This window comes from Streptomyces sp. SX-6, assembly GCF_059089585.1.
In genome coordinates, this window is record NZ_JBTHHU010000021.1 from 57672 (window position 1) to 114640 (window position 56969).

Annotated in this window: 48 protein-coding genes and 1 pseudogene (1 of these 49 only partly in view); 26 read left to right on the forward strand and 23 right to left on the reverse strand. The window is 70.5% G+C overall.

Annotated elements, in window-relative coordinates:
- The first annotated feature begins 61 nt into the window (after window positions 1–61).
- Window positions 62–1546, forward strand: a complete 1485-nt coding sequence (locus tag ACV530_RS23665) for an AlkA N-terminal domain-containing protein (protein WP_494334628.1) — start codon at window positions 62–64, stop codon at window positions 1544–1546.
- A gap of 12 nt (window positions 1547–1558) precedes the next feature.
- On the forward strand, window positions 1559–2077 hold the full coding sequence (locus ACV530_RS23670; RefSeq protein WP_494334629.1) for a methylated-DNA--[protein]-cysteine S-methyltransferase: 519 nt from the start codon (window positions 1559–1561) through the stop codon (window positions 2075–2077).
- 15 nt (window positions 2078–2092) lie between these two features.
- Here the strand turns inward: ACV530_RS23670 and ACV530_RS23675 are convergent, their stop codons facing one another.
- Complete coding sequence (locus ACV530_RS23675; protein ID WP_494334630.1) at window positions 2093–2848, reverse strand: SIR2 family NAD-dependent protein deacylase; 756 nt, start codon at window positions 2846–2848, stop codon at window positions 2093–2095.
- Between the two features lie 1718 nt (window positions 2849–4566).
- Here ACV530_RS23675 and ACV530_RS23680 point away from each other — a divergent pair.
- Window positions 4567–4878 (forward strand): hypothetical protein, encoded by a 312-nt coding sequence (locus tag ACV530_RS23680; RefSeq protein ID WP_494334631.1) that lies wholly within the window; start codon window positions 4567–4569, stop codon window positions 4876–4878.
- A gap of 83 nt (window positions 4879–4961) precedes the next feature.
- On the opposite strand, the gene ACV530_RS23685 is transcribed toward ACV530_RS23680, so the two are convergent.
- From ACV530_RS23685 to ACV530_RS23695, 3 genes are all read right to left on the reverse strand, one after another.
- Window positions 4962–5924 carry a MerR family transcriptional regulator gene (locus ACV530_RS23685; protein ID WP_494334632.1) on the reverse strand — a complete coding sequence of 321 codons (963 nt, stop codon included), beginning with the start codon at window positions 5922–5924 and terminating at the stop codon, window positions 4962–4964.
- A gap of 76 nt (window positions 5925–6000) precedes the next feature.
- Complete coding sequence (locus ACV530_RS23690) at window positions 6001–6858, reverse strand: oxidoreductase (protein ID WP_494334633.1); 858 nt, start codon at window positions 6856–6858, stop codon at window positions 6001–6003.
- Between the two features lie 95 nt (window positions 6859–6953).
- Complete coding sequence (locus tag ACV530_RS23695; protein WP_494334634.1) at window positions 6954–7697, reverse strand: AraC family transcriptional regulator; 744 nt, start codon at window positions 7695–7697, stop codon at window positions 6954–6956.
- A gap of 54 nt (window positions 7698–7751) precedes the next feature.
- Between ACV530_RS23695 and ACV530_RS23700 the strand changes: the two genes are divergently transcribed.
- Together ACV530_RS23700 and ACV530_RS23705 are read left to right on the forward strand one after the other, a co-directional pair.
- The gene (locus tag ACV530_RS23700; protein ID WP_494334635.1) at window positions 7752–8915 is read left to right on the forward strand and encodes an MFS transporter; all 1164 of its coding nucleotides are present in this window, start codon (window positions 7752–7754) and stop codon (window positions 8913–8915) included.
- 98 nt (window positions 8916–9013) lie between these two features.
- Window positions 9014–10036, forward strand: coding sequence for a TerD family protein (locus ACV530_RS23705; protein ID WP_494334636.1), 1023 nt, complete (start codon window positions 9014–9016; stop codon window positions 10034–10036).
- Window positions 10037–10090: 54 nt separating this feature from the next.
- On the opposite strand, the gene ACV530_RS23710 is transcribed toward ACV530_RS23705, so the two are convergent.
- From ACV530_RS23710 to ACV530_RS23720, 3 genes are all read right to left on the reverse strand, one after another.
- A complete protein-coding gene (locus ACV530_RS23710) occupies window positions 10091–11074 on the reverse strand; it encodes a trypsin-like serine peptidase (RefSeq protein WP_494334637.1) in 984 nt (327 codons plus the stop codon).
- 158 nt (window positions 11075–11232) lie between these two features.
- Window positions 11233–12063, reverse strand: a complete 831-nt coding sequence (nadE, locus tag ACV530_RS23715; protein ID WP_494334638.1) for an NAD(+) synthase — start codon at window positions 12061–12063, stop codon at window positions 11233–11235.
- A gap of 57 nt (window positions 12064–12120) precedes the next feature.
- On the reverse strand, window positions 12121–12537 hold the full coding sequence (locus ACV530_RS23720; RefSeq protein WP_494334639.1) for an ankyrin repeat domain-containing protein: 417 nt from the start codon (window positions 12535–12537) through the stop codon (window positions 12121–12123).
- 134 nt (window positions 12538–12671) lie between these two features.
- On the opposite strand from ACV530_RS23720, the pseudogene ACV530_RS23725 reads away from it, so the two are divergent.
- Window positions 12672–13508 (forward strand): annotated as a pseudogene (locus tag ACV530_RS23725) (carboxylesterase family protein); the annotation flags it as partial.
- Window positions 13509–13672: 164 nt separating this feature from the next.
- Entirely contained in the window at window positions 13673–14254 is a 582-nt protein-coding gene (locus tag ACV530_RS23730; protein ID WP_494334640.1) for a carboxylesterase family protein, read from the forward strand.
- On the opposite strand, the gene ACV530_RS23735 is transcribed toward ACV530_RS23730, so the two are convergent.
- Window positions 14247–14732 (reverse strand): carboxymuconolactone decarboxylase family protein, encoded by a 486-nt coding sequence (locus ACV530_RS23735; RefSeq protein WP_494334641.1) that lies wholly within the window; start codon window positions 14730–14732, stop codon window positions 14247–14249. The two genes, ACV530_RS23730 and ACV530_RS23735, sit on opposite strands and share 8 nt — an antisense overlap.
- Window positions 14733–14895: 163 nt before the next feature.
- On the opposite strand from ACV530_RS23735, the gene ACV530_RS23740 reads away from it, so the two are divergent.
- A complete protein-coding gene (locus ACV530_RS23740; RefSeq protein WP_494334642.1) occupies window positions 14896–15798 on the forward strand; it encodes an RNA polymerase sigma-70 factor in 903 nt (300 codons plus the stop codon).
- 15 nt (window positions 15799–15813) lie between these two features.
- On the opposite strand, the gene ACV530_RS23745 is transcribed toward ACV530_RS23740, so the two are convergent.
- Window positions 15814–16842: a 3-oxoacyl-ACP synthase III family protein gene (locus ACV530_RS23745; RefSeq protein ID WP_494334643.1), complete on the reverse strand. Its 1029-nt coding sequence runs from the start codon at window positions 16840–16842 to the stop codon at window positions 15814–15816.
- A 198-nt stretch (window positions 16843–17040) separates the two neighbouring features.
- Between ACV530_RS23745 and ACV530_RS23750 the strand changes: the two genes are divergently transcribed.
- From ACV530_RS23750 to ACV530_RS23760, 3 genes are all read left to right on the forward strand, one after another.
- Entirely contained in the window at window positions 17041–24390 is a 7350-nt protein-coding gene (locus tag ACV530_RS23750) for an SDR family NAD(P)-dependent oxidoreductase (RefSeq protein WP_494334644.1), read from the forward strand.
- Between the two features lie 7 nt (window positions 24391–24397).
- A complete protein-coding gene (locus tag ACV530_RS23755) occupies window positions 24398–25330 on the forward strand; it encodes an alpha/beta fold hydrolase (RefSeq protein WP_494334645.1) in 933 nt (310 codons plus the stop codon).
- A 130-nt stretch (window positions 25331–25460) separates the two neighbouring features.
- Window positions 25461–27137, forward strand: a complete 1677-nt coding sequence (locus tag ACV530_RS23760; protein WP_494334686.1) for a DUF8823 domain-containing protein — start codon at window positions 25461–25463, stop codon at window positions 27135–27137.
- A 57-nt stretch (window positions 27138–27194) separates the two neighbouring features.
- Here ACV530_RS23760 and ACV530_RS23765 read toward each other — a convergent pair whose 3' ends face one another.
- Window positions 27195–30548 carry a S8 family serine peptidase gene (locus tag ACV530_RS23765; RefSeq protein ID WP_494334646.1) on the reverse strand — a complete coding sequence of 1118 codons (3354 nt, stop codon included), beginning with the start codon at window positions 30546–30548 and terminating at the stop codon, window positions 27195–27197.
- A gap of 396 nt (window positions 30549–30944) precedes the next feature.
- Between ACV530_RS23765 and ACV530_RS23770 the strand changes: the two genes are divergently transcribed.
- From ACV530_RS23770 to ACV530_RS23780, 3 genes are all read left to right on the forward strand, one after another.
- Window positions 30945–32318, forward strand: a complete 1374-nt coding sequence (locus tag ACV530_RS23770) for an erythromycin esterase family protein (RefSeq protein WP_494334647.1) — start codon at window positions 30945–30947, stop codon at window positions 32316–32318.
- A gap of 209 nt (window positions 32319–32527) precedes the next feature.
- Window positions 32528–32857, forward strand: a complete 330-nt coding sequence (locus ACV530_RS23775) for a hypothetical protein (RefSeq protein WP_494334648.1) — start codon at window positions 32528–32530, stop codon at window positions 32855–32857.
- 292 nt (window positions 32858–33149) lie between these two features.
- Window positions 33150–33641 carry an RICIN domain-containing protein gene (locus ACV530_RS23780; RefSeq protein ID WP_494334649.1) on the forward strand — a complete coding sequence of 164 codons (492 nt, stop codon included), beginning with the start codon at window positions 33150–33152 and terminating at the stop codon, window positions 33639–33641.
- Window positions 33642–33780: 139 nt separating this feature from the next.
- On the opposite strand, the gene ACV530_RS23785 is transcribed toward ACV530_RS23780, so the two are convergent.
- On the reverse strand, window positions 33781–34395 hold the full coding sequence (locus ACV530_RS23785; RefSeq protein WP_494334650.1) for a DUF2867 domain-containing protein: 615 nt from the start codon (window positions 34393–34395) through the stop codon (window positions 33781–33783).
- A 13-nt stretch (window positions 34396–34408) separates the two neighbouring features.
- A complete protein-coding gene (locus ACV530_RS23790; RefSeq protein ID WP_494334651.1) occupies window positions 34409–34696 on the reverse strand; it encodes an antibiotic biosynthesis monooxygenase family protein in 288 nt (95 codons plus the stop codon).
- A 104-nt stretch (window positions 34697–34800) separates the two neighbouring features.
- On the opposite strand from ACV530_RS23790, the gene ACV530_RS23795 reads away from it, so the two are divergent.
- The 3 genes from ACV530_RS23795 (at window position 34801) to ACV530_RS23805 (ending at window position 36853) form a co-directional block, all read left to right on the forward strand.
- Window positions 34801–35364, forward strand: a complete 564-nt coding sequence (locus ACV530_RS23795) for a TetR/AcrR family transcriptional regulator (protein WP_494334652.1) — start codon at window positions 34801–34803, stop codon at window positions 35362–35364.
- A gap of 224 nt (window positions 35365–35588) precedes the next feature.
- On the forward strand, window positions 35589–35957 hold the full coding sequence (locus ACV530_RS23800) for a nuclear transport factor 2 family protein (RefSeq protein WP_494334653.1): 369 nt from the start codon (window positions 35589–35591) through the stop codon (window positions 35955–35957).
- A gap of 383 nt (window positions 35958–36340) precedes the next feature.
- Window positions 36341–36853 carry a GNAT family N-acetyltransferase gene (locus ACV530_RS23805; RefSeq protein ID WP_494334654.1) on the forward strand — a complete coding sequence of 171 codons (513 nt, stop codon included), beginning with the start codon at window positions 36341–36343 and terminating at the stop codon, window positions 36851–36853.
- 381 nt (window positions 36854–37234) lie between these two features.
- Here the strand turns inward: ACV530_RS23805 and ACV530_RS23810 are convergent, their stop codons facing one another.
- On the reverse strand, window positions 37235–37588 hold the full coding sequence (locus ACV530_RS23810; RefSeq protein WP_494334655.1) for a VOC family protein: 354 nt from the start codon (window positions 37586–37588) through the stop codon (window positions 37235–37237).
- Window positions 37589–37914: 326 nt separating this feature from the next.
- Here ACV530_RS23810 and ACV530_RS23815 point away from each other — a divergent pair, with 326 nt between their 5' ends.
- The gene (locus tag ACV530_RS23815; RefSeq protein WP_494334656.1) at window positions 37915–38268 is read left to right on the forward strand and encodes a DUF8189 domain-containing protein; all 354 of its coding nucleotides are present in this window, start codon (window positions 37915–37917) and stop codon (window positions 38266–38268) included.
- Window positions 38269–38432: 164 nt separating this feature from the next.
- On the opposite strand, the gene ACV530_RS23820 is transcribed toward ACV530_RS23815, so the two are convergent.
- From ACV530_RS23820 to ACV530_RS23830, 3 genes are all read right to left on the reverse strand, one after another.
- Window positions 38433–38867 carry a TIGR03667 family PPOX class F420-dependent oxidoreductase gene (locus tag ACV530_RS23820; protein ID WP_494334657.1) on the reverse strand — a complete coding sequence of 145 codons (435 nt, stop codon included), beginning with the start codon at window positions 38865–38867 and terminating at the stop codon, window positions 38433–38435.
- A 417-nt stretch (window positions 38868–39284) separates the two neighbouring features.
- Window positions 39285–40526 (reverse strand): serine hydrolase domain-containing protein, encoded by a 1242-nt coding sequence (locus ACV530_RS23825; protein ID WP_494334658.1) that lies wholly within the window; start codon window positions 40524–40526, stop codon window positions 39285–39287.
- A 74-nt stretch (window positions 40527–40600) separates the two neighbouring features.
- The gene (locus ACV530_RS23830) at window positions 40601–41944 is read right to left on the reverse strand and encodes an NsdA family TPR-like regulatory protein (RefSeq protein WP_494334659.1); all 1344 of its coding nucleotides are present in this window, start codon (window positions 41942–41944) and stop codon (window positions 40601–40603) included.
- A gap of 216 nt (window positions 41945–42160) precedes the next feature.
- Between ACV530_RS23830 and ACV530_RS23835 the strand changes: the two genes are divergently transcribed.
- The 4 genes from ACV530_RS23835 to ACV530_RS23850 all read left to right on the forward strand — a co-directional run bounded on the left by ACV530_RS23835 (window position 42161) and on the right by ACV530_RS23850 (window position 45062).
- Complete coding sequence (locus ACV530_RS23835) at window positions 42161–42721, forward strand: ATP-binding protein (RefSeq protein ID WP_494334660.1); 561 nt, start codon at window positions 42161–42163, stop codon at window positions 42719–42721.
- Between the two features lie 98 nt (window positions 42722–42819).
- Window positions 42820–42987: a hypothetical protein gene (locus tag ACV530_RS23840; protein WP_494334661.1), complete on the forward strand. Its 168-nt coding sequence runs from the start codon at window positions 42820–42822 to the stop codon at window positions 42985–42987.
- Window positions 42988–43074: 87 nt separating this feature from the next.
- Window positions 43075–44271, forward strand: a complete 1197-nt coding sequence (locus ACV530_RS23845) for a JmjC domain-containing protein (protein ID WP_494334662.1) — start codon at window positions 43075–43077, stop codon at window positions 44269–44271.
- The gene (locus ACV530_RS23850; RefSeq protein WP_494334663.1) at window positions 44205–45062 is read left to right on the forward strand and encodes an aldo/keto reductase; all 858 of its coding nucleotides are present in this window, start codon (window positions 44205–44207) and stop codon (window positions 45060–45062) included. The genes ACV530_RS23845 and ACV530_RS23850 overlap by 67 nt, the downstream gene beginning before the upstream one ends.
- On the opposite strand, the gene ACV530_RS23855 is transcribed toward ACV530_RS23850, so the two are convergent.
- Window positions 45050–45907, reverse strand: a complete 858-nt coding sequence (locus ACV530_RS23855; protein WP_494334664.1) for a hypothetical protein — start codon at window positions 45905–45907, stop codon at window positions 45050–45052. The genes ACV530_RS23850 and ACV530_RS23855 overlap by 13 nt on opposite strands.
- A gap of 498 nt (window positions 45908–46405) precedes the next feature.
- Between ACV530_RS23855 and ACV530_RS23860 the strand changes: the two genes are divergently transcribed.
- A complete protein-coding gene (locus ACV530_RS23860) occupies window positions 46406–47281 on the forward strand; it encodes a hypothetical protein (RefSeq protein ID WP_494334665.1) in 876 nt (291 codons plus the stop codon).
- Here the strand turns inward: ACV530_RS23860 and ACV530_RS23865 are convergent.
- The 3 genes from ACV530_RS23865 to ACV530_RS23875 all read right to left on the reverse strand — a co-directional run bounded on the left by ACV530_RS23865 (window position 47221) and on the right by ACV530_RS23875 (window position 49075).
- Window positions 47221–47526, reverse strand: coding sequence for an NUDIX hydrolase (locus tag ACV530_RS23865; RefSeq protein WP_494334666.1), 306 nt, complete (start codon window positions 47524–47526; stop codon window positions 47221–47223). The genes ACV530_RS23860 and ACV530_RS23865 overlap by 61 nt on opposite strands.
- A 101-nt stretch (window positions 47527–47627) precedes the next feature.
- Window positions 47628–48443 carry an alpha/beta fold hydrolase gene (locus ACV530_RS23870; protein WP_494334667.1) on the reverse strand — a complete coding sequence of 272 codons (816 nt, stop codon included), beginning with the start codon at window positions 48441–48443 and terminating at the stop codon, window positions 47628–47630.
- Between the two features lie 185 nt (window positions 48444–48628).
- Window positions 48629–49075 (reverse strand): Lrp/AsnC family transcriptional regulator, encoded by a 447-nt coding sequence (locus tag ACV530_RS23875; protein WP_494334668.1) that lies wholly within the window; start codon window positions 49073–49075, stop codon window positions 48629–48631.
- A gap of 93 nt (window positions 49076–49168) precedes the next feature.
- On the opposite strand from ACV530_RS23875, the gene ACV530_RS23880 reads away from it, so the two are divergent.
- The 3 genes from ACV530_RS23880 (at window position 49169) to ACV530_RS23890 (ending at window position 51039) form a co-directional block, all read left to right on the forward strand.
- On the forward strand, window positions 49169–49963 hold the full coding sequence (locus tag ACV530_RS23880; RefSeq protein ID WP_494334669.1) for an LLM class flavin-dependent oxidoreductase: 795 nt from the start codon (window positions 49169–49171) through the stop codon (window positions 49961–49963).
- Complete coding sequence (locus tag ACV530_RS23885) at window positions 49960–50394, forward strand: nucleoside deaminase (RefSeq protein WP_494334670.1); 435 nt, start codon at window positions 49960–49962, stop codon at window positions 50392–50394. The genes ACV530_RS23880 and ACV530_RS23885 overlap by 4 nt, the downstream gene beginning before the upstream one ends.
- Before the next feature lie 156 nt (window positions 50395–50550).
- Window positions 50551–51039, forward strand: coding sequence for a hypothetical protein (locus tag ACV530_RS23890; protein WP_494334671.1), 489 nt, complete (start codon window positions 50551–50553; stop codon window positions 51037–51039).
- On the opposite strand, the gene ACV530_RS23895 is transcribed toward ACV530_RS23890, so the two are convergent.
- The 3 genes from ACV530_RS23895 to ACV530_RS23905 form a co-directional block, all read right to left on the reverse strand.
- Window positions 51008–53701, reverse strand: a complete 2694-nt coding sequence (locus tag ACV530_RS23895; RefSeq protein WP_494334672.1) for an aminotransferase class V-fold PLP-dependent enzyme — start codon at window positions 53699–53701, stop codon at window positions 51008–51010. The genes ACV530_RS23890 and ACV530_RS23895 overlap by 32 nt on opposite strands.
- Before the next feature lie 143 nt (window positions 53702–53844).
- The gene (locus tag ACV530_RS23900; RefSeq protein ID WP_494334673.1) at window positions 53845–55848 is read right to left on the reverse strand and encodes a carbamoyltransferase family protein; all 2004 of its coding nucleotides are present in this window, start codon (window positions 55846–55848) and stop codon (window positions 53845–53847) included.
- A protein-coding gene (locus ACV530_RS23905; protein ID WP_494334674.1) for a purine-cytosine permease family protein crosses the window boundary here: on the reverse strand, window positions 55845–56969 show its 3' portion. 330 nt of this gene lie beyond the right edge of the window; only the last 1125 of its 1455 coding nucleotides appear in the window; its start codon lies beyond the right edge, outside the window; it ends in the stop codon at window positions 55845–55847. The genes ACV530_RS23900 and ACV530_RS23905 overlap by 4 nt, the downstream gene beginning before the upstream one ends.

Genomic DNA, 56969 nt, shown 5'->3' on the forward strand with positions numbered 1-56969 from the left:
CGGAGACGGCCATGTCGGATTTCCGCGAGCCCCGGCGGCCCGCGCGCGTGATCCTTGAAGCATGCAGATCGACTTCGACCGCTGTGTGCGGGCCGTGCGGTCCAAGGACTCCCGCTTCGACGGCTGGTTCTACACCGCCGTCCTGACCACCCGCATCTACTGCCGCCCGAGCTGTCCGGTCGTCCCGCCCAAGGACCGGAACATGAGCTTCTACCCGAGCGCCGCCGCTGCCCAGCAGGCCGGTTTCCGGGCCTGCAAACGCTGCCGGCCCGACGCCAGCCCCGGCTCGCCGCAGTGGAACGAACGCGCCGACCTCGTCGCCCGCGCGATGCGGCTGATCGCCGACGGAGCCGTCGACCGCGAGGGCGTGCCCGGGCTCGCGGCCCGCCTCGGCTACAGCACCCGCCAGATAGAACGCCAGCTCCGCGCCGAGCTCGGCGCGGGACCGCTCGCCCTCGCCCGCGCCCAGCGCGCGCAGACCGCACGCGTCCTCATCGAGACCAGTGCCCTGCCCATGGCGGACATCGCCTTCGCCGCCGGCTTCTCCTCGATCCGCACCTTCAACGAGACCGTGCGCGAGGTCTTCGCGCTCAGCCCGAGCGAACTGCGCGCCCGCGCCGGGCGCGGACGACTCCCGTCCGTACCGGGAAAGCTGACGCTCCGTCTGCCCTACCGCGAACCCCTGTGCCCCGACAACCTCTTCGGGCTCCTCGCCGCAACCGCCGTACCCGGCGTGGAGGAATGGCGCGACGGCGCCTATCACCGCACGCTGCGCCTGCCGTACGGGCAGGGAACCGTCGCCCTCGCTCCCCGCGCCGGTCACATCGAGTGCCGGCTCGCCCTCACCGACCAGCGCGACCTGGCCGGTGCCATCAGCCGCTGCCGCAGGCTCCTCGACCTGGACGCCGACCCCGAGGCCGTCGACGCACTGCTGCGCACCGACCCCCATCTGGCGCCGCTGGTCGACAAGAACCCCGGCCGGCGGGTCCCGCGCACCGTGGACGCCGAGGAGTTGGCCCTCCGCGCCGTCCTAGGCCAGCAGGTCTCCACCGCCGCCGCACGCACCCTCGCCGCCCGGATCGTCACCGCCCACGGCACCCTCCTCGAGACCCCCGACGGCGGCCTCACCCACCTCTTCCCGACCCCCGAGGCGCTGGCCGCCCTCGACCCCGCCTCCCTCGCGATGCCCGCGGCACGGCGCACCACCGTGCTGCGCACGGCGCGGGCCCTCGCGGACGGTGAACTCCGCCTCGACGTCGGCAGCGACTGGTCCGAAGCCAGGAACCGGCTCGCCGCCCTGCCCGGCATCGGCCCCTGGACCGCCGGCCTCATCGCCATGCGGGCCCTCGGCGACCCCGACGCCTTCCTCGCGACCGACCTCGGGGTGCGCCGCGCGGCGGCCCGTACGGGCCTGCCCGCCACACCCGCCGCGCTGACCCGTCACGCGGAGGCCTGGCGTCCGTGGCGCGCCTATGCCGTCCAATACTTGTGGTCCGCCGACGAGCATGCGGCCGCCCGCATGCCCGCGAACACGCCCGCGAACTGAAAGGAGGCCGCCATGGCTGTTGTTCACACCACCGTTCACACCACCTTGGACAGCCCCTACGGCCTGCTCACCCTCGTCGCCACCGAAGGCGAGCTCTCCGGCCTCTACATGACCGACCAGCGCCACCGGCCGCCCGAGGGAGGCTTCGGCGACCGCGACGACACGACCTTCGCCGAGGTCATCCGTCAGCTGAAGGCCTACTTCGCCGGTGAGCTGACCCGCTTCGACCTTCCGCTGCGCCTGGAGGGCACGCCCTTCCAGCGCCGCGTCTGGGACGGGCTCCGGCAGATCCCGTACGGGACGACGCTCTCCTACGGCCAACTCGCCGAGCGCATCGGCTCCGTCGGCTCCTCCCGGGCGGTCGGCCTCGCCAACGGCAAGAACCCCATCGGCATCATCGTCCCCTGCCACCGCGTCATCGGGGCCGACGGCAGCCTCACCGGCTACGGCGGCGGCCTCGACCGCAAGCGGCAACTGCTGGCCTTCGAGCGCGGGACGGCGGGGGAGCCGACGCAGGACGGGCTGTTCTGAGGGCCTGCCCCGCGCTCAACCCCCCAGCCGCTCCAGCACCTTGGGCAGTGCGGTGCCGATCGGCTCCCGTACGACCTCGTCCGCGCGGTCGTCGTACGGGGTCGGCTCCGCGTTGACGATGACCAGGCGCGCGCCGTGGTCGGCCGCCAGCCCCGCGAGCGCCGCCGCCGGGTGGACCGTGAGGCTCGTGCCGACCGCGATGAAGACGTCGCACGCCTTGGTCACCGCCACGGCCTCGCCCAGCACTTCGGGGTCCAGCCGCTCGCCGAACATGACCGTGGCCGACTTGAGGATCCCGCCGCACGCCTCGCACGCCGGATCCGGGTCACCCGCCTCCACGCGCGCCAGCGCCTCCGTCATGCCGGAGCGCGCCCCGCAGCCCGTGCACTCCACCGCCCGTGCCGTGCCATGGAGTTCGAGCACCTTCCGCTCCGGCATGCCCGCGAGCTGGTGCAGCCCGTCCACGTTCTGCGTGATCACCCGTACGGGAACCCCGGAGCGCTCCAGCCGCACCACCGCCTCGTGCGCGGCGTTCGGCCGGGCCCGCAGGGTGGGCGCGTCCCGCCGCATCCGCCACGCCCGCCGCCGGATCTCGGAGTCGGCCATGTAGTACGCGTAGGTGACGAGCTTCTCCGCCTCCGGGTCGCGCCGCCAGAGCCCGTTGGGCCCGCGGTAGTCGGGGATGCCGGAGTCGGTGGAGATCCCGGCGCCGCTCAGGATCACCACCAGGGGCCTGCTCCGGGTCGTCCCGTCGTGGTCGTCGTTGCGCATGCGGTGAGGGTACGCAGGGCCGGGGCGGGCGGCGACGGAATTGGCCATGCTGTTGATTTGTCGACTTCCGGCGTACTTCGTGAAGTCGTTTCGTATCACTCACCCATCCCTCGCGTGAGTGATGTACGTGCTGCGCTTGGGCGTATGCCCGGTCCCGTCTCGCCGACACGCCGCCACTTTCGTGGTGCTGTGCGACTCCGGAGCTCTCCAGGAGTGAAAGGAGCGACATGTCGCTTTTCGAGAGGGGGTTCGTGGCCTTCGCGACCAGGCGGGGTGCCGTGACCTCCGGGGTGCTGCTGGCACTCTGCGCCGCGTCGGGCGGGGCGCTCGCCGCGGGGAGCGCGGGGAGCGCGAGCAGCGCGGGCAGCCGGTCGGTGCCGGGCAAGGTGGTCTCCCGCACCGGCCAGTACGTGCGCGGCGAGCCCACGACCCGCGCCGCGGCCCTCGGGCTCTACCAGCCGGGGGACCGCGTCCAGCTCGCCTGCAAGGCCGATGGCGAGGACGTGCAGGGGGACCGGCGCTGGTACCGGCTCGCCGACCGCAGGGGCTGGATAAGCGCCCGGTTCGTCCGGAGTCAGGGCGAAGTGCCGCTCTGCCATAGCGAGAACGGTGACCACCGCGGCGACGGTCACCATGACGCTCCCAAGGGCAACCACGATGCCCCGAAGGGCGACCACAACCCCAAGGGCAACCACGATGCTCCGAAGGGCGACCACGACCCGAAGGGTGGCAAGGGGGACAAGGGCGAACCGGGACCCCCCGGACCGAAGGGCGACAGGGGCGATCCGGGCCTGCCCGGTGCTGCCGGGCCCACCGGACCCATGGGTCCGGCCGGCCCCCGGGGCGACTGGGGCCCGCCCGGCCCCGTCGGTCCCCGGGGTGACTGGGGTCCACCCGGTCCCCAGGGCGACCGGGGCCTGCCCGGTCCCGCCGGCGCCATGGGACCCATGGGCCCTGCCGGTCCCACGGGCTCTCAGGGCCAGCAAGGCCCCACAGGACCCACAGGCCTCCAGGGCCAGCAAGGCCCCACAGGACCTACAGGGCCCACAGGTCTCCAGGGTCCGAAGGGCGACAGGGGCGACAGGGGCGACAAGGGTGATCCGGGAGATCCGGGCGGGCCGACCGGCCCGCAGGGACCCGTGGGCCCCCGCGGCGATGCCGGTCCCACAGGACCGGTCGGTCCGATGGGCCCGATGGGACCCGCCGGTCCCACGGGCTTCATGGGCCCCATGGGTCCTGTCGGCCCCCAGGGCCCCAAGGGCGACCCCGGCGGACCGGTGGGCCCCGCCGGTCCCGCAGGCCCTGCCGGCCCCGCCGGTGCTACGGGACCGACCGGCCCCGTAGGGTTTGCCGGCCCCGCGGGCCCCCAGGGCCCGAAGGGCGACCGGGGTGATTCGGGTACAACCGGCCCCGCGGGACCGGCCGGAGCCGCGGGCCCCCAGGGACTCGCCGGAGCCACGGGCCCGATCGGACCCGCGGGCCCCGCCGGGCCGACCGGACCGATCGGATCCGCGGGCCCGGTGGGACCGGAGGGCCCCATGGGCCCGGCAGGCCCCTTGGGACCCGTAGGGCCGATGGGCCCCACCGGCCCGATGGGCCCCAAGGGTGACCGAGGCGAAACCGGCGCCCTCGGCCCCGTAGGCCCCCAAGGACCCCTGGGACCCGTAGGACCGATGGGCCCCGCCGGGCCCGCCGGCCCGACCGGATCCTCCGGGCCCATGGGCCCCCAAGGACCTGCGGGCCCCACCGGGCCCGCCGGACCCCCTGCGACGCTCGGCGTACCGCGCCTGGTGGAGCAGGACTACACCGTCCCCTCAGGCGCCCGGGCGCAGGAGCTGAGGAGTCCGGTATGCCCGGCGGCCACCCGCGTGATCAGCGGTGGCTACCTCCAACCGGGCAACTGGACGGACGGTTTGAACAAGATCGCCGCGTTCCCCGACACCAGGGAGAACCTCTACCTAGTGGGGGTGAACAACACCAGTCCGACCGCCATCACCCTGAGGGTGTTCGGCGTCTGTTTCCCGGCCTGAAGCCGGCGGTGGTCAGGGATCTCCACCGCCAGCCGAAGCCGTCGCACCACTGGTGGCCCGCCCGTCGGCGGGCCACCGGCATGTCAGGCCGGGTGCGTACGCAGCCAGTCCAGCACCTGGGCGGCGTGCTCGTTCGGCGGGAAGACCGGATAGAAGACGTGCTCGACCGCGCCGTCCCGGACGATCAGCGTCAGCCGCTTGTACAGCTCCGCCCCGCCCGCCTCGAAGGTGGGCAGCTCCAGCAGCCGGGCCAGCCGCAGACCGGGGTCGGACAGCATCGAGAACGGCAGGCGGAGCCGTTCGACGACCTCGCGCTGGTAGTCCGTCTCCTGCCCGGACAGCCCGAACACCCGCTCCGCGCCCGCCTCGAGCAGCTCCTCGTGGTGGTCGCGGAAGCCGCAGGACTCCGGGGTGCAGCCACGCGCCCCCGGGATGGCGTCCCAGCCCTCGGGCACGTCGACGCCCGGCCGCCCGGTCAGCGGGTAGAGGTAGACGACCGTACGCCCGGCGCCCAGCGCGTCCAGGCGGACCGACCCGCCGGAGGTGGCGGTCAGTTCGAGGGCGGGCAGGCCCGCGCCGGGCAGGTGATCGGCGGCCCCGTCGTCCTCGGGCACGGGCAGACCGGCCGGCAGCCGGGTGTAGTCGTCGCTCATGGGGTGCTCTCCTGGCGTCACGTTCGGCTTCACGATGCTGTTGCGGTGAGCGGCCTCGTGCAGGTGCGCCGTCAGGACCGCCCGGCGGGCCGACAACGCGTCGATCCGCTCGGTCAGTTCGTCGATCGCCTCGCGATACCCGGCGAGCGACGCCGGGCAGTCGTCCGCGTGCTGCCGGCCCGAGGCCAGGCAGTCCAGGAACGGGCGGGTGCGCTCGACCGGAATGCCCAGCCCGCTGAGCGCCTTGATCTCGCGGACCAGCCGCACATCGTGCTCGCCGTACTCGCGGTATCCGTTGGCCAGCCGGCCGGGCGTGACCAGCCCCAGCGACTCGTAATAACGAACCGCCTTCACCGTCACACCCGCCGCCCGCGCGACGTCACCGATCCTCATGCCGCTCACTCACCTCCGCTTGCTGTCACGGACGCTAAACCCTGCCCCTGGGGGCAAGGTCAACCCGCCGCGGCGGTCAGCGGAACGCGGTGTCCGACCCCAGCTCCTCCGCCGCGTCCAGCTGCGCCAGCCGGCCCTGGAGATGCATACGGAGCCAGGTGAAGGCGTCCTCTCCCAACGGGAGCCGCAGCGGCGGCTCGTCGAGGCCGACCGCGGCGATGATGGCCTCGGCCCCGCGATACGGGTCGCCCTTCTGGCTGCCGTGCGAGCCCTCGAGCGCCTTGCGCGCGGGAGCGATGATCTCGGCGTACTCCGCCATCGGCTCGCCCCACTGCAGCGACCGGCCGCCGAACTCGGTACGGAACGAGCCCGGTTCCACGATCGTCACGCGGATGCCGAGGTGCGCGACCTCGGCCGCGAGCGACTCGGAGATCCCCTCCAGGGCGAACTTCGTCCCGGCGTACGCGGTGCCGCCCGGCGCCGCCATGACGCCGATCACCGACGACATCTGGACGATGCGCCCCGACCGCTGCCGCCGCATCAGCGGCAGGACGGCACGGGTGACCGCCATCACGCCGAAGACGTTCGTCTCGAAGTTGCGCCGCAGCGCGTCCTCGCTCAACTCCTCGAACGCGCCGAGCAGTCCGGCGGCGGCGTTGTTCACCAGGACGTCGATCCGGCCGAACGCCTCCTCGGCCTCCGCCACGGCCCGGCGGATCGACTCGGGGTCCGTCACATCCAGCCGGACGGCCCGCACCCGGTCCGGCGCGAGCGCCACCAGGTCCTCGATGCGGCTGATGTCCCGCGCGGTGGCGACGACCCGGTCCCCGTGAGCGACGACGGCCCGGGTGATGTCCCGTCCGAAACCGGAGCTGGTCCCCGTGACGAACCACACCCGCCCCGTGCCGGCCTGTGCGCCGCTGTGCTCGCTCATCGTGCTGCTCTTCCGTTCTCGGGTAAGAAGATCTCTTGGCCGGTGCACTCTACAAGCGCTTCGCATGCCTCTGGCGAGCCATTTTTCTTCGCTCTTCAGCGGCGGCTGTGGCGGCCCGGGGTGCAGCCGAAGGCGCGTCGGAAGACGTCGATGAACGCGCTGGCCGATGACCAGCCGCAGCGGTGGGCGACCGTGGTGACGGGGATGCCGTCGGCCAGCATCCGCAGGGCGTGGTAGAGCCGCGCCTGGGTGCGCCATTGGGGGAACGTCATGCCGAGTTCGGAGCGGAAGAGGCGGCTGAGCGTACGTTCGCCGACTCCGGTCGCGGCGCCGAGGGCGGCCAGGGTGCGAGGGTCCGCGGGATCCTCGCGGAGTATGGAGCAGACGGCCGCGAGACGGGGGTCGGTGGGGGCGGGCAGCCGTACGGGCAGTTGGGGAGAGGCGCGCAACTGGTCGCGCAGGACGGCCCGTAGACGTCCGCGTTCGGGGCCGGTGTCGTCGGGCGCTCGGGTGTAGGCGCGAATCAGCTCGCGCAGCAGCGGGCTGACGGCGAGGACGGTGGGGGCGTCCAGGCCAAGGGGGTTGTCGTCGGCCGGCAGCCCGACGAAGTGCACCTCGAGGTGGCCGTACGCCCGGTGGGCGTGGACGGTCCCCGCGGGGATCCAGATGGCGCGCGTACCGGGCGCGAACCAGGTGCCGGCATCGGTGGTGACGGCCACGACACCGGAACCCGCGTAGGCGATCTGGTGGTCGTCGTGCCGATGCGCGTCGATCTCCTCTCCGGCCGCCAGGACCTGGGCACGGGTCGGGGCTTTCGGCGTGTGGCGGATTTTCGGCACGAGTTGGCAACTTACCGGAAGCGCGACACTCATGTGATCGCCAACGATCGAGGCATGCCCACGAACCGTCCCATCACCCTGATGTCCTCGGGGCACGCCTGCGTCGACGTCTACCAGGGAGCGGTGGCCGCACTGGTGCCGTTCTTCGTCTCCGAGCGTGCCTATTCCTACGCCGCGGCGTCCGGCATCGTGCTGGCCGCGTCCCTGCTGTCGTCGGTCGTACAGCCGTTGTTCGGAGCACTCACCGACCGGTGGGCCATGCCGTGGCTGCTGCCGGTGAGCACCTTGCTGGGCGGCCTCGGCGTCGCGCTGAGCGGGGTCGGCGGCTCGTACGCCCTCACCCTGGCCGCAGTCGCCCTGTCCGGCATCGGAGTCGCCGCGTACCACCCCGAGGCCGCCCGCGTGGCACGCAACGCGAGCAACGGCAGCCACACCGCGATGAGCTGGTTCTCCCTCGGCGGCAACATAGGTTTCGCTGTTGCCCCGTTGCTCGTCTCCGCCGTCATCGCCACCGGCGGCCTGCACGCCTCCCCGCTGCTGGCCGTACCCGCCCTCGCCGGTGCGGCGCTGTGCGTGGCAGCGCTGCGGACGGTCGCCTCCCCGGCTGCGGGCGCCACCCGCGCGAGCCGGGACGGGGGCAGGGACAACTGGGCGTCCTTCCTCAAGCTGTCCGGGGCCATCGTGTGCCGCTCGGTCGTCTTCGTCGGCCTGAGCGCGTTCGTCTCGCTCTACGTGCGCCAGCGCACCGGAGGCGGCCAAATATCCGGCACGGCGGCCCTGTTCGTCCTCTACCTCGGCGGCGCGGTGGGCACGGTGGCCGGGGGACGGCTCGCGGCCAGGTACAGCCGCGTCACGGTGGTCCGGTGGTCGTACGCCCTGACCGTCCTCGCCGTCGCGGGCGTCGTCCTCGTCCCCGGGCCGCTGCTCTACCTGTTCGTCGTCCTCACGTCGGCCGGGCTGTACGTGCCGTTCTCCCTGCACGTCACCCTCGGCCAGGACTACCTGCCCCGGCGCGTGGGCACGGCCAGCGGCGTCACCCTGGGCCTGACCGTCAGCGTCGGCGGCATCGCGAGCCCGCTCATCGGCGCCCTCGCCGACGCGACGTCGCTCCAGGTCGCGTTGGCGCCCCTGATCGCCCTGCCCGCGGTCGGCTGGTTCCTGCTGCGGACACTCCACGAGCCCGCGATGCCGGAGGCGGCGGTCCCCGCCCGTGCCTGACAGACCTTTACATCGATTGCGCAACACGGGAACTGTCGGTCGCCGGGCTCCGTTCACCCATGATGTAGCAGCAACATATTGAGTTCAGGAGGACGTCGATGGGCGTGGCCGTACCCAAGGGCGGCAACGTGTCGCTGTCCAGGCAGGCACACGGTCTGACCGCCGTGACGGTCGGGCTGGGATGGCAGATCGGGGCCGGGGCAGGCAGCGGTGTCGACCTCGACGCCAGCGCATTGCTGTGCGGTGCGAACGGCAAGGTGCTGTCCGACCAGCACTTCGTCTTCTTCAACAACCTGCGCAGCCCGGACGGCTCGGTCGTCCATGCCGGCAGCGGTGGCACCGGCGGCACCGGCGGGGACAACGAGCAGATCCACGTCGACCTCGCCCGGGTGCCCGCCGAGGTGACGCGGATCGTCTTCCCGGTCTCCATCTACGAGGCCGCTCAGCGAGGCCAGAGCTTTGCGCAACTCGCCGGAGCCCACATCCGCGTGGCCGACCGCAACGGCGGCACCGAGCTGGCCCGTTACGACCTCACGGGCGCCGCCGCCGAGACCGCGATGGTCTTCGGCGAGCTGTACCGCCACGGTGCGGAGTGGAAGTTCCGCGCGATCGGGCAGGGATACGCCTCGGGGCTCGCCGGTATCGCGACCGATTACGGCGTCGACGTCCTGAAGGAGAGCGCGCCCCCTGCGCCCGCCGCCGAGTCGGCACCCGCACCCGTGGCTTCCGCGCCGGTGCCCGCCCCCGTGGCTCCGACGCCCACGCTCGTGTCCGCTTCCGCGCCTGCGCCGCTTGTGCCCCAGCAGGCGCCGGCGCCCTGCTTCTTCGAGCCCGGCCACGGCCCGGGCACGGACTCGGTGAGCTACTCGCCGCAGTGGGGCGTGCCCCGCCAGATCCAGGCGTGCGCCAGTTGCGCACAGCGCGTCCGGACCACGCCGCCGCCGTACTACACCCCTCCCCAGGCGGCCCAGCCGCAGCCGGTGCAGCCGGGCTACCCGCAGCAGCCCGCTCCCGGGCAACAGCAGCAGGGCCGCCGCTTCGGTATGGGCGCGGTCGTCGGCGCCGGCGCGGCCGGCCTCGTGGGCGGTGCGCTGCTGGACGAGGCGCTGAGCGACGACTAGGCATGGGTGTGAAGGGCCCGTTGCCGCGGGCCCTTCACACCGAGGGCAACGGGCTCACGTGTTCTGCGCGTTGTCGTACAGCGCCTTCGCGTCGTCGCCGAAGTACGGGCCGAACATGGTGTCCGGCAGGAAGACGTAGCCGAAGCTGTTCACCGACGCCTGGAGACCCGTGCCCGTCGACTCGTCGAACGAGGTGAACCAGGGACCGCCGCTGGAGCCACCGGTCATGTTGCAGCTGAGACCGTGGTCCTTGGTGAGCAGGAAGTCCTGCGTGGCGGTGCCGCTGCAGTGGATGAGCTTGGTGCCGTCGTAGGGGGAGGCCGCGGGGAAGCCGAAGGAGTACATCGCCTGCCCGTAGGCGCCGTTGAAGTCCAGGCCCTGGCCGCCGACCACGTCGGTGAGCTTCTTCCCGTCGAGCGGGGCGACGACGGCGGCGCCCACGTCGTAGTTCATGTCCTCACTGGCCGTCCACTGCGGGGTGGAGAGGGTCTTGGTCGCGGACCATGTGCCGTAGGGCGCCTGGCCGTCGTGGTAGCCGGGGACGAAGGTCCAGTCGGTGTGCCAGTTGCCCTGGTACTTCACACAGTGCCCGGCCGTGATCACGGTGCTGTGGTTGCCGCTGGTGACCGCGTCGCCGGAGCAGGAGGCCTTGCGGCCCTGCATGGTGAAGAAGACTCGCCCGGAGGTCTTCATGATCGCGCCGCCACCCGTCCACGGGCCGCCGGCCTGGGGGAAGGAGCGCACGGTGGCGCCGTCCAGGTGCGCGGGGGCGGGGGTGGACGGGACGACGGTGTGCCGGCCGCCGGTCGCCGGGGCGGACGCCGTGTCCGCGCGCTCCGGGCTCACGTCGAGCGGGGTGGCCGCGCGCATGCGCTCGGGGGTCCAGAAGGCCGCGGTCCGCGCGGCGTCCTGTGCCGTCACGGCGTGCTCGGCGGGGGCGGGCGCGGCGGCGGTGGCCGTCAGGCCCGGGACGGCGAGGGAACAGACGGCCAGCAGGGCGCCGGCCGCTAAAGCGGTGGTACGGGGGTGGCGTCTCACGCGTACTCCTTCTGCAGTGGGTCCGGCCCGCGGACGGGAGGGGCGGGCCGGGCAGATGAGTGGTGCGGTTTCGACGGTGCGAGACGAGCGTGCGCGCCTTGACGGGGACCCGTCAAGGCGCGCAGGTATGGTTACGGCCTACTGCCGCCGGGCGACCCTCAAGGGGCGATCGGCAACTGGCGCTTGTGCTCGGTGAGGCGGTAGCGGTTGACGATCTTCTCGAAGGCCCGCTCGTCGACCGGCTTGCCCTCCAGGAAGTCGTCGATGTCGTCGTAGGTGACCCCGAGCGCGTCCTCGTCGGCCTTGCCCGGGTCGAGGGTCTCCAGGTCGGCCGTCGGGGTCTTCCACACTAGCTCGGCGGGCGCGCCCAGCGCGTCCGCGACGGCGCGCACCCGGCGCTTGGTCAGGCCGGTCAGCGGGACGAGGTCGGCGGCGCCGTCGCCGAACTTGGTGAAGAAGCCGGAGACCGCCTCGGCGGCGTGATCGGTGCCGACGACCAGGCCGTTGTGAGCGCCGGCCACCGCGTACTGCGCGATCATGCGCTGCCGGGCCTTGATGTTGCCGTGCACGAAGTCCTGGTGATGTGCGTCACGGAAGCTCGCGCCCCCGGCCAGCGAGGCCTCGAGCGCGGCGTCGCTCGCGGGCTTGATGTCCACGGTCAGCACGTGGTCGGCCCGGATGAAGGACAGCGCGAGCTGGGCGTCGTGCTCGTCGGCCTGGACCCCGTAGGGCAGCCGCATCGCGTGGAACCGCGCCTCGTGCCCCGCGGCCCGGGCCCGCTCGACCGCGAGCTGGCACAGCCGGCCGGTGGTGGTGGAGTCGACGCCGCCGCTGATGCCGAGCACCAGGGAGGACAGGCCGGTGGAGGTCAGCCGCTCGGCGAGGAAGGCCACCCGGCGCTCGATCTCCCGCTCGGCCTCGAAGACCTCGGCGACCTGGAGTTCCCGGGCGATCTCCTGCTGCAGGGCCATGGACGCCGGCTCGCTCACGTCTGCTCCTTGTTCCGGTACGCGAATGCCGCGTACGCGATGTGTGTCGCGCCCACCCTACCCAGCCCCCGCCGCGGCGAGGAGCCCGGCGGTTGCGGGGTGGAGGTCGCTGTTCGCCCACTCCATGGGGGACCGGCCGGTGCCGTGATCTTCGCGAAGGTCCGGATCGGCGCCGTGCGCTAGTAGTGCGCGCACCGTCTCGGTGTGCCCCCAGCACGCGGCCGCGCACAGCGGCGTACCCTCCGCGCCGGGGCCGCCGCTCTCGACGTCGGGGGAGGCCCCGGCCGCCAGGAGCAGGCGGACGATCACCGCTTCCCCGTTCACGGATGCCGCGTACAGAGGGGTGGTGCCGTCGCTGTCCCGCCACTCCGGATCGGCTCCGGCCCGCAAGGTCATCCTCAGGCGGGCGGCGTCACCCAGCATGGTCGCCTCGATGAGACGCCGGGTGAGCTTCTTCCGCTTGCGCTGGTTCATGGGTGCTGAGGCTACTGGGGGTTGGGGGCACGGTCGTCAACCCCTTGGGCCATGGGTATGCAATGACGAGGAATCGTGCGCAACACGGAGCTCTGGAGGTGACCGTGAAAACGGTGTCTCGTCGCCTTGGCCCGATGGCTCTCGCCGCCGCTCTGGCACTGGCCGTCTGTCTTGGCTTATCCACCGTTCCTGCCCGGGCATCGGCCCCGCCGGGGCAGCCGGTCGCGGCCACCGACGCGGGAGTCGTGCGCGGTGTCGACCACGGGACGTACCGGACGTTCGCCGGAATCCCGTACGCCGCACCGCCAGTTGGCAGCCTGCGGTGGCAGCTGCCTCGCCCGGTGCGGTCGTGGGAGGGCGTGCGGGATGCCGGCCGACCCGGCAGCCCGTGCCCGCAGAAGGCGGGCGAGGTGCACGGCGGCAGTATCGACGAGGACTGCCTGTACCTGAACGTCACCGTCCCCCGCACGGACCGGCAACGGCCGCTGCCGGTCGTGGTCTGGTTGCACGGCGGCGGGTTCATCACCGGTGCCGGCAGCAGCTACGACGCACACCGGATGGCCGTGCGCGGGCACGTCGTCGTGGTGACGATCAACTACCGGCTCGGCGTCTTCGGCAACTTCGGCTACCCGGGCCTGCCCGGATCCGGCGACTTCGGGCTGGCCGATCAACAGGCGGCGATGCACTGGGTGCAGCGCAACGCCGGTGCCTTCGGGGGCGACCGGTCGAACGTGACGCTCGCCGGGGAGTCGGCCGGAGGAATGAGCACCTGCACGCACCTGACCTCACCGGGCGCGGCCGGGCTGTTCGCCAAGGCGATCATCCAAAGCGGCTCCTGCCTGGTCGACTTCGGCAAGAACTCCGTCTACCCGGGTGTCGGCGACTACGCGCCGTGGTCGCCACGGGCGGCGGTGGAGTCCGCAGGCCGGCAGGCGGCCATCACCCTCGGCTGTCCTCAGCCGTCCCGGGCGCTGTCGTGCCTGCGCGGCAAGCCCGTCGCCACGCTGCTGACCACGAACGACAACTTCGAACAGGTCACCTACGGCACTCCGTTGGTGCCCCGGCGTCCGCAACCGCGCTGGGCCAGGGCCGCTTCCACCGGGTCCCCGTGCTGCAGGGCAGCACCCGCGACGAAATGCGGGCCTTCGCCGCCACCCTGCAACACGCGCACCCGATCACAGCCGAGTACTACCGCACTCTTCTGCGGGACACCTTCGGCGACGGCCGTGCCCGGCGACTGGAGGCGGTCTACTCCCCGACGGCGTACGGCACACCGGCACTGGCCTGGGCGGCGCTGAACACCGACCGAGTCTTCGCCTGCTCGACGCTCACCGCCGACCGGCTGCTCGCCCGGCATGTCGCCACCTACGGCTACGAGTTCGCCGACCGCCGCGCGCCCAACGTCGGCTACCCGGAGTCGCCGCAACTCCCGTTGGGCGCCGCGCACGCCACCGAACTGACCTACCTCTTCGATCTCGGCGGCTGGCACGCGGCATTCACCCCCGCGCAGGAGCGGCTGGCCGCGCACATGATCGACTACTGGACCGCTTTCGCGCGTACCGGCCGGCCGGACAGCAGGGGACTGCCTCGCTGGCCGCAGGTGCGCTCCCACGCGGCTGTCCCCTACGTCCGGCAACTCGATACCGGGCCCGACGGAATCCACGGTGTCGACATCGCGGCCGAACATCACTGCCGCCTCTGGCCGCCGGTCAGTTGAGCACGGCGGCGAACATACCGGGCTCGTAGGAACCGCCCCGCTGGTGCACGATCACGGCCATCCGGTTGGCCGCGTTGATCAGGGCGACCAGGGAGACGAGCGCGGCGATCTGGCCGTCGTCGTAGTGCTCGCGCACCCGGGCCCAGGTCGCGTCGGACACGCCGTCGTGGGCGTCGGCGAGCCGGGTGCCCTCCTCGGCGAGTGCCAGCGCGGCCTGCTCGGCCTCGGTGAACACGGTGGACTCGCGCCAGGCGGCGACCAGGTTGAGCCGGACCGCGGTCTCACCGGCGGCCGCGGCCTCTTTGGTGTGCGCGTCGATGCACCAGCCGCAGCCGTTGATCTGGCTGGCACGCAGCGACACCAGCTCCTGCGTGGACCTCGGCAACGGCGACTGGTAGATCACCATGGCCGCGTTGGCGAACCGCTTGGCGAACTTGGTGGCGAGCTCGTTGTCGAACATGTTGAAACGGGCGTCCATGACGTCGTCTCCTCACTCGTAGTGCTGCACTGAACGACCATGAGATGCCGGAGACCCGCTCCTTGTGACGGAGCAGCGGTGTGACGAGCACCACCGCACCCGGATGTCACAACGCCGCCGGTACCGGCGTCTTGTGCGCATGGGACGACAGGCAGGAGCAGCCATGGTGAAGAGCGAGCACACGCATACGGACCCCGCCACCGAGGCGTTCGTCGCCCATCGCAACCTGCTGTTCACCGTCGCCTACGAGATGCTCGGCTCGGCCGCCGACGCGGAGGACGTCCTGCAGGAGACCTGGCTGCGCTGGTCGGGCGTCGACCTCGGCACGGTACGGGACCGGCGCGCGTACCTGGTCCGGATCACCACGCGCCAGGCGCTGAGCCGGCTGCGTGCGCTCGGCCGCCGCAAGGAGTCCTACGTCGGCCCCTGGCTGCCCGAGCCGCTGCTCACCACGCCCGACGTGGCCGAGGACGTCGAACTGGCCGACAGCGTCTCGATGGCGATGCTGCTGGTGTTGGAGACGCTCACGCCGACCGAGCGGGCGGTGTTCGTGCTGCGCGAGGTGTTCGACCTCGGGTACGACGAGATCGCCGAGGCCGTCGACAAGAGCCCGGCCGCGGTCCGCCAGATCGCGCACCGCGCACGGGCCCATGTCGCGGCGCGCCGGCCGCGCGGGACCGTCTCCCCGGCCGAGACCCGGGACGCGCTCGACGCGTTCCAACGGGCGGCCGAGACAGGCGATTTGCAGGTCCTGCTCGACATCCTTGCGCCGGATGTCGTCATGATGGGCGACGGTGGCGGGATCAAACAGGCCGTCCCGCGGCCCATCGTGGGGGCCGACAAGGTGGGCCGCCTGCTGATCGGCGGACTGGGCAAGGCCGCCGACACGATGTCGATGCGGCCGGCACAGGTCAACGGCCACCCGGCGCTGATCATCCGGTTCGACGGCGTAATCGACACCGTTGTGGCGGTGCGCATCGACGACGGCCTCATCACCGGGCTCTACGCCGTGCGCAACCCCGAGAAGCTGTCGCACATGCGGCGGGAGACCGCCCTGCGCCGCTGAGAGGTGCCGCCGTGCTCACAGCCGGATCAGCACCAGCCCCATGCTGAACCCACTGGCCAGGCCGATGAGAGCGACCATGTCGCCGGGCATGACGCGGTCGGACCGCTGCGCCAGGGCCAGTTGCAGCGGGAGGGACGCGGACGCCGCGTTGCCGTGCTTGTCCACCGTGGCCAGGAGCCGGCCCTCCGGCAGACCGAGTACGGCGCAGGCCTCCTGGAACTGCGGCATGGAGATCTGGTGGACGGCGACGAACGCGCTCTCGCGCACCAGGGCCATCTCCTCCGGCGCGTGCTCCAGGACCAACCCGGCCATCTCGCGGCCGGTCTGGGACAACTGGTTCTCGTTGAGCCGCAGACAGTAGTGGTCGTCGTCCAGGGACCGCGGAAACATCGATCCGCCGGCTTTGACGGTGCACGCCTCCCAGGCGGAGGAGTCGGCGGCGAACACCGCGTGCAGCACTCCGGGATCGTCCGGGCCGGCCGGTCCGGCGGTCAGGAGCAGTGCGGCGCCGGCATCGGAGACGGTGTAGCCGGGCAGGTGACGCATGAAGGTCTCCTGGTCGGGCACATGCCAGCGGGTGGTGAGCGTCGCCGTCTCACCACAGGCGATCAGCACGGTGCGGTGCCGACAGGTCTCGATGAAGGCTGCGGCCGTCTCCACGGCGTTGAGCACGCTGTTGCAAGCGTTCTTCACATCGAACACCGGGCAGTGAGCGCCGAGTTTGGCCGCCACGATATGGCCGGTGGCGGGTTCGACGAGGTCTTGGGACGTCGAGGCGAACAGCAGCAGGTCCACCTCGCCGATGGTCGCCCCCGCCATGTCCAGCGCCTCGACAGCGGCCGCCACCGCGAGGTCGGACGCCTGCACGTCGTCGGACCTGACGTGTACGCCCCGGACGCCGGTGAGGTTCTCCAGCGCGCCGGGCGGGGGAACGAAGGGACTCCCCGCCGCGGCCATGCCCGCCCGGACCTGTTCCATCGTCCGGTACTGCGGCGGCAGGTGCACGGCATTCGACAGCAGCCGGGCCCGGCAGGAAGGCGGCACCACATCACCGTACGGCGGTAGAGCGGGCAGGACTCCGCTATCGGAGAACAATCACCAAGTATCCATGTTTTCCGAATTTTCAGGGGAGATCACCCAGTAATCTGCCCATTCTGTCCACGCTGACCGGCTCCGCACCGGGGTAGGGATGGCAACCTGCGCCAGGACAGGCCGCGTTGGGGAACCGGACGGGGGCTGACGATGGACTGCAATGATCGCGCGGTGGCCGTCGTCGGCGTCGGCTGCCGGCTGCCCGGCGGGATCTCGGACCTGCGGGAGCTGTGGGAGGCCCTGCGCGAAGGCCGGGACGCGGTCGGCGAGATCCCGCCGGACCGGTTCGACAAGAACCGCTTGGTGGACCCTGGGGGCCTGCGTGCCTGCCGCAGCTACACGGCGGCCGGGGGCTTCCTCGACGACGTGGCCGGTTTCGACGCCGCCTACTTCGGCATCGCCCCGAAAGAGGCCCAGGCCATGGATCCGCAGCAGCGGCTGGTGCTGGAAATGGCCGCGGAAGCCCTGGACGACGCCGGGATCCCCGCCGAGTCGCTGGCCGGATCGGACACCTGCGTCTTCGTCGGGATCTCCGACCCCTTCTACGGAACGGTCCAGACGACCGTCGAGCAGTACGCCAACCCCTACATGATGAGCGGGTCCACGCTGTCCCTCGCCGCGAACCGCCTGTCGTACTGCTTCGACCTGCACGGGCCGAGCATGGCCGTCGACACCGCCTGCTCCTCCGCGCTGGTGGCCCTCGACCGTGCCTGCCGCACCCTGCTGGACGGCACCAGCCGCACCGCCCTCGCCGGCGGCGTCAACGTGCTGGGAAGCCCAGGCCCCTTCATCGGCTTCTCGCACGCGGGCATGCTCTCGCCCAGCGGCCGCTGTGCCGCCTTCTCCGCCGGGGCCGACGGCTTCGTACGGGCCGAGGGCGGGGGAGTGGTCGTCCTCAAACGGCTCGCCGACGCGCTGGCCGACGGCGACCGCATCCACGCGGTGATCGCCGGCACCGGCACCAACTGCGACGGCCGCACACGCGGTGTGGCCCTGCCGAGCACCCGGAGTCAGGAAGCGCTCCTGCGCACCGTGTACGAGCGGGCCGGGGTGGACCCGGACGAGCTGGTGTACTTCGAGGCCCACGGCACCGGAACCCCCGCCGGGGACCCGGCGGAGGCACAGGCCATCGGGCGGGCCCTCGGACAGCACCGCGCCGTGGGGCCCCTGCCGATCGGATCCGTCAAGTCCAACCTGGGCCACCTGGAACCGGCCTCCGCCATGCCGGGCCTGTTCAAGGCCATGCTCGTCCTCCGGCACGGCGTCGCCCCCGCGACCCTGCATGCCCAAACCCTCAACCCGGATATCGACTTCACCGCGCTGGGCCTTGCCCCCACCGTCGAACCCGTCGAACTCCCGCGCCGGGAGCGGGCGGCCGTGGGCGTCAACTCATTCGGTTTCGGCGGGGCCAACGCCCACGCCGTCCTCACCACGCCACCGGCCCCGCCCCGGGGCGAGTACCACCCGGCCGACGCGCTGCCCGTGGTGGTCTCCGCCCGTTCGGCCAAGGCGCTGCGCGAACTGGCCGCACGCGTCGCGGCACACCTGCGGGAGGCGGTGCCCGAGGAGTTCTACGACCTCGCCCACACCACCACCCGGCGCCGCAGCGCCCACCCGTACCGCGCCACCGTCCTGGCCGACAGCCCCCGGGAGGCGGCCGACCGGCTCGACCGGCTCTTCGTGGACACGCCCGCCCATGGAGCCAGGGCCCGCAAGGCCGAACGGGGCACGGTGGCCTACGTGTTCTCCGGAAACGCCTCCCAATGGCCCGGCATGGCCGCCGACCTCATGGCCGGTGACCCGGCCTTCCGTACGGCCGTCGGACAGGCGGATGCCGCACTCGCCCCGCACCTCGGCTGGTCGGTGGCGAAGGAGCTGGCTCAGCCGGAAGCGGCCCGCTGGCAGCGCACCGAGATCGCCCAACCCGCCCTGTTCGCCGTGCAGGTGGGCCTGGTGGCCGTGCTGGCGGCCCACGGTCTGAGCCCGGCGGCCGTCATCGGGCACAGCGTCGGCGAAGTGGCCGCCGCCCACGCCGCCGGTGCCCTCACCCTGGAGCAGGCCGCCCGCGTGATCGCCGAACGCAGCCGCACCCAGGGCGCCACCGCGGGCACCGGACGGATGGCCGCCGTCGGCCTGCCCGAGCACGCGGCACGGGAGGAACTCGCCCCGTACGCGGACAGGTTGGAGATCGCCGGAATCAACAGCGACCGTGATGTCGCCGTCGCCGGTGATGCGGAGGCCCTGGCCGCCCTCGGCGCGGAACTGACCGCCCGGGACGTCTTCTTCCGCGAACTCGACCTCGACTACGCCTTCCACAGCCCCGCCATGGACCCGGTCGCAGGCCCGCTGCGGACCGCACTGGCCGGGCTGGAACCCGCCGCCGCCCGTATCCCCTTCCTCTCCACCGTCACCGGCACGGCACTGCCCGGGGAGGCCCTGACCGCCGACTACTGGTGGCGCAACGTCCGCGAACCGGTCCGCTTCCACGAAGCCGTCACCCGCGTCCTCGCCGACCACGCCGACATCCTCGTCGAGATCGGCCCGCACCCCGTGCTGCGCCCCTACCTCCAGCGCACCGACGCCACATACATCCCCACCCTGCACCGCGGCGGCGACGGCCCCCGCGAGACCACCGCCGCCGTCGCCGCCCTGCTCGCCTCGGGGGCGGACTGCGACTGGCGGACGCACTTCCCCCGCCCGGGCTGGGTGACCGACCTCCCCGCCTACCCCTGGCAGCGCGAACGCCACTGGATCGGCACGCCCCAGGACCTGGTCCTGCGCACCAGCGGCACCGGGCTGCTCGACCATCCCCTGCTCGGCGAACGCCTCCCGGGACCGCACCCGTTGTGGGAGGGCTCCGTCGAGCCCCAGCTGGTGCCCTGGCTCGGCGACCACAGGATCGCCGGATCCGTGCTCATGCCCGCCGCCGCGTACGTCGAGATGGCGCTGTCGGCCGGCCGGCGGGCGCTGGACCGGCCCGTGGAGGTACGGCACCTGGGCATCGCCAGTGCGCTCCCGATCGCCTGGCCCGACACCGGCACCACCCGGCTGCAGACCGCCGTCACCCCGGAGGACGGCGCGGTGACCATCAGCAGCAGCGAAGGCCGCGGCACCGCCTGCCACCCCGTCGTCCGCGCCCAGGTCCGCACCCTGCTCGGCACGGCCCCCGCCCCCATCGACCCCGAGGCGATCCGCGCCCGGTGCCCCCGCACCGTCAGCGGCCCGGACTTCTACGCGACCTGCCACAGCGTCGGCCTCGACGTCGGCCCGGCCTTCCAGCTGCTGCGCGAACTACGGGTGGGGGAGGGTGAGTTGCTGGCCGACTACCGCAACGAGCACCCCGGCGAGGCCTACACGGTGCACCCGGTCCTGCTCGACGGCCCCTTCCAGGCCACCGTCGCCCTGGTGGAGGAGCTCATGCGGGCCGGCCGTGTCTATCTGCCGTCGACCTTCGGCTCGGTGCGAGTGTGGCGCACGCCCTCCCCGTACGGCGTGGTCCACCTGCACCAACGCAGCCGCACCGAGACCGAGTTCTGCTGGGACGTCACCTACGCCGACACCGACGGCACCGTCACCGCGGAGATCGAGGGGTTCCGCACCCGGCGCGCGTACAACACCGACCGGACCCCGCTGACCGTCCAGCACACCGTCCTGCGCGCCGCACCGCACCCCGAAATCCCGGCCGCACCCTCGCCGTTGCCGCCCCCCGCCGACCTGGCGAACGCCGTCCGCAATCGGATCGGCCGACTGCACGACGCCCTGCGGGAGACCGGCCACGACCGCTTCCGGGCCGCCGTCGGGGAAACGGCGGCCCACTGCTGGGCCGCGGCCCTGGCCGGACTGCTCGACGACGGCTCCGCCGCGTTCGCCCTGCCCGACCTCGTCCACGGCGGGCTCCAGCCGCGCCACCGGCGGCTGGTGCGGCTGATGCTTCCGCTCCTCGCCCGGCACGGACTGGCCCGCCCCGCCGACGGCGAGCGCTGGCAGCTGACCGGCACCGTGCCCCGCCCCGACCAGCTCCTCAAGGCACTGGCCGAGAACCACCCGGCCTTCGTCGCCGAGACCCTCCATCTCAACGCGCACCTGCGGCACTTGCCCGCCGTGCTGCGCGACACCCCGGGCACACAGGAACTCCTGGAGAACGGTGCCACGACATACGAGCAGATGTACGCCGCCGCGCCCGCCCACCGCCACACCCACCGCGTGGCCCAGACGCTGCTCGGCGAGATCGTCCGCCGCTGGCCCGGCGACCGCCCCCTGCGCATCCTGGAACTCGGCGCCGCACCCCACGCTCTCACCGCGGCCCTGCTCCCCCTGCTGCCGGCCGACCGTACCCGCTACACCTGCACCGACAGGTCCGCGACCGCCCTCGCTGCCGCCGAACACCGCTTCGCCGCCCACGACTTCGTCGACCACCGCACCCTCGACCCGGACACCGACCCCGTCTCCCAGGGCTTCCGCGACGGCGGATACGACTTGGTCGTCGCCGACGACACCCTGCACACCGCCGCCGACTTGGCCGACGCGCTGCGCCGGGTACGCACCCTGCTCGCCCCCGGCGGACACCTGCTCGCCGTCGAATCGCACGACGCGCGGCAACGCGCCCTCCTCCTGGGCGCCACCGAGGACATCTGGCAGCGCAACGACCGCACGCTGCGCCCCGACACCGTGCTTCTGCCCAGCGACCGGTGGCTGCCCCTCCTGGAGCGGTGCGGCTTCACCGGCACCGTACAGACGGGCACCGACGACCGCTCCGTCCTCCTGGCCGCCGCCGACCGCCTCCCCGCCGCCGAACCCGACCCGCCCGCGCCCGCGCCGGGCACCGTCTGGACCGTCGCCGTCGAGTCGGCCGACGAGACACCGACCGCGCGCGAGCTCGCCGGGCTCCTGGGCGCCGACGTCATCACCGTCACTGACGACGACTCCTGGGCCACTGCGCTGTCCACCGAAGTCACCGGCGTCGTCTGTCTCTTGAGCGAGCCCGGCGACCCCCGGGAGACCGTCTCCCGCACGACCCGCCGCGCGGCCGTCCTACGAGCCCTGGCCGCATCCTGCGCCGAACGGACGGCGGGCGTGTGGCTGGTCACCCGGCCCACCGGCCTGTTCCCCGCCCCCGAGCGCCCCGCCCACCCCCTCGACGCGGCGACCTGGGGGACGGCCCGCACCCTGGCCAACGAACAACCTGGCCTGCACCTGCGCCGGATCTCCCTCGACCGCACCGGCGACCCGGCCGCCGACGCCCGGCGCCTGGCCCGCGAACTGCTCCTACCCACCGACGAGGACGAGATCGTGCTCACCCGGGGCGGACGGTTCGTCCCCCGCGAGACCCAGCGCCCGGCCGACCAGCCCGCCCCCGTCCCCGTCCCCGCGAGCACGCCGTTCGCCTTGGAGGTACGGGAGCCGGGCCTGTCCCGCCGGCTGGTGTGGCGGCAGGCGGAACCCTTCCATCCGGGTCCCGGTGAGATCGTGGTGGAGATCCGGGCCGTCGCGCTCAACTACCGCGACCCGATGCGTGCCAACGGCCTGCTGCCGCCCGAGGCCGTCGAGGGCTCCCCGCTCAGCCGAGGACTGGGCACCGACGCGGCGGGCGTCGTCAGCGCCGTCGGTCCGGGCGTCACCGCATACGCGGTCGGCGACCGGGTCGGCGGCCTGATGGCCGCGGCCCTCGCCTCCCACTGCCTCGCACCGGCCGTCACCGTCGGCCCCATCCCCGACGGCATGAGCTTCGCCGAGGCGGCGACCTTCCCGGTGGCCTTCCTCACCGTCCACCACACCCTCGCCGGCGAGGCCAGGCCACTGCCCGGTGAGACGCTGCTGGTGCACGGCGGCGCCGGGGCCGTCGGCCTCGCCGCTCTCCAGTGCGCTCACCACCTGGGCCTGCGGGTGATCGCCACAGCAGGCACCGAGACCAAGCGCGACCTGCTGCGCACGCTCGGCGTGGAGCACGTCCTGGACTCCCGCAGCCTCGACTTCGCGCCCCGCGTCCGCGAACTGACCGACGGCAAAGGCGTCGACATCGTCGTCAACTCCCTCAGCGGCGAAGCCATCGCCCAGAGCCTGGACCTGCTGCGCCCCAACGGCCGTTTCATCGAACTCGGCAAGCGCGACATCTTCCTCAACACCCCTCTCCTGCTGCGCCCCTTCCACCGCAGCATCACCTTCATCGGCTTCAACCTCGACAGCATCGTCTTCGACCCCGTACGCGGTCCCCGCCTGGTGCTCGAGACCGCGGCCCGGACGGCCACCGGCCAGTACCGTCCCCTCCCGCACACCTTCCACTCGGCAGCCCGCGTCGACGAGGCCTTCCGGCTGCTCCAGCACTCCCGCCACGTCGGCAAGGTCGTCGTCACCCTCGACCCGCTCGACGAACCGATCCCCGTCGAACCCGCCCTCGCCACCCCCGCGTTGGACCCGGAAGGCACCTACCTGATCACCGGCGGACTCGGCGGCTTCGGCGCCGCCACCGCCGGCTGGCTCGCCGACCGCGGCGCCCGCCACCTCGCGCTGCTGAGCCGCCGTGGAGCCGAGGCCCCCGAGGCCGCGGCCGTCCTCGAACGCCTCGCGGCACGAGGGGTGACGGCCACCGCGTACGCCGCCGACGTCACCGACGAGACGGCTGTGCGCCGGGTGGTCGCCGCCGTGGACGCCACCGGACATCCGCTGCGCGGCGTCGTCCACGGCGCCATGCGCCTGGACGACACCCCGCTCGCCGACCTCACCGACGACCGCTTCGCCGCCGTGTTCGCCCCCAAGGCCGCGGGCGCCGACGTCCTCGACCGCGTCACCGCCGACCACGACCTGGGCCTCTTCCTGCTGTACTCCTCGGTCGCCGCGGCCATCGGCAACCTCGCACAGGCCCCCTACGCCGCCGCCAACGCCTACCTCGAGGCCCTCGCACGAGCCCGGCACCACGTCGGACGCCCCGCGACCGCGATCGCCTGGGGTCCGATCGCCGACACCGGATACGTCGCCCGCAACACCCTGACGGCCACCATGACCGGCCTCGGCTTCGAACCCGTCACCTCCACCGAGGCGTTCGGCGCCGCCGACCACCTCGTCGCCACCGGCACCGACGTCGCCGGCGTCGGCCGCTACCGCTGGGCCCGCGCGCGCCGCCTGCTGTCCTCCCTGGGCAGCCCCCGCTACAGCGCCCTCGTGCCCGCCGGTGCCGTGGAAGCGGACGAGGGACGCGAGGAACTGCTGCGCTCCCTGGCCGCGATGACCCCCGAGGACGCCGTTCGCGCCATCACGGAAACCCTGGTCCGCCACCTCGCCGGCGTCCTGCACCTCGACCCGTCGGAACTGGACCCCGGCCGCAATCTGGAGGACTTCGGCGTCGACTCCCTCATGGGCGCCGAATTCATCCTCCAGGCCCGCGAATACTTCGGCATCCACCTCCCGCCCGGCGAACTCCTCGGCGGCGGACGCACCCTGACCCACCTCGCCCGCCTGATCCACGAGCGCCTGGGCATCCACTCCTCGCCGAAGCAGCAGACGTAGTAGACGTATGAGCCCCCGGCCGCCTCTCACCGCCGAACAGGCCCGCCGCCTGCCGGACTACCCCTTCCAGGGACGCTGGTTCGGCCACGGCGCATGGCACCAGCACTACCTGGACGAGGGCCGGGGCGCGCCCGTCCTCATGGTGCACGGCAGCCCCACGTGGAGCTATATGTGGCGCCGCCTCGTCCTCGGCCTGCGGGACCGCTACCGCTGCATCGCCCCCGATCTCAGAGGCATGGGACTCTCGGACCGGGCACGCGATCCGGACGGCGAACTCCTCGCCGAGACCCGGGCACAGGACCTGGGCCGCCTCGTGGACCACCTCACCTCCGCCCGCGGCGCACCCGCGCGCGGCTGGACCCTGGTCGTGCACGACTGGGGCGGCCCGATCGGCATGTGGTGGTCCCACCTGCACCCCGGCGTCGTCGACCGCCTCGTCCTGCTGAACACCGCCGCTTTCCCCCCGCCCGCCGGATACCGGCTCCCACGGGACACCCGGGCCCTGAGACTGCCCGTACTGGGCCGCATCGCGCACGCCTCCAACGCCGTGGCGCACTTGGCCCTGCGGCAGTCGTCACCGCACCGCCCGCTGCCCCGGGCCGTACGCGCCGCCTACCTCGCCCCCTACCGGCGGCGGCGCGACCGTCCGGCGCTGGTGCGCTTCGCCCGGGACATCCCCCTCGGTCCGGCCGACCCCGGATGGTCCCACGCCCGGCGCCTCGGCCGGGCCCTCATCACCTTCACCCAACTGCCCGTCTTCATCGGCTGGGGCATGCGCGACCCCCTGTACGACGACCTCGTCCTCGCCGAGTGGACCCGGCGCCTGCCCCGGGCGTCGCTCCACCTCTACCCCGGCGCCGGGCACTTCGTGCTGGAGGACGCGGCAGCACAACTCACCGAAGACATCAGGGACTTCCTCGACATCACCGACCGCCACTGAAAAATGCCTCTTAAATGCCCCTTACACGCTGTGTGTTAGCGTCGAGGGCCGCCTGCGCGGTGTGACGACTTCAGAGGAAATCAGGGGGAAAGCCGCAGTGAACGCTGTGGGCGCGGGCCGGTTCGGTGAGATGGGCGGTTGGGGTGCGCTCCGCCGGGCCATGATGCACCCGGTGCCCGCCTCGCTGGCTCTGGCGGCGGTCCTGCACCTGCTGTGGGTGCTCGTGCTCGCCAACAGCGGCGGCGACCTCGCCGCGCAGGACGCCTGGGCGGAGTTCGCGCTCCGGCACCCGGACTCGGCGTACAACCTCGCCTGGTACGGCGGCATGCACCCGGTGTCGTACAGCGTCCTCTCCCCGTTCCTGATGGGGGCCGTCGGGGTCCGTACGACCATGGTGGTCGTGGGCACCCTCTCCGCCGGGCTGCTGGCGGTGATCCTGGTGCGCAGCCGTGCGGTGCGCCGGCCCATGCGGCCCGCTCTGTACGGCACGTTCGCGTTGGTCTGCAACGCGGTGTCGGGCCGGGTGACCTTCGGGGTCGGCCTCATGTTCGGGCTCGCGGCCGTGGCCGTGATCGCCGTATGGCCGGCGAAGTGGCGCACGCGCAGATGGGCCCACCGGCTCCCGCGGGCCGGGCTCGCCGCACTGCTCTCGGCACTCGCCACCGCCTCGAGCCCGGTGGCGGGGCTGTACGTCGGGATCGTGGCCGCGGCGCTGTGGCTGACCGGGCGGCGGCCCGCCGCCTATGCCCTCGGGGTGACCCCGGTTCTCGTGGTCGGGCTCTCCGCCTGGCTGTTCCCCTTCTCGGGGACGATGCCGATGGATTTCTCGATGATGGTCCTGCCGCTGCTGAGCGCCGTCGCGGCCTTCGTCTCCGCGCCCAGGCAGTGGCGTACGGTGCGGATCGCCTCCGTCCTGTACGCGGCCGGGGTGGTGCTGGTCTGGCTGATCCCCTCCCAGATCGGCGTCAACATGACGCGTTTCGGCCTGATCTTCGGCGGCGTGGTGCTGCTCGCCGCGCTCCCGACCGCCGGGGTCCCGCCTCTCATCGTGCTGGGCACCACGGGCCGCAGATGGACGGCGATGGCCCTGGCCCTCGTGGTGGTGACGGTGTGGCAGGCCACGCAGGCCGCGAGCGACGTCATCAGGACCACGCCCTCCGCGTCCTGGACGCGGGCGCTGGCGCCGCTGCGGCAGCAGTTGGACCGGGTCGGGGCGGACCGCGGGCGGGTCGAGGTGGTGCCGGTCCGCAGCCATCGCGAGGCCTCGGCCCTCGCTCCGTACGTCAACCTGGCCCGTGGCTGGAACCGGCAGGCGGACAAGGAGCGCAACCCGCTCTTCTACGACGACGAACCGCTGTCACCCGCCGCCTATCACCAGTGGTTGCGCGACTGGGCGGTGCGGTACGTCGTGCTGTCCGGGGACGCCCCGGATTTCGCGGGCAAGGAAGAGGCGGCTCTGGTGGCGCGCGGACTGCCCTATCTGGAGCGGGTCTGGTCCGATGCCAACTGGAAGCTCTACAAGGTCCATGACCCGAAGCCACTGGCCGGGCCGGGGGCCACGGTGGAGCGTGTGGGGGCCGAGGAAGCGGTCATCCGCGTGCACAAGCCGGGCCGGGTGCTCGTCCGCATCCCGTACTCGCCCTGGCTCGGCCTGATAGACGCTCAGGGGCAGGGCTGCCTGGCCAAGTCCGTGCAGGACAACGACACATGGACGGTCCTGTACGCGCCCCGCGCCGGCGAGTACCGGATAGGGGCACGCTACAAGCTGCCGCGAGGCACGCCCTGTCCGAAGGAGATGAGGGAGTAACGGGCAGCCGGGGCCGCCCCGATGCGGGGCGGCCCCGGCCGGTTCGACCGATGCGCGTCAGCTGACGGTGTAGCTGTACGGGATCGCCGCCAGCACCGAACCGGTGGTGCCGAGCTGGTTGTTGGCGGTGGCCACCGCGCCCGGCGCGGTCACCAGGTACAGCACACCGCGCACGGTGCTGCCCTTCGGGCCGCGCGGGGTGATGGTGACCTGGAACGAACCGGTCGCGCCCGGCTTCACGGTGACCGGGTTGGGTGCCGGGGCCGAGGCGTCCACCGCGGCCGCGAACGGGTCGTTGGTGCTGGAGGTCAGCGCCGGGTCGAACGCCTGGGTGTGGGCGTCGGCGGTGACGGTCGACGTGCCGGCGGGAGCGCCGGAGGCCGGGAACGGGCCGATCTGCTGCACGTAGCTGCTCCAGAAGCCCGGGACCACCGGCTGCCGGGCACCGCCGAAGGCCCTGACGACCGAGACGGTCGAACCGTCCTGAGCCTGCTTGAGGTCACCGAACGCGTCCGGCGAACCGGTGGTGGCGCTCAACTCCAGCTGCGCGGGCGTCGAGGAGGCCGCGACCCCGGTCAACCGGTCGGTGCCCGGCGGCACCAGGAAGCCGGGAGTGGCCGAGTTCGGGTGCAGCGGCAGCGCGACGGTGGCCGAGGTGCCCTGCGGCACCAGCGGGACGTCCACCATCGTGGTGAGACGGCCGTCGGCGTGGATCATCTGGGTGGCCGCGGTGTTGTTGGCGTACGTCACCCGTACCGTCGTGGGCTTGCCGGCCGCCAGCTTGGTCGTGGCGCTGCGGGGCAGACCGGCGGCGGTCGCCCGGTCCTGGTCGAGGCCGACGGTGCCGCGGAACGGCTGGTTCAGCTCGGCACCGCTGACCGGGTTGAGGACGGTCAGCACGAACCGCCAGCGCCCGGCCGCCGGTTCGACCGCGGTGGCCGACACACCCTTGGTGGTGCCCGTGACGGCACCGGAGGGGCTGATCAGGGCGTTGCTCTCGATGTCGACGGGCGTGCCGTCGGGGCTGATCAGCGTGCCCTGCACCAGCACGTTCGGGTCGCTGAGTGTCACACCGGCGCGGATGTCGCGGTGGCCCTTGGGCACGTCGAAGGCGTACGCGAAGGACTGCGCGGGCGAGGCGTCACGGGCGTTGCCGCCGGTGATCGTGCCGGTGAAGGCGCCGCCCTTGCCGGAGAGCGGGACCAGGCTGCGCAGGATCACCGGAACGCTGGTGGTGCGGCCGTTCGAACTGGCCACGGTGATCGACTCGGCGCTGTCGCCACTGGTCCTCGGGGTGGTGAGGTGCACGCGCAGCGTGGTGCTGCGCCCTGGCGCCAGCCTGGTCACCTTCGGGCTGACCAAGCCGTCCGGCACCGCACGCTGGGTGGCGGTGTCCAGCAGCACCGGACCGGTGAAGCCGTTGCTGCCCTCGGGGGTGTAGAGGACCGCCGTCCACTTGCCCGCGACCGGGTGCGGTACGTCCACGATGCCGAAGTTGGCGGAGACCGGGCCGCCCTGCGGACGGGTGTTGGTCTCCAGCCTGCCCGACGGATCCAGCAGCGTCATCCGGACCACCGGGGTCACGGTGCCCGCGCCGGACTTCTGCGGCTTGCCCTGCCAGGCGATCGACGCGGCGAGCCGGTCGGCGCCCTGCGGCACGGTGAACGTCACCTCGTGGTGCACCCAGGGCGAACCGTCGGTCGCATAGGCGAACTTGGGGTCGGCGGAGGAGTTCAACGGCACCGTCTGCCGGGAGTTGGCCAGCGGCGCGAAGGTACGGGTGGCACCGGTCACCGTCTGGGTGGTGTGGCCGGTGTTGACCACGGTGACGTCGGCGGTGTGGCCGGAGCCCGGCGTGCCGGCGATGTCCAGCTGGCCGGTGGTGACGGCGACGGTGTTGCTCTGCCCGGCGCCCGCGGGGCTGTGGTAGCCACGGGCGGCCTCCACGGCGGAGCGGACGTCCAGCAGGCCGGCGCCCTGCTCGTGGGCGGGCAGGCCGAGGTCCTGGGCGGTACCGGTGAGAAGCTGCTTGACCAGTGCGGGAGTCGGCGACTGGTTGTGGTGGCTGTCCCGGTAGGCCTGGATCACCAGGGCCGCCGCACCCGCGGTCAGCGGGGCGGACTGGCTGGTGCCGCCGAACGGCTGGACCGGGCTGCCGGTGCCGTTGTAGTTGGTGCACTCGGTGTACTCGCTGATCTTGGGCGAGCACAGCGCCCAGTCCGCCTCACCGGGCGCGACCAGGTCCACGGTGCGCCCGGCCTGCGTGAAGCCGCCGGAGGACAGCGCGGAGATCCGGTTGTTCGACCAGGTGCCGTTGGAGAACTGGGAGGCCGCGTAACCGGTCTGCAGATAGCTCTGGTTGTCCGTCGACGCACCCGTGGAGATCACAAGCGGGTCGGTGGCGGGGGTGCCGATGGTGCCGTTGATACCGGCGTCACCGCTGGAGACGGTCACTGTCACACCGGCCGCGACCGCCTGGTCGTTGAACAGCGTGATGGTGTCGTGCGCACCGCTGTCCGGGGTCACGTTGCTGCCGAACGACTCGTTGAGCACGTCGACATGGGCGACCGAGACGGCGTAGTCGATGGACTGCAGGATCGCCGAGTTGGGGAACGAGGTGCCACCGGCCTTGAGCGCCACCAGCGAGGCGTCGGGCGCGAAGCCCTTGACGCGGATGGTGCAACCGGCGGGCAGCGGGTGGGTGGGATTGACGAACTTCGACAGGTCGTAGCTCTCCCGGCCCTGCGCGACCATCGCGGAGGCGTCACCGAACGCCTCCGCGGCGCCGCTCGGCGCGTCCCAGCCGTCGCCCGAGAAGTCCTGGTGGTCGACGACCGCGTGCGTGCCGTCGGGGCGTATGAAGTCCGGGTTGTCCGGGTCCAGGCCGTCCGCGATGTACGCGACCTTGACGCCCTTGCCCGTGGCGATCTGGTGGGCGCCGGGGTTGCCGGGGGTGCTCTCGACGTGCGTCGAGTACAGCGCCTCGGGCTCGAGCAGAGGCTTGGACGGGTCGCTGGGGCAAATCCCGTACGGGTCCGCGCCATTGTTGCCGTTGCCCTTGACCTTGCCCCGGGCGTTGGGCGCGATGGCCTTCGGCCCCTTGCCGCGGCCCGGGGCACTCGGTGCGCCCGGAGCGCCCGGTGCGGTGGCGCCCGGCGGGGTCACCTTCACCGTCTCGTCCGCGATGACCGAGGCGACGGCGGGGTCGGCCGCCAGGGCCGCGCGCAGTGCCGGACCGACCGTCGCGGAGAAGGCGTTGCCGACCACGAAGCTCTTGACGTGCGTGCCGCCGTTGGCCTTGACCTTCGCCAGCAACGGGGCCTGCGCGGCGGAGGCCGCCCGCTTGCGTGCCGCCAAGTGGTCCGCGTCGGGCGGGGTGTTGGAGAGCTGGTCCTTGAGGACAACGATCACAGGTTGCGGCGCTCCACTGTTCGGGAGCGCCCGGGCGTTCGGTGCAGAAGTCAACTCAGTGCCGTTCGCGGTGGTCCCGAGGGTCAGGACCACGGACGCGGCGGCCAGCGTGACGCCTGCCAGCCGCGATCTTCGCCAGCTGAACATCGACATCCTTTCGACCTTTCGTCCGGATAAGACATTGGAGGGCATGCCAGAGGCCTCCGGAACACCCGTCCCGACAAGCTCACGCATTCCAGCGCATCGTTGACGTCCCGACAAGGGGGTGACCACGCAGATGGGGGGCTACCCCCAGGAGAGGATGGAGGCCAGCCGCAGGGCGCGGCCGCGCCATCGGCGCGACGATCATTCCCGGCCCGAGGCAATCGAGTTGAATCGAGTTGAGGAGTGACTGGCATGACTGGCACGACCGGCACGACCGGCATGACCGAGGAGATACGGCGGCGGCCGCTGCTGGTGGCAGCGGCGGGCACGTTGGGGGCGCTGCTGGCTCCGGCGACGGCCCACGCGGCGCAGAAGGCCGCCCCGGCCAAGCCCGATGGCCGGGACCCGGTCCGTGCGCTGGAGCGGGCGGCGCACCCGCTGCGGTCGACGGCGCCGGGTGCGGACACGGCCGATCTGCGGCCCCTGGGGGCGATGGTCGGCGACGCCGAGGTGGTGGGCCTGGGCGAGGCCACGCACGGGTCGCACGAGTTCTTCACCATGAAGGAGCGGGTCTTCCGCTACCTCGTGGAGGAGAAGGGATTCACCACCTTCACCCTGGAGATGAGCTGGCCCGCAGGGCTGCGGATCGACGCGTACGTCCAGAGCGGCCGGGGGGACGCGCGCCAGGTCGTGAAGGAGGCCCTGGGCGGATCGCCGTGGGAGCGCGAGGAGTTCCTGCACCTGATCGAGTGGATGCGGGACCACAACCGGCGCCATCCCGGCCGCCGGGTCCACTTCATGGGCAATGACGTCGGCTTCCCGAAGGTGGGCGACGACCTCTTCGAGCGAGTGACAGGCTACGTCCGGCAGCACCACCCGGACCTCCTACCGCGCTTCACCGACCTGTACACCGGTCTGCGCCCCCTGAACGACAGTTCCGCCTACATGCGAAGGCCGCTCCCGGAGCGACAGCGACTGGCGACCAACGCCGAGCAGGCCCTGAGCCTGCTGGAAGCCCAACATGCCGCACCTAGCACGGAGTTCCAGTGGACGGTGCAGCACGCCCGCTCCATCGCCCAGACCGCCACGTTTCTCGCCTACGACCTCGAGGACACCGGGGCGGTGCGCGAAGCGATGATCTACCGCGACCGGCTGATGGCCGAGAACGTCATCTGGTGGCATCGGCACACCGGCCACAAGATGCTGCTGTCGGCCCACAACGGGCATGTGGCGTATGTGCCCGACGACCCCGAGACGCACCCGAAGGCACAGGGCGGGTTCCTGCGCGAAGCGCTCGGCAGGGGCTACCTCCCCATCGGCTTCACCTTCGACCAGGGCTCTTTCCTCTCGCAGGACAAGAGTCTTTCCGGCCCGTGGAAGAAGTTCACGGTGGGTGCCGCCGATCCCGGCAGCAACGAATACACCCTCGACCAGGTCGGCTACACCGACTACTTCCTCGACATCCGCAACGCCCCAGCCGAGGCCCGCGCCTGGCTGAACACCGCCCGCCCCACGCACAGCGTCGGTACCGAATATCCCTGCCCGCTCGCCGACGTCGCGCTTGCCCGGCTGTTCGACGTCCTCATCCACCTCCACCGAGTGCGGGAGGCCGACAAGCTGCGCTGAACGGGGCCGGACGGCGCTCCCTCACTCGTCGGAGTGATTTGCTTTCATGGGGCTTACGGACAAGACCGCGCAAGGCGGATCCTTCGTCTTGAGAACTGACCTTTTGGGGCGTTCTGTTGAGTATTGCTGGATACCGGGTGATTTCCATGACGGTGTCGGCGTCCCGGCCTCGTCCCGCCCCGGTGTCACGATCGGTGAAGGAGGACCCCATGCGTACGTTCAAGCATGCGGGACGAGCAGGTCTGGTCATCGGCGCGGCCGCCGTACTGGTGACAGGTCTCGCCACCAGCAGTCAGGCCGCCAGCGGAGACTTCACCTACACGACGGCCAGCGGCGTCGAGTTGGTGCTGACCAACCCTGACGACAACGTCTGCATTCCCCTGAGCGGCGGGGCGACCGGTGCGACCAATGAAACGGACGGAACGGCGACTGTCTACGGCGACGATGCCTGCCAGTCACCCACAGTGGAGATGGGGCCGGGGGAAAACACCATCTTCGGAAGGACGCAGCATTCCGTGGCGTTCAACGTCTCTGAGTGAGTGATGGGGTGCGTTAGGACATCCCTGGAAGACCCCATCGAAACCGAACCCACGTACCACAGCGAGCGCTGCAGGTCGAACGGGTGATGGTTCTCAAGCCCCCTGCCGCGGAATCGTAGGTACCGGATGCCTGCACCACTCCGTGGGGCGCGGCCCACACCACTCACTCACCGGACATGTCCTGGAGACTCCGCGGCTGACAAACGGCTTCCCGCCCGTCCCCATCCAGAGAATCCTGAGACGCGCAATCCACTCACGCACACGTCAAGTTGTCGTACAGCGAGGGAGGATCATGAAGAAACCACAGCGGTTGGTGACAGTGCTGGCAGGCCTGGTGCTGGTGGTCGGCGGCTTATCCGCCACTACGACCGCATCGGCGGCGGCAAGACCCATGGGGACGCCCCGGCCGCTCACTGGCTTTCTGATCGTGTCATGGATGAACAACCGGTGCCTGGACATCCGCGGAGCCAACGCGGGCAACGGCGCCTCAGTGGCGATGTGGGACTGTGTCGGCGACCCGCGGCAGCGGTGGTACTGGAGCGGTTCGTCCATCGTCAGCGACCTGAACGGCAAGTGTCTCGATGTCGCCGACGGCAACGGTGCCAACGGCGCCGTCCTCAACATGTGGGACTGCAACGGCGGCCAGACCTGGGCCTGGAACGGCAATCAACTGGTGCACGGCAACAAGTGCCTGGATATCTCCGGTGCGAACCAGTGGAACGGCGCGGCCGTCCAGATGTGGGACTGCAATGGAAGTCCGCAGCAGCAGTGGCACGTGGGCTGACCCCTTGTCGCCCTGATCGTGGCGCCGGCCCGATGAGGGCTGGCGCCAGGATCGTTGGGGCCGACCGAGGCAGAGGAACGAGCGCTGCGCAGCGGTGTGGAGATCGTGCCCGCCGGGCGATGAATGCGCATCGCGGGCGTCAACCCCCGTCCACGAGCGGCTGGGCACACAGATGCTCGCGGTCGCGCCAGGCGCGCTCCCACTGACGGGTCAGCACCGGGTAGACGGCCAGGTAGCGGAACGGCTTGATGCCGGCCATGTACAGCCGCCCGAAGAGGCCGTTGGGCTTGACCAAAGCCGCCATCCGCAGCTCGTACTCGCCGCTGTCGGCCGGCACCCACCCCAGGTGGCAGATGGTGTGGACGGTCTTGTTCGCCAGCTCTTGGGCGGACTCGTCACACAGCTCGTACACGGTGGTGAACGGGGTGTCCCGCGACACCGTCCCGGTCAGGGGACCGCGCAGGTCATCCGGCAGACGGTCGCACAGCGAACGGACCCGCCTGCCGAGGCCGGCACCGGGCTTGTCCCAGCCGAACAGGGCACCGAGCTTCCAGCGCATCGCGAACAGCAAACGCACCAGCGGGGGTTGCTTGCTGAGCCCTCCGGCCACCCGCAGCGCGGCGAGCATCACGGGGAAGTCGTCCGGTCCGGCGCCGGGGGTGCGGAAGGACCACACGTCTTCCACCCGGAAATCGGGGGCGACTTCGTGGATCCGCCACGGCCGCGAGGTGTGGGCAGCATTCGGGAGCCTCATCGCCACAGCCCCTTTACCTGGACTCGAGGGGGAAGATCTGACGAGGTTTGCACTCCCGCTCGTCGAAGACGGTGATCGGCGCGACCTGCTCGCGGGTGGCGGCGAACGCCGCGTCCAGGGCCTCCTGGGACTCGAACTCCACGGTGGAGACGACGGCGTCGCCCTCGGCCGTGACCCAGGGGCGGGCCGACAGGCATCCCGGCTGCGACCGCAGGATGCCGGCGACCTGGCGCACGCGGTCGGTGAACTCCTCGACGTACTCGGGCTCGGGGTAGTGGAAGGCGACGAATCCGACGGTCATGTGGATCTCTCCTGACGTCGATGTATACGGTGGCGTACAACAGCGAGGCTAGCCCGCTTATACGGTGGCGTATAGCGGGTACAGGACGTGAGAGGAGACACACCGTGGGAGCGAAGCGCACACCGCGCGAGGCCTGGGTCGAGGAAGGGCTACGGGCGCTTGCCTCCGGTGGCGTGGACGCCGTACGGATCGAGGCCCTCGCCAAGGCACTCGGGGTCACCAAGGGCGGGTTCTACGGGTACTTCGCCGACCGCAACGCGCTGTTGGAGGCGATGCTGGACACCTGGGAGCGGGAGAGCATCGACAAGGTGCTCGAACGGGTCAGGCACCTCGACGGCGACCCGCGGGAGAAGATCCGGCTGGCCGGTCAACTGACCCTGTCCGCCGACCGCTTGCTGCCGATCGACCTCGCGATCCGCGACTGGGCCCGACGCGACGAGGTCGCCGCCGCGTGCCTGCGACGGGTCGACAACGAGCGCATGGCCCTGCTGCGCGAGATGATCGGCACCTTCTGCGATGACCCCGACGAGATCGAGGCCCGCAGCCTGCTCGCCTTCAGCCTGGCCATCGGCAGCCACTTCCTCGCCGCCGAGCACCCCGGCCACACCCACACCGAGGTACGCGCCATGGCCGGCGACATCGTGCTGAACCGTCCCCGGGTGGACTGACCGGTTCCCCGGCTCGCGGGGTCATGGCAAGAGCGGACCGCCTACCTCAGAGGGAAGGCCTGTCCAGTAGCCGTCCTTGGCGCCGGTCATTACCCGTCAGGTAATCGACGGTCGGTTCGCCCGCTGGCAGCCTTGCAGATGTTTCCGGACGGCACGCCCCGGCTTCGGGGCCCGGACCGGAAACCCGATACCCGATCCTGCTTTCCGCTATGAGGGGAACCACCTTGAGGGCCATCGCCGAGTTTGCCGACCGCTACACCGCCGTCTGGAACGAATCGGACGCCGAGCGCCGCGAGGAGCTCGTCGCCGAACTATGGGCGGAGGACGGCCGCTACGCCAACGGCGAGCGCGAATACCGAGGACGCGAGCAGGTGGAGGCCGCCATTCGTGAAGCCTATGAGGACTTCATCCTCAAGGGATTCATGTTCAAGGTGAACGAGTTCCATGAGAACCACGAGTCGGTGCGGCTCATTTGGCACATGGTCCCGGTCGGCGGCACCGACGTGGTGGCGGTGGGAACCGAGTTCATCATCCGCGACGCGGACGGTCTCATTCACGTCGACTACCAGTTCATGGATGTCAACCCTGCTTGATTCGCCAGGCATTCCACAGGCCTGCGCTCCCTGCACGGTGCCGTGATGTGAACGACCCGCAGGGGATGGAGCGCTATGTTCCGCAGTATCCGCACTGTCCACCCGGCTTCCCCCGAGCGCAACCCACAGGGCGGAAGCCCCGTGGCCTACTGGACAGTTGATGATCTCATTGGCGCCAGAGAGCCTGCTGGGCGTCGGATGTGTCCATCATCGCGGCCCACTCGACGTCGAAGAGGGGCGCCGGATTTGCCAACTCACTGCCCCCTTCGGAAACGTCATCGGGCTCGAAGGCCCCTGATCCATGTCAACCCTGTGTATACCGCGCCGCGGCGAGGGGGAATCTGAGAGGACAGACGTCCTGTGGGTCTGTGAGACTTCGCCGCATGGACGTTCGTATCGAGCCCTGGTCGGAGCCTGCGCTTGCTCTTCTCCGGAGGATCAACACCCCGGATATGCGCCATCACCTCGGTGGACCGGAGCCGGAGGGCGAGCTGCTCGTCCGGCACCGCCGCTACCTTGCCATGCCGGCGGAGGGCCATGGCTGCATGTTCGCTGTGCTGCTCGGCGACGAGATGGTCGGCAGTATCGGCTACCACCAGCCTGACTGGCAAGGCACACGGATCTACGAAACCGGCTGGAACGTCCTGCCGCCCTATCAGGGCAAGGGCATCGCTGCCGCAGCTGGTACCGCCCTGATCGACATCGTGCGCGAAGCCGCCAGGAAGCCCGGCGCCCCGCGCAGTCTGCACGCGTTCCCTTCGGTAGACAACGCCCCGTCGAACGCCCTGTGCCGCCGTCTCGGCTTCCATCTCGTCGGCCCCTGCGACTTCGAATACCCGCGCGGCAGCGGCACCTTGATGCGCAGCAATGACTGGCGCCTCGACCTCAGCGCCTAAAGCTGACCAGGCAACTTCACCATTCGACCAGCCGCTCGTCGCTCGATGCCCGACGCTCGGGTTTCCCGAGTCCCGGGCAGTGGGCCATTACTGGCCTGGGTGTATTGCGTGCTCGCGCAGTCGGGGATTGAGCCGGAACTCCCACCGCTGAGGCCCTCGGTTGTGCACGTCATGGAATGCACCAACTGCGGTATCCCCGGACCGTCCGAGGCCCTCCCCGGAGGTCTCTGTCGTGCCTGCCACAGCGACCAGCGCAAGCGCAGTGCCGAACCCGACGCGGCGCAAGTCGCGCATGTACGGCGTTGCGTCGACGAACTGCGCGCAGTCGTCCGGGATCGGCCTCGCATTCCTCACCGTCGTTGACACGTGGAGGGCGCTCAGTTACTGACGCCGATGGCCAAGGACACAGAACTCGTTGCCTTCGGGGTCTGCCATGACGACCCACGATTGGTCACCCTGGCCGATGTCGACACGCTTTGCACCATGAGCCTCAAGGCGAGCCACCTCGGCGTCCTGGTCATCAGGCCTGAAGTCGAGATGCAGTCGGCTCTTGACCTTCTTGCTCTCATCGAGCCGGACGAACTCCAACCCCGGCAGGCGATCCGGCTCCGGGCGGATCTCGAACTCGTCATCGGAGGAGTAGACCACGACCCACCCAAGAGCCTCGGCCCACCACTGCCCCAAGGCCGCCGGATCTACCGAGTGAACGATCACCTGTTCCCATTGCAAGGTCATGGGCCGAGCTTAGCCCCTGAGATCCCGCCCCACATGGCCACGGACGAGCCGGAGCCCCAGCCCGTAACCGCCCTGTCAAGCAGGCTCAAACCCCTGGAAGGATGGCCGGGAATGAACGTCCGGGAGCCGTTTCCGTTCCGCTCGGCGGACCGGCGGCTAGCCACCCGGGCTTCGCCTGAGGCACCGTCAGGTCCACACCATTCGGGCACGTCTCATGGTGAAAGGGCAGTCGCATGCGAAAGAGACCGGAAAGCAGATTCAGACGCATCGGCCAGCTGGTCAGGGTCTTGAGAGCAAGTCTGGTGGCATCGGCGGCGGTTGCGGCGATGCTGGTCACGGCGCCGGGCGCCGCCTCGGCGGCCGTCGCGTCCAAGCAGGGCGTCCCTGGCTTCGGTTCCTCGGTCGCCGCGGCCCGCAACGCGGACGGTCGGTTGGAGCTCTTCGGGACCAACAGTGGGGACGGCGTATTCCACCGCTGGCAGATGTCGGCCGGTGGCGGGTGGTCGACGTGGACCCAGTTCGACGGTGCGCTGGCCCAGGTCGCCGCTCAGACCAACGCCGATGGTCGAGTTGAGCTGTTCGGCGTCAACGGCGGCGGAAACGTCTATCACCGCTGGCAGACGTATGCCGGTGGCGGCTGGTCCGGCTGGGAGCAGTTCGACGGTGCGTTGAGGCCCTGACGTTTCGGGTCGCCCTCCTCCGGCCAGGCGCATGGGCCCGGCCGGAGCGAGAGGCCAGCGCGGGTTCTGCGGCGTCTGCGTGGGCATGGCCTACATGGCCTGCGCCCTGGTCTCCGGAGGAGCATACGTCGCTGACACCGACGAACTGTCCACGTCCGGCGGGCTCAGCGCCCTCGTGTCCGCGTGATCTCGATCCGCAGGGGCACCGGAAACAGCTCGCTGAACTTCTCCACGCTTCCGAACACCCGGGCCGCGCTGTCCCCGTACTTGGCAAGCCATGCCAGGTTCTCGTGCGGCGGGGGGACGTCATCCACGCGGCGCGCGGTGCCGGTGAAGACCACGATGTCGCCGCCGTCGCCATCGCCGTCGAAGTGCAGGGCGACCCGGGGCCGGTCGACGACATGGGAGATCCGCTTCGCCTCGACCGCGTTGTAGATCAGGATCGAGTTGTCGTCCTGGAGCAGGAACCCGACCGGGTTCGGCTGCGGGGTGCCGTCATTGCCGACCGTGGTGATCCAGATGACCTGCTCTTCACGCAACCGGCGCCGGACCCGCTCGCCGAACGGGGTGCCGGGGTCGGGGAGCATTCTCTCCGTCATGCTCCCCAACTCTAGCCCGCGTGCTGGAGGTTCGGGTGGGGGCCTACGGCGCTCGAGGCTCGACACTCGGGTTGCTTCCAAGCGGGGAAAGCCGCGAACCGCGGCGTCGCGGAGAACGTGGACGTCAGCTGGGTGCTGAAAACCTCGTTGACCCGCTTCATGTCGGCCGACACGATCCATCCCCCGACCCTGGCAGCCCTCGAGGAACAGGGCGGGTTCCTATGCCTGGTCGAACAAGGTGGCCTCGGCCGCCGCCAGGAGCAGACGGATGCTCTCTGTTTCTCCGTTCACGGATGTTGCATACAGGGGGTGCTGCCGTCACTGTCTCGTCGCTCCGGGGCGGCTCCGGCCCGCAGGACCGTCTTCGCGCGGGCGGTATCACCGACGACGGTTGCTTCGATGAGGTGACGGGTGAGCTTATTCCGCTTGCGCTGGTTCATGGGTGCCGAGGCTGGTGACCGGGTACGTTGCGGGGCCAGCCGTTTTCCACTCAGCGCAGCGTTTCACAGCGTCGACCAGTGACATCGCACGCATATCGTCGGGGCCCCCGATGATGTTGTTCATCGCATAGCCGAACGCGATGCCGTGCTCTGGGTCGGCGAAGCCAAGTGAGCCGCCTCTACCGGTATGGCCGAAGGCGTTCGGGCCGGTCATGGGGTTGGTCGCAGTGGGCAGCATATATCCGGAGCTGAATCGGCTCGGGATAAGCATCACCTGGTCCACCCCGCTGGCCAGCTCCTTGGTTGCCGAAGCCAGGGTTTCCGGGGTAAGCAGGCGCACGCCATCCACCTCGCCGATCAGCGCGGCGTACATGCGCGCCAGTCCGCGAGCAGTACCGATGCCGTTGGAAGCCGGGAGCTCCGCGGCCTGCACATCGGGCGAGTCAAAGTCGATCTCGGGAGGGTCGGTGACCGCGTATGCCCTGTTGCTGAACGAATCTGGGTCACGCCACGCGGCGACCAGTTTGCGGAGTTCCTCGGGAATCAACTCGGTGGACACAGTGGTGAGGTCGACGTCCGGCCGCTGGTGCACCATACGGCTGACCCGATCGCGCTCGCCCGCCGGCAACCCGATGAAGAAGTCCAGCCCGAGGGGGGTGGCGATCTCGTCGGTGAAGAAGCAGCCGGGTGTCCGGCCGGACACCCGGCGGATCACTTCGCCGACAAGCCAGCCCCAAGTCCGGCCGTGATACCCGTGCGCCGTTCCCGGAGTCCACAGGGGACGCTGAGCGGCCAGTGCGGCCGCCATCGGGTGCCAGGTCAACGCATCGTTCAACGGTACTGGTTGGTCTAGCGCGATTAAGCCTGCCTGGTGGGACAACAGCCAGCGCACAGGGATGTCCGCCTTGCCGTTCGCCGCGAACTCCGGCCAGTACTTCGCCACAGGCGCGTCCAGGTCCAACACGCCGCGCTGGGCGAGCATGTGCGCCGCGGTCGCCGTCGCCCCCTTGGTAGCCGAGTAGACCAGTTGCAGCGTGTCTCGTGTCCACGGACGACCGGTTTCCGGATCGGCGATGCCACCCCACAGGTCCACCACCGGTCGGCCGTATTGGTACACGCATACCGCCGCGCCGATGTCCCCGTACTGGGAGAAGTTCGCCGCGAACGCCTCACGCACCGGTTCGAATCCAGCCGCGACCTCACCGTCGATCGTCGTCATGCCGTCCATCCTGGCATTGGGACCGACTACTCCTACGGGGCGGGCTCGTCCCCGGAGTCCCGGGACAGCGATTGTCAGGCTGCGACTGGCAGTGCCTGAAGACGCTCGCGGAACTCACGGACAGCGGGGACGGACTTGCGCGGTTCGAGCCGCACGGCGAACTCCTTCAAACGATCCAGAGCCCGTACGGAGCTGACGCTGCTCTCCAGGAGCTCGACGCCGTAGTTCGCGGCGTCCAGCGCCCCCTCCAAGTCACCACCGGTGAGCCGGGCCTCAGCCAGGCGGCTGGACCGTACGGCCTTGTCCCGAGGAGCCGCGCTCTTCATCGAGGTCTCCAAGGAACTCGTCGCGCGCTCCACTTGCCCGGACCGCAACAAAACCTTGCCTTCGGTCGACTTCAACTGCGCCTCGCCAAACCAGGCGAGCCAGTCGGTGCTTTCCTCCACCACGCTGCGCTCCCAGAGGGCCGCGGCACGGTTGAGCGCCATTCCGGCATTCCGGTGGTCACCGTCGCGCGACAGTGCCTCAGCCTTGTGCAGGTAGAGGAAGGACTGAGTGTACGGCGACAGTGTTTGAGGAGCGTTGTCGATGGCGGTCGAGACGAGAGCGACCCGCTCTGCAGTCCGTCCGGCCTCGGAGACGTGAACGCCCATCTCCGCGAGGATGAAGGCGCCGAGGGCGTCGTCTCCAGCCGTACGAGCACTCCGCAGGGCCCCGACGTAGTACCGCTGGCCAACGGACCGCAGACCCGCATCGTAGGCCATCCAGCCAGTCAGGTGCGACACTTGGGCGGCCAGCGCGTAGAGTCGGACGCGGACTTTGTCCGTGTACCGGCTGGCGCTGAGAAGACCGGTGACAAGGGCGAGATCACCGCGTGCCTGTTCCAGGAGCCGGGAACCTCCGAGTTGGTCGTCGAGCGTGCGGAGCGTGCTGATGCGCTGCCCGATCGTCGAGACCAACGTGTCCGTGACCTGATCCCCGTTGAGCGCCGAGGCGAAGGCGGAGGGCGCGTCCACCCAACTCGCCGCGAGGCCTGTCAGGGCGGCGCCGGTGATGGTGAGAAAGCCCCGGCGATCCATGCGGCCGCTCCCCACGAGTTCGGACAAGGCTTCAACGGTACCGACCTCGGTCCACGGGGCGGTGAGCCCCGTCACCTCCCAGACCGGGAGCCATCGAGGCCATCCTTCCTCCCGCACCTGCTCGTACGGGATGCGCAGCAAGTCGGCGAGTACGCGCTGGGCATCCGCGTCCGGCTCCTGCCCCCGTTCCCACTTCCATACGGTCGTCCGGTTGGTCGCCAGCGGGATTCCGAGCGACCTCCCGTGCACCTGCATGAGCCGGGCGAATTCGGCCTTCCCCCACCCGCGCATTTGGCGGACGAAGCTCAGCGGATGGACTGCTAACGGCTCACCAGGCACGTCGTCACTCCCGTCATCCCCTCACGGCGTAGTTGGGGAGGCTACTTCGTGTGTTCCACGTACGGGGCGGGGCGTCCCCACGAGAAACCCCTCAGAAACGTTCCACCTTGCGTGCTGGGGCCGTTGACTGAGTATCAGCCGCTCCACGAAGCACGTCCAGGGTGATCGTTCCCCGAACGGTTCCTCGGACCGGTCAGTTCTTCGGAGGTGTCCGCCATGCCCACGCTCGTCCAACGGTTCTTTCTCGCGGGTACGGAAACGGAAGTGCCCCTCGCCCGACGTATGGTCGTCGACAGGGTGCATGCGTGGGACGTGCCGATGGACGAGGAGACAGCCGACGCCATCCGTCTCATCGCCTCCGAGCTCATCGCCAATGCCGTGGTCCATGGGGAGGGGCCCGTCACCGTCGTGCTGTACCACCGGCCCGGTCACTTGGTGATCGATGTCTTTGACGGCAATCCCTCGGCTCCCCGGGCGAGTTGTGCCCAAGATGGTGACAAGGGCGGGCGCGGCCTGGCGCTGGTCGGTCTTCTCGCTTCGCGGTTTGGCTGGGAGCCTTCCCGCTGTGGGAAGCGCGTATGGGCGGAGATCGCGCTTCCCATCGCGGCGCCTGCTATCCGAGCCGCCGTTCTGCGCGGGTTATTCGCGCTACAGCCGAAGTGTGGCGTCGTAGCCGAGCCAGAGTCGCTCACTGTGGCGGTTGCGTCCTGCCGATGCAGTTCGCCGACCTACCTAACCGCCGGTGTAGGACTGGCGGTTCACCGCGCCGCCCCATGACTGCCGCCCCACGATAACCAACTCTCCCATGGCAGTGGTGCGGCCGCCGACCTCCCGTCGGAGCCCTGGTGGGAGAACCGAAGAGGAAGGAGAACGAGGTGGCAGAGCGCACGACACCGCCTCCGGCCCGGAGCGGCCTCCTGATGGCGGTGGAAGAACTGACCGCTGTCCACAACCGGTACGACAGCCTCCGGTCGGACAACGCCGGCAGTTCCGGCGACGCTCCGTGGCCGGGAGGTGACGGCAACCTGCACGACAGCGAGTAGGCGCCAAGCGGTGGGGGCCGACACGGCCAGCCGTGCCAGCCCCCACCGTGTCCTGATCACGTGGTCGAGCCCATGGAGGAAGCAACGATGGAACATCGGTTGGTCATCGCCATCGAGACGGCGCTCGGATGGAGCGGAGCGGAGGAATTGGGCAAGGGCTTCGTACGCGGGAGCATGGATGACCCTGCACTCGTTTCCCGCATCATGACTCCGAACCGCCTGCTCGACATCGCGATGCGCAGGAGCCTGAACCGCCCGCAGTTCCGATGTTTCCAGAAGGGCGAGGAGGTCCATCCGGCCATCTACTACACCGACAGTGTCAGCCCTCGGGGCCAGAGCATCCCCATGGCCAACATGCGCAGCGTGGGCAGGCTTCTGCGGGAAGGCGCGACGCTCATCCTGGACCAGGCCAACATCTTCGATCCGACGATGGAGGTCGCGTGCCGGGCCTTGCAGTGGTGGTCCCACGAGCGAGTCCAGGTCAACGCATACCTGACGACGAACGACGCTGCCGGCTTCCCCCTGCACTGGGACGACCACGATGTCCTGGTCGTCCAGCTCGCGGGTGAGAAGGAGTGGGAGGTGCGCGCGGCCTCTCGTAAGGTCCCGATGTACCGGGACTCCGACCCCAACAACACTCCGAGCGGCGAGATCATTTGGTCCGGCGCTTTGCAGACCGGTGACGTCATGCACATTCCTCGAGGCCACTGGCACCAGGCGACGCGAACCGGCAGCGGCTCCGGCAAGAGCCTTCACGTCACGTTCGGCATCACCAAGCGCACGGGAGCGAGCTGGCTCGGGTGGCTGGCCGACTGGTGCCGCGAGCGCGAGATCTTCCGCCACGACCTCGACCGCGGGCAGGGAACCGACGGCGAAGCTCTGACTGCGGCTGCCGCCCAGCTGGTCGGCGAACACTCCCCGGCCGATTTCCTGGCCGTGTACGAGCAGGAGACGATGCTGCCGCGGCACGTGCCGTTCCTCGACATCCTCGGGCCGCTTGACGCCGTGGTGTGCACCACCCACTTCCCTCCCCGGATCCAGGAAAGCGGGGAGACCGTCGACGTCGTGGCCTCGGGGAAGAAGCTCACCCTCGCGGCCAAGGCCCTGCCCGCACTGCGTCTGCTGCTGTGCGGCAGGCCGGTCGCGCTGGAGCGGGCCGCGGCCGTCGTCGGGGCCGAAGTGACGGAGGTCGCCGAGGTCTTGGTGAAGGAGGAGCTGTGCGCGGTGCTGACCCCCGAGTTGTCCTCGGGCTACACCGGTCTCGTCACGAACGCCGTCTCCTGACTGGAGCGCTGGACCTCGGCGTCACCATGCTCGACACCAGCACCAACTACCTTGACTTCCGCTCGCATCAGGTCCTGGCTCGGACGGCCGGTGACTTGCTGCCCAAGTTCATGGTCTCCACCAAGGTCGGTTATTTCCCGGGGCCTGACGGGGCAGAGCACTCCCTGGATCCCGCATGGCTGCACTCGGCTTTGGCACAGGCAGTCAAGGACCTCGGACGAGAGCCGGACTTGGTGTTCCTGCATAACCCAGAACATTCGCTCCGCCAAGCCGCCCCTCACAACCAGGACACACTGGCGCAGGCGTGCACGACCCTCGACTACGCCACAGCGAAGGGGCTGTGCGCCGCCTGGGGCGTCGCGTCCTGGGACCCGTCACCGCTGCTGAGCCTGATCGACGCGACCGTACCGAAGCCGTCGGTCCTCATGGTCCGCGCCGGCTTGCTTGTCGGAGCCAGAACGCTGCATGCCGCGGATGTACTCACCAAGGCGTGGGCCCTGGGCAGCGGCGAGGTGTGGGGAATGAGCCCCTTCGGCGGCAGCACCAGTGACCCAGCGTGGGCCAGGATCGACCCACGCATCTTCCTCCGGGACGGCGGCCGACTCTCCCGCGTGCAGGCGGCATTCAGAGCCGCGTATCACCTCCCGAGGGTCGGCTCCGTCGCCGTGGGCACCGATGAGCCAGCCCACCTGGGCGAACTCGTCGGAGCCTTGGCTGGCGAGGTCGAGGAGCGGACCCTCCAGGAGTACCGGAGTCTCCTTCGGGATCGCTCGCGCGGTCAATCTGCCTGAAGCTCCTTGATGACCTGCTCGGCCATGCGCTGTGCCGGCTCAAGCCGGGGGTCCTCCGGGTGCGAGTACGGTCCGAGCATCTTCGAGCAGGCGAACAACGTCATCAACTTGCCGTCCCGGCTTTCGAAGTCGGACCGGCGCTCGTGCCGTACGCGATCGGCCAGGGCCGGGACTGCAAGGGAGCTTGCCCACAGTGAGGCCGAGTCCAGGCCCAGCGGTGCGTTACCCCAGTCCTCCCAGTCGAAGAGGCTGAACACCGGAGCGGTCATGTTGGCCCAGTTGAGATCCGCGTGGGCCGGCACCCACCGCTCGACGGCCGTATCGAAGTCACCGGAGAAGGAACCCCGGATGGACTCGGTGACGAGGGCCTGGGTGATGGTGACGGTGTCCGGTGTGGCGACCCGCCTTGTGTTCTGACCCGCCAGCGCGTCCAACGAGGCGTTCAACGCCGCCCACCACTCATCCGGCAGTTCCGGGGCGACACTCAACACGGCGGTACCGACGGGAGATCCCGGCAGGAGCTCAGTTTCGTCGGCCCGCCACATCACCGGCCCGTCCGCGTCCCGCCAGACCACGCATCCGCGCCATTCGGGCAGGGCGATGCCCTCCAGACGCGCAGCACACTCGGTGCCATTCCAGCCTTGGTCGGTGATCTTGTCGAGCAAGCGCCGCTCGATCCGCACCCAGGTGTCGCGGTCTGTTCTGGCCCCCACAGACCGACGCTTGCGCACCGCCGTTTCCGGGAGCAAACGCACTTGCAGAAACCGCTCGACGTGAGCGAGAACCTCGTCAACCGGCTGCACCCGTAGATCAACAGCCTGACCCGTGGAGACCGAGAGCTTCATGCACGCGACCGTAGCAGTGGTTGAGCGGGAGATGCCCGTCGCTGAGCCACTGGTGGCAGCCCGCATCTGCATGGAGTTCGCACCAGACCTCAACACTTGCTGGCCGAATCGGGGAACGATCGGTTACCGCTCGCTCCGTGGTGACCACAAAGGTTTCGGCCTTCAGCACGACGCCCGAGGCTCGATGCTCGGGTTCTTCAAGTCCCGGATGGCGAGCCAATTCTGGCCTGGGTGTATTGCATGCCCGTGCAACCGGGGCTTGAGCGTCGGGTTTCGGGGGTCGAGGTTCGAGCGTCTTTTCCAAGGAATGGTTGGTTGGTTCAATCCCACCCTCCCTCCCAAGTCCCAAGTCCCTTGCGCACACGAACGGATGACATTTCGCGATCGAGATCGCCGCGGGGCGCGGCGGCTCTGTAGCGTGCGGCACAAGCAAACGGCCCCCGCCGGTGCAGCAACACTCGGCGAGGGCCTGACCATCAAGATCACGGAGTTGATCCCATGGCTGTCGGCAATCCTACCGACGTCGCTCGTTCCTCCGCGCCCCCCATGGCCGCCCCCGGCTACGGCAAGCGCTCCGCCCCAGACCAGGGCCCCCGCACCGGGCGCGACTTCGCCCACCTTCCCGTGCGTGAAGCGGCCGTCGCCGCGTACGTCGACCGGCTCCCCGAAGGTGCCGCCATGGACGTGAAGACCCTGGCCAAGGAGATCCCCGCCTATGGTCAGCAGGCCGTTCGTGCTGCTCTCAACAACCTCTCCGAGGCCGGGCATCTGCGCCGCGTACGCCAGACCGTCGACGAGGAGCGCACGCAATGGGTCTGGCGCACCCACTTCAGCCGTACCGCGCGGGACGACGCATGGTGGTCAACGTACCTCGCGGGACGTCCACCGAAAGTGGAGGTTGCGCAGGAGCGGGCCGTGTCGGGGCGGTCCGCCGCCTACACCGTGCTCGCGCTTCTCGGCCGCGCCGACTGCCGGGTGACGCTCTCCGCCGCCGAATGCAAAGCGCTCGAATCCCTCGCTGATGAATGGCTCCAACGGGGCACCACCGAGCGCGAATTGACGCGCGCTCTCACGTCCGGTCTCCCCGAGACCGTCCATTCTCCAGGTGGTTTCGTCCGCAGGCGCCTCACAGAAAAGATGCCGCCCGAACTCCCGCTCCCGGCGCCCGTAATCCCTCCCATCCGCATCATGGAATGCACCAACTGCGGCGACCCCGGACCGCCTGAGGCCCTTCCCGGTGGTCTGTGCCGCGCTTGTCACGGAGACCAGCGCACCGCCGACCCCGATGAGGCGTATGTGGCGGATGTACGGCGTTACGTCGACGAACTGCGCGCAGTCGTCCGGGACCGGCCCCGCATTCCTCGCTGCCGTTGACGCGCGAGCGTCAGGCCGGTCTCCTCGGTGACTTCGCGCCGCAGGGCCTCGGTCAGGCTCTCGCCTGTGTCGACACCGCCGGAGGGCAGCTCCCACAGCCCGCCGAGGTAGTCGTCCGCCGGCCGGTGCAGCAGCAGCACCTTGCCGCCGGAGTCGGCGATGACAGCACCGACGACGGTCTTCTCGATCCCGTCGCGCTCGGCGGCGCGGGCCAGGTCATCCAGGAGCTCGGGTGTGGTGGGCATGGGGGTCACAGCAGGTCCTTGTGGTGCTCGGTGACTTTGGCGATGGCGGTGGTGTAGGTCTCGGCGAGGCCAGCGTCGTCGGCCATGGCCACGATGTCCCGTCAGACGTCCATCACGAGGATCTTGGCTATCTCGACAGGGCGGAGAAACACACCGGCGTGACTGGTGTCCACGGTGTGGACGTCGAAGGGGTTCTCGGGAGTGAGCGCGTCGGCCTCGGTGATCATCCGGTCCTGCATGGCGGGCGGGATCGCCCGGTCCTGGGAGAAACGGATGTAGGTGCGGGGGATCCGGCCCCAAGTTTCTGCCCGGACGCGGGCGTCGGCGGTGAGGACCTGTGCGGAGTCGGCCGGTTCGAGGAGATTGAGGAAGACGCGGAACTGCTCATCAGTCCCGTCGGCCATCAGGGCTTCCTTGCCCGTGCGCAGGAATTGCGGGTCGGCCGAGCGCCAATTGACCATGGACGAGGCCACGTTCCGGTGTCCCAGGATCTCCAGGTAGTCGGCCATGCTCGGCAGCTCGACGCAGCACCACGCGGAGGCGTACACGATCCGGCTGATCAGGTCCGGCACTGTGTTGCCCACACCACTGATGGTCGCCCCGCCGCCACTGGTGCCCACCAGGATCACCGGCCCGTACTCCGCGACCCGGCGAACGGCCGCCACGACGTGGGCGACATTGTCCGCCAGGGTCACCTTGGCCAGGGGTGAGGGCTGTGTTGCGAAGTCCTCCAGGTCTTGCGGTGCCTGGTAGGAGACGGGGAGGCAAGCGTCCCCGCCGTGGCCCGGCAGGTCGACGGCGAGTGCACGGTGCCCGAGCAGCGCAAGTTCTTGGAGCAAAGGTGACCACGTGCAGGAGTTGCCGTGTGCGCCGTGCACGAGCACGAAGGTGGGGTGGCCGTCCCGTTCCCGGATCATGCGGTCTCCTCTCGACAGGGCAGCAGTCTCGCGCCATGGTCCACTTCGTCGATGAACGCTGTCCCGCATCGGGTCACGGTCGGGCCCACGATCGTTCCGGAGAGTGCGACGCCCAGGGTAGTGCCGGTCTGGCGGCCGGAGGAGGCCAGCGAGGTGGCTGCCGACCGGCTATGGGCACCGCAGGGTCAGGGCCGGTCGGGTCCGCGGTAGGGCAGCGTCTGGCGGTAGACGACGCTGGTGGTCGTGCTGCCGAAGCCGGCCAGTTCGTCCATGAGCGTCTCCAGGTGCTCCATGGAGGTCGCGGCCACCTTCAGGGTGTAACAGTCGTCGCCGGTGGTGCGCAGGCACTCCAGGATCTCCCGCCGTTCGGCGAGCAGCCGGTGCAGTGGCTGGTGGCGGTTGCCCGGGTACTTCAGGCGGACGACGGCGAGCACGGGGTAGCCGACCTTGGCCAGGTCGACCACTGCGCGGTAGCCGGTGATGACGCCCAACGCCTCCAGGTTCCGCACCCGTTCCGTGGTGGCCGAAGAGCTGAGTTTCACGCGCCGCCCCAGCTCGCTGAGGGATATGCGGGCTTCCTGCTGCAGCTGGTCGATGATTGCCCAGTCGACCTCGTCGAGATTCACGGCCATATCGCGATCCTACCGGGAAAATGACGGGAGGAGGCCGGTCTTGCCGGGAAGAATCCGTTCACTTGCACATGATCGCCGGGATAGCCTCTGATCATGCAACTGGGCGTCAACGTACCGAACTTCGGACCGGGAACCGATCCCGGCGTACTGCGCGAGTGGGCGCGGACCGTGGAAGGGCTCGGCTTCGATCTCCTCATGGTGTCGGACCACGTGGTCATCACCCCGGACGTGGCCGAGCGGTACCCGGAGCCGTTCTACGAACCGTTCACCACCCTGTCCTGGCTGGCCGGCATCACCACCCGGCTGCGGCTGGGCACGACCGTGCTCCTGCTGCCCTACCGGCACCCGCTGTTGGTCGCACGCATGGCCACCAACCTCAACCAGCTCAGCGGCGGCCGCCTCGTGCTCGGGGTGGGCGTTGGCTGGGCGCGGCAGGAATTCGACGCGCTCGGCGTGCCGTTCACCGCGCGGGGCAGGCTGACCGACGAGCACCTGGCCACCCTGCGCAACGTCGCCACGCCGATACCCGTCTGGGTCGGCGGCAACAGCGAGGCGGGGATCCGGCGTGCCGTCAGGTTCGGTGATGCATGGCACCCATTGCGCCTCACCCTTCCCCGGATGCGCTCGGTCCTGGCGAACCACTCGTTGCCGGGGTTCGCGCCCCGCATCGCGCTGCGGCTGACCACCGCACCGGTCGACGACCCCGAGCGGCCCGCCGGTGTCGGAACCATCGAGCAGATCCTCGACGATCTCCATGAGTTGGACCGGCTCGGTGCCGACACCGTCGTACTCGACCCTTACCACGGGGATCCGGAGGAGACCCGGCGGCCCCACGCGGCCTGGCAGGCGCTCACCGCCGTGGCCACCCACTGGAGGACAGCATCGTGATCACCCCTGCCGACGAGAAGCTCCTGCGTCGCGCGATCGGCATCGCAGCGCACGCCGTCACCCTGGGCGATGCGCCGTACGGCTCCCTGCTGGCCGGCCCGGACGGCACGATCCTCGCCGAAGCCCACAACACGGTGCGTCGCGACAGCGACATCACCGCCCACCCGGAGCTCAAACTCGCCCGCTGGGCCGCCCGCGAACTCGACCCCGAGACGGCCGTACGCACCACCATGTACACCAGCTGCCAGCCCTGCACCATGTGTGCCGGCGCCATCGTCCGCTCCGGGCTCGGCCGGGTCGTCCACGCGCTCTCCACCGACCAACTCGTCGAGCTCAACCCGGAGTCGGGCGCCTGGCCGACGGTCGCGCAGGACGGCCCGGCGCTGTTCGACGAGGCGCGCATTCCGGTCGACGGCTACTACCGGAGGTAGCCAGGGCGGACGCGCGCGCCCCTTGTGTCGTGAACGCTGCGATTGCGCGGGGGATGGCAGGCCGTTCGCCCTGTGCCGCCCCGGGTGATCGGGAGAATGCCGTTGCCGGCAGGGAGTCGGCGACGGCAGGGGGTATGAGGGATGCGTGCAGTGTGCGTGGCGGTGGCCGTGGCGGTGATGGGGATCTCGGCGGCGCCGGTAGAGGCGCATGAGGCGAAGCCCGGGGTCAGCTGCCTGGGGAGCAACACCATTGAGTTCTCGCCCGGGTTGAGCTTGAAGGCGCGGAGGACGAAGATCGGCGGATCGGGGACCTACAGCTGTACGTCCGCCGATCCCGCCCTCACCTCCGCGAAGTCCGTGATCAGCGGTGGCGGGGTGAACGGATGCTTCGCCTCCGATGCCACCACCGTGGAGAAGGTCACCTGGAACACCGGTGAGCGGAGCACAGTGATCTACCCCATGGGCAATGTGCAGCAAGTTGCCGCGCAGGCCGTGGTGTTGATCGTCGGCAAGGTGGTGTCGGGGAAGTTCGCGGGACGGACCGTTGCTTCCCCAGGGGTTCAGCTCACCCTCAACGTCCCCGCGTGCGTCACGGAGCGAGGGGTGCGGCAGATCACCGGCCCTTCTGCGCTGCTGATTTCCTGACCTCGCGGCGTCCGTGACGGACGACCTCGTCGAGGACGTACGCGACATCGTCCCGGGTGCTGGCGGGGTTGATGGTGCACATACGGAGCACCGTGGCGCCGTGGACGCGGGTGGTGAGGAGCAGCGCCCCGCTCTCCGTGCACACTGCCCGGCTGATGCGCTCCTGCGTGGAGTCGTCGGCCGGGTGGTAGCGGAAGGTGAGGATGGCGAGGTTGGGCGGGGTGACCAGGCGCAGCTCGGGGTGGGACCTCACCAGGGTGGCCGCGTGGTCGGCGAGGTCCATGCCGTGCTCGATCGCTCGCCGGAAGGCCTGCGCGCCGAAGGTTTTGAGGGAGAGCCACAGCTTCAAGGCCCGTAGACCACGGGTCTGTTGGGGGCCGTGGTCGGAGAGGTTCACCTCGTCGTCCCGGGGATCGGTGGGGCTGAGGTAGCCGGCGTCGAGGGTGTGACGGGCGAGGTCGAAGGTGGTGCGCAGCAGTTCCGGGCGGCGCAGCAGGACGCACCCGATCTCGTAGGGCTGGAAGAGCCACTTGTGCGGGTCGACGGTGAGGGAGTCGGCGCGGCGGAGTGCGGCTCGTAGGCCGTGGCCTCGCGTGGTGGCGGCAGCCGCTGCGCCATGGGCGCCGTCGATGTGGAGCCAGAGGCCTTCGCGTTGGCAGAGGTCTGCGAGGTCGTCGAGGGGGTCGATGGTGCCGGTCCCCGTGGTGCCGAGGGTGGCGACGACGGCGAAGGGGCGCAGGCCCGCGGCCCGGTCGTGGGTGATGCGGCGGGCGACTTCCGCCGGGTTCAGGCGGAGGGTTTCGTCGGCCGGTACGACGGAGAGCCGGTCGCGGGTGAGGCCGAGGAGGTGGGCCGCGCGGGCGATCGACGGGTGGGCCTGGGCGGAGCAGTAGAGGCGGGCGCGGGACAGGTCGTCGTCGAGGTGCTGGTCCCGTGCCACGGCCAGGGCGGTGAGGTTGGCGACGGAGCCGCCGCTGACGAAGAGGCCTCCTGCGTTCTCGGGCAGGCCGAGGAGCGTCATGAGCCAGCGCAGGGTGGTGAGTTCGAGCTGCGTGGGCCCGGCCCCGACCAGCCACGCGCCCGGCACCGCGAGATGGGCGGAGGCGAGGGCGTCGGCGAGTACGGCCGGGAAGTTGCCGGTGGACGGGGTGAAGGCGAAGCTTCGGGGATGGTCCAGGCGGGTCGCCTCGCCGAGGGCGTCGCGGGTGACGTGGTCGAGGACGGCGCACAGGTCGTCGGTGCCCTCCTCGGGCAGGGGCTCGTCCAGGGCGGCGCGGAGGGCCTCGGGCGAGGGGACGCGGAGGGGCGGCCGGTCGGGCGGGGCGGCGAATCGTTCGATGATGAGCTCGAGTGCGTGTCGTCCTGCCGTGCGCATCGGTTCCTCGGCCAGACGCAGCGGGTTCTGCCGGAGCAGGCATCGACCCAGCGCTTCCGGATCGGGGCGGGGCCGCGGTTCGAGGGCGGCCACGGGGTGCGCGAACTGGAGGAGGGCGAGCTCCTGCCCGGCGGTGACCGGGCCCTGGCGGGCGATGGCCCAGTACAGAGCCTCGTCCTCGCGGAGGTCGGTGACGTCGGACGGGCCCGCCGGCCGTTCGCCGTCACGGCGGTAGCGGCCAGTGGGGACGGGGACGTACGTGGCCGCGTCCTCGGCGGCGTGCACGACGAGTTGGCTCGGCAGGGGGCCTGCCGGCAGTGTCCCCGGCACGGACGGGGGCAGCTCGGGCAGCAGGAAGGAGAGGATGTGCAGGCCCAGGGAGGGCAGCAGCCCCGCCGCGCGCTCCACGGCCTGGACGAGCGAAACCACTGTCTGGAAGCGGGGGTTGACCTCGATGGCAAGGAGCCGTCCGTCGTCGTCCTCGACGAGATCGATGCCGAAGAGGCCCCGGAAGCCGCGCCCGCGCAGCACCTCGCCCACGCGCCGTGCCGCCTCGCGGGCCTGTGCGTACAGCCCCTCGGGCAGATCGCCGGGGCGTACGAGTTGGTTGCCGCAGTGCGTGCCCCAGGCGGCGGCGAGTTCGGGCAGCCCGACCAGTTGGTGGGACACGGCCGAGACCACGGTCCTGTCCGGCCCGGCGCATGCCGTGACGGTCAGGGAGATGCCGGGAGCGCAACGGCTGAGCCGGAGTGGTTCGTTCGGCCAGGCGGCGAGGCAACGGGCGAGTTCGGCGGGGGAGTCCACGGGGACGGTGCCCTTGCCGATGAGGTTGTTGTGGCGGCGCTGGAGGACTGCACGGGACCACTGGTCGTTCCAGTACGCCGGTGCCCGGCCGGCCGCGGGGATGATCACCGACGGCGGTGTCGGTACGCCTGCCTCCGTGAACAGGTCCAGCGCGCTGATCTTGTCCGCCGCCCAGGCCGTGACACCGGGGTCCGGGGCGAGCAGTCGGTAGCCGTATGTACGGGCCCACGTACGGGCGTTGGTGCCGTGCTCGGGTGCGAACGAGACGCAGACGCGGCGCGGGCCCGGCGTACCCTGTGGGCCGCCGGGCGGTGGTGGGGGCAACGGCTCCCACGCGGAGACCGGTTCATGCCGGAGCCAGGGCGGTGCCGGGCCGAACGACGCACTGACGAAGGGGCAGTGGTCCAGCCACACGGCCTCGTCGAGCAGTTCGTCCAGCAGCCGCCAGCCTGTCCGTGCGTCGATGCCCTCCATGCCCTCCATGCCCTCCATAGGGTGGGCAATGTAGCCCGGGCTCCCGGCCGCGTCCGGGGATCGTCCCGCGCCCACCCGAACGGGGCGCTCTGCCACCGGAGGCACGGCGCCCCGGGCCGGGGCCCGGGGCGCCGTGGTGTCTGCACCGATGATCAGGCGTCGGCCGGAGCGAGGGAGACGCAGCGCTCGCCCCAGAGGTAACGCATCGTCGTGAGCGTCTCGTTGTCGCAGGAGCACAGCTCGCGCAGCAGGGTCTTGCCGTCGGCGGCCAGCAGTGCCCGGTAGACCTCGGCCGACACCTCGTACTCCTTGCCGCCGGTGTAGGTGAAGGCGATGAAGTGCCGCGTTCCGTCGGCGGGGTCGGCGGGGTCGTCCTCGCGCCGCAGGGCGGTGGCGGCGGCGAGGCGCGGGGCGAGGTCGGCGAGGTCGGCGAGCGTCCACGGGCGCTTCGAGACGACGAGGTCGTCGACGATCAGGTGGTCGAGCTGGGTGGTGAGGAAGCAGCGCAGGGCGTCCTCGACCGAGTCGACGATGGGCTCGGCGTGGTTGTTGAACGAGGTGTTGAGCAGCACGGGGACACCGGTCAGGGCCCCGAACTCGTCCAGCAGCCGCCAGTACCGGGGGCTGACCTCCTGGTCGACCGCGTGGACGCGGGCCGTGCCGTCGACATGGGTGACGGCTCCGAGGTCGGACCGCTTCTCCGGTCGGACGGGCACGGTGAACACCATGAAGTCCGGCGTGTCCATGCCCTCCGGGAACTCGAAGTAGTCACGCAGGTGTTCGGCCTTGACCGACGGCGCGAAGGGCCGGTAGGTCTCCCGCTGCTTGACGACCATGTTCACCCGGTCACGGTTCCGCTCGGGGCGCGGGTCGGCGAGGATGCTGCGGTTGCCGAGCGCTCGCGGACCGAACTCGGAGCGGCCCTGGACCCAGCCCACCACCTTGTCGTCGGCCAGCAGCCGGGCGGTGTCCCGCGTCACGTCGGCCGACCGCTCGACCGTGACGAACCGGTGCCAGGGCTTCAGGCCGACCTCCGCGTCGCCGCTCTCGGGCAGCGACGGCCCCCAGAAGACCTGCCGGACGCGCCGGTTCGGGACCTTGCCGGTCACATCGGAGTGGACCTTCAGTGCCGCGCCGAGCGCCGCGCCGGCGTCATGGGAGGCAGGGTGGACGAAGACGTCGTCGAACAGGCCGGACCGGAGCAGACGTCCGTTGAAGGTGCAGTTCTGGCCGACACCGCCCGCGATGGCCACCTTGCGGTGGCCGGTCGCCTTCTGCCAGTGGCTCACCACATGCCAGGCGATGGTCTCCAGGGTCTCCTGCATGCCTGCCGCGAAGTCCTTGTGCTCCTGGCGGAAGGCCTCGCCGCGTCGGCGGACCGGGAAGCCTATCCGTCCGAACGCGGGCTGCAGATCCTCATGGTCGAGCCGGAAGTCGCCCTCGGGGCGCAGCTCGTAGACCGAACGGAACACGTCCCGATAGGTCTCCGGGTTGCCGTGCGGGGCCAGGCCCATGACCTTGTACTCGTCGCCCAGGCCGTAGCCGAGGAGCTCGGTGCCGGCCAGGTACAGGTACCCGAGGGAGTGGCTGATGTCCTTGCTGGTCAGCATGTTCACGGTCGAGCCGTGCGCGTCGTACACGGAGACGGCGTTGTCCTCGCCGGCGCCGTCCATCACGACCACCAGCGCGTCCGAGAAGCCGGACTGCGGGTAGGTGGTGAAGGCGTGCGCCAGGTGGTGATGTACGAAGTCGACGCGCTCGCCGGGGAGTTCGGTGTCGAAGTTCTCGCGCACCCGGTCGAGCAGCATGTTCCGGCTGAACCGCACCGGCAGCTCGGGCTTCTGCGCGTAGAGCTGGAACAACTCCCGGTCGGTGTAGTCCTCGTCGAAGAAGAAGGCGAGCTTGTCCACGTCGGACATCCGGATCCCCGCGGTGTCCAGGCAGGCCTGGATCGCGTCGGAGGCGAACTCGGTGGTGTGCTTGACCCGGCTCAGTCGCTCCTGCTCGACCGCTGCCACCACCTCGCCGTCACGGAGCAGTGCGGCCGCGGCGTCGTGGTAGTAGATCGGCCACCGCTGCGGCATGAAGTTGTTGTCACGCGGCGACAGACAGCAGTTGATGCCCAACACGTACATGTGGTGCGGGATTCCCTTCACTTGGTTGAAGATGGGAGAACGCCTTCGCCTGCGACGAGGCGCATCTCCGCGGTGAGGTCCAGGCTCCGGCTGAACAGCCAGTACGTGCCGCCGGAGACCGGAAGACCGATGAGGATCGAGCAGTCCACGCCGCCCAGCGCCTGGGCGAGCGGACCGTCGTAGGGCTGGGTGACCATGAACGGCACCATGGCGGCGATGCCGAGGGCGTAGGCGGCGAAGCCGCGCCAGTTCCAGCGTCCGTAGATGCCGTCACGGTCGAAGATGTCCCGGACCACGTACCGGCCCCGGCGCACCAGATAGTGATCGACGAGGTTGATCGCGGTCCACGGGGTGAACAAGTACGCCAGAAAGACAAGGGCGTTGCCGTGGTAGGCGGCGAACCGCCCGCTCCCGACGAACTGGGCGATCGTCCACACCGTGACCAGCATGATGCCGATGGCCACCGCACGGACGCGACGGGTCGGGGTGACGGGCCGGAACGAGTCGCGGATCGAGATCATGGCCAGACTGCCGCCGTACTGGTTGATCGCCATCACCAGCAACAGGCCGACGAGGAGCGCCGCCACGGCGACCCGGCCGAGACCGGGCAGTACCTTGTCGACCGCGGCCGCCAGCGCGGGCACGAGCCCTTGACCGGGCGCCGCCGCGGCCACCACCGTGCCGAGCGCGATGATCCACACGGCCGAGAGCGCGCTGGGCAGATAGCTCCACAGGAACGTTCTCCCGCGGGGCGTCTCCGGATGCAGATAGCGGGAGTGGTCCGAGGCGTACGGTGCCCAGCTGAGCTGGAAGCCCGCGACCATCACGAACACGGTCACGAAAGACGGGAATTCGAAGCCGTCCGGACTCCACATCCGCGCGCTCAGCGCGGAGTCGGCCAGCGCGACTCCCGTGATCGCGGCCAGCAACACGATCAACGGCCCGGCCAGCACCCTGCCGGCCTGCTGGATCCGCTCACTGCCGAACAGCGCGAGCAGCGCGGCGGCCGTCGCGGCCATGCTGTACCCCGCGATATCGGGCAGCCCGAACACGACATGCATCGACGACGCGGCCAGCAGCGCGTCGGACACGTTGTACGTGACACAGTTGAGGAGAGCGAAGACCCATACGGTGACGGCGGC

Bases quoted from the DNA above. Each gene is read 5' to 3' on its own strand.
- ACV530_RS23705 (WP_494334636.1), top strand. From the start codon at position 9,014: ATGGGCGTGGCCGTACCCAAGGGCGGCAACGTGTCGCTGTCCAGGCAG.
- ACV530_RS23810 (WP_494334655.1), bottom strand. From the start codon at position 37,588: ATGACCTTGCAATGGGAACAGGTGATCGTTCACTCGGTAGATCCGGCG.
- ACV530_RS23815 (WP_494334656.1), top strand. From the start codon at position 37,915: ATGCTGGTCACGGCGCCGGGCGCCGCCTCGGCGGCCGTCGCGTCCAAG.
- ACV530_RS23875 (WP_494334668.1), bottom strand. From the start codon at position 49,075: ATGGCCGTGAATCTCGACGAGGTCGACTGGGCAATCATCGACCAGCTG.
- ACV530_RS23805 (WP_494334654.1), top strand. From the start codon at position 36,341: ATGGACGTTCGTATCGAGCCCTGGTCGGAGCCTGCGCTTGCTCTTCTC.
- ACV530_RS23690 (WP_494334633.1), bottom strand. From the start codon at position 6,858: ATGAGCGAGCACAGCGGCGCACAGGCCGGCACGGGGCGGGTGTGGTTC.
- ACV530_RS23820 (WP_494334657.1), bottom strand. From the start codon at position 38,867: ATGACGGAGAGAATGCTCCCCGACCCCGGCACCCCGTTCGGCGAGCGG.
- ACV530_RS23730 (WP_494334640.1), top strand. From the start codon at position 13,673: ATGCGGGCCTTCGCCGCCACCCTGCAACACGCGCACCCGATCACAGCC.
- ACV530_RS23670 (WP_494334629.1), top strand. From the start codon at position 1,559: ATGGCTGTTGTTCACACCACCGTTCACACCACCTTGGACAGCCCCTAC.
- ACV530_RS23755 (WP_494334645.1), top strand. From the start codon at position 24,398: ATGAGCCCCCGGCCGCCTCTCACCGCCGAACAGGCCCGCCGCCTGCCG.
- ACV530_RS23825 (WP_494334658.1), bottom strand. From the start codon at position 40,526: ATGACGACGATCGACGGTGAGGTCGCGGCTGGATTCGAACCGGTGCGT.
- ACV530_RS23750 (WP_494334644.1), top strand. From the start codon at position 17,041: ATGGACTGCAATGATCGCGCGGTGGCCGTCGTCGGCGTCGGCTGCCGG.
- ACV530_RS23770 (WP_494334647.1), top strand. From the start codon at position 30,945: ATGACTGGCACGACCGGCACGACCGGCATGACCGAGGAGATACGGCGG.
- ACV530_RS23675 (WP_494334630.1), bottom strand. From the start codon at position 2,848: ATGCGCAACGACGACCACGACGGGACGACCCGGAGCAGGCCCCTGGTG.
- ACV530_RS23845 (WP_494334662.1), top strand. From the start codon at position 43,075: ATGGAACATCGGTTGGTCATCGCCATCGAGACGGCGCTCGGATGGAGC.
- ACV530_RS23880 (WP_494334669.1), top strand. From the start codon at position 49,169: ATGCAACTGGGCGTCAACGTACCGAACTTCGGACCGGGAACCGATCCC.
- ACV530_RS23860 (WP_494334665.1), top strand. From the start codon at position 46,406: ATGGCTGTCGGCAATCCTACCGACGTCGCTCGTTCCTCCGCGCCCCCC.
- ACV530_RS23855 (WP_494334664.1), bottom strand. From the start codon at position 45,907: ATGAAGCTCTCGGTCTCCACGGGTCAGGCTGTTGATCTACGGGTGCAG.
- ACV530_RS23865 (WP_494334666.1), bottom strand. From the start codon at position 47,526: ATGCCCACCACACCCGAGCTCCTGGATGACCTGGCCCGCGCCGCCGAG.
- ACV530_RS23870 (WP_494334667.1), bottom strand. From the start codon at position 48,443: ATGATCCGGGAACGGGACGGCCACCCCACCTTCGTGCTCGTGCACGGC.
- ACV530_RS23740 (WP_494334642.1), top strand. From the start codon at position 14,896: ATGGTGAAGAGCGAGCACACGCATACGGACCCCGCCACCGAGGCGTTC.
- ACV530_RS23785 (WP_494334650.1), bottom strand. From the start codon at position 34,395: ATGAGGCTCCCGAATGCTGCCCACACCTCGCGGCCGTGGCGGATCCAC.
- ACV530_RS23735 (WP_494334641.1), bottom strand. From the start codon at position 14,732: ATGGACGCCCGTTTCAACATGTTCGACAACGAGCTCGCCACCAAGTTC.
- ACV530_RS23720 (WP_494334639.1), bottom strand. From the start codon at position 12,537: ATGAACCAGCGCAAGCGGAAGAAGCTCACCCGGCGTCTCATCGAGGCG.
- ACV530_RS23760 (WP_494334686.1), top strand. From the start codon at position 25,461: ATGGGCGGTTGGGGTGCGCTCCGCCGGGCCATGATGCACCCGGTGCCC.
- ACV530_RS23700 (WP_494334635.1), top strand. From the start codon at position 7,752: ATGCCCACGAACCGTCCCATCACCCTGATGTCCTCGGGGCACGCCTGC.
- ACV530_RS23790 (WP_494334651.1), bottom strand. From the start codon at position 34,696: ATGACCGTCGGATTCGTCGCCTTCCACTACCCCGAGCCCGAGTACGTC.
- ACV530_RS23665 (WP_494334628.1), top strand. From the start codon at position 62: ATGCAGATCGACTTCGACCGCTGTGTGCGGGCCGTGCGGTCCAAGGAC.
- ACV530_RS23685 (WP_494334632.1), bottom strand. From the start codon at position 5,924: ATGAGGATCGGTGACGTCGCGCGGGCGGCGGGTGTGACGGTGAAGGCG.
- ACV530_RS23775 (WP_494334648.1), top strand. From the start codon at position 32,528: ATGCGTACGTTCAAGCATGCGGGACGAGCAGGTCTGGTCATCGGCGCG.
- ACV530_RS23780 (WP_494334649.1), top strand. From the start codon at position 33,150: ATGAAGAAACCACAGCGGTTGGTGACAGTGCTGGCAGGCCTGGTGCTG.
- ACV530_RS23895 (WP_494334672.1), bottom strand. From the start codon at position 53,701: ATGGAGGGCATGGAGGGCATCGACGCACGGACAGGCTGGCGGCTGCTG.
- ACV530_RS23835 (WP_494334660.1), top strand. From the start codon at position 42,161: ATGCCCACGCTCGTCCAACGGTTCTTTCTCGCGGGTACGGAAACGGAA.
- ACV530_RS23680 (WP_494334631.1), top strand. From the start codon at position 4,567: ATGGGCCCCCAAGGACCTGCGGGCCCCACCGGGCCCGCCGGACCCCCT.